At 69.3% G+C, this 54,582-nt stretch carries 62 protein-coding genes and 1 pseudogene (1 of these 63 only partly in view); 24 read left to right on the top strand and 39 right to left on the bottom strand.

The genetic code is table 11. From position 1 onward, the window contains the following. The 8 genes from A9X00_RS23430 to A9X00_RS32575 all read left to right on the top strand — a co-directional run. Positions 1-628 carry the 3' portion of an LLM class F420-dependent oxidoreductase gene (locus tag A9X00_RS23430; RefSeq protein ID WP_067158867.1) on the top strand. 239 nt of this gene lie to the left of the window's left edge, so only the last 628 of its 867 coding nucleotides appear in the window; its start codon lies beyond the left edge, outside the window; it ends in the stop codon at positions 626-628. Between the two features lie 28 nt (positions 629-656). Then, complete coding sequence (rfbB, locus tag A9X00_RS23425) at positions 657-1,652, top strand: dTDP-glucose 4,6-dehydratase (RefSeq protein ID WP_067158926.1); 996 nt, start codon at positions 657-659, stop codon at positions 1,650-1,652. A 1-nt stretch (position 1,653) separates the two neighbouring features. Further along, entirely contained in the window at positions 1,654-2,274 is a 621-nt protein-coding gene (rfbC, locus tag A9X00_RS23420) for a dTDP-4-dehydrorhamnose 3,5-epimerase (protein WP_067158866.1), read from the top strand. Then, positions 2,271-3,101 (top strand): SDR family oxidoreductase, encoded by an 831-nt coding sequence (locus A9X00_RS23415; protein WP_067158865.1) that lies wholly within the window; start codon positions 2,271-2,273, stop codon positions 3,099-3,101. The genes rfbC and A9X00_RS23415 overlap by 4 nt, the downstream gene beginning before the upstream one ends. 122 nt (positions 3,102-3,223) lie before the next feature. Next, a complete protein-coding gene (locus A9X00_RS23410) occupies positions 3,224-4,669 on the top strand; it encodes a PecA family PE domain-processing aspartic protease (protein WP_067158863.1) in 1,446 nt (481 codons plus the stop codon). 103 nt (positions 4,670-4,772) lie between these two features. Beyond that, positions 4,773-6,659 (top strand): PecA family PE domain-processing aspartic protease, encoded by a 1,887-nt coding sequence (locus tag A9X00_RS23405; protein WP_082975462.1) that lies wholly within the window; start codon positions 4,773-4,775, stop codon positions 6,657-6,659. A 258-nt stretch (positions 6,660-6,917) separates the two neighbouring features. Next, positions 6,918-7,232: a hypothetical protein gene (locus A9X00_RS23400; protein WP_067158861.1), complete on the top strand. Its 315-nt coding sequence runs from the start codon at positions 6,918-6,920 to the stop codon at positions 7,230-7,232. Between the two features lie 100 nt (positions 7,233-7,332). Beyond that, a complete protein-coding gene (locus tag A9X00_RS32575) occupies positions 7,333-9,114 on the top strand; it encodes a PE domain-containing protein (RefSeq protein ID WP_067158925.1) in 1,782 nt (593 codons plus the stop codon). Here A9X00_RS32575 and A9X00_RS23390 read toward each other — a convergent pair. The 7 genes from A9X00_RS23390 to A9X00_RS23360 are packed head-to-tail and all read right to left on the bottom strand — an operon-like array spanning position 9,065 to position 14,144. Further along, positions 9,065-9,487: a hypothetical protein gene (locus A9X00_RS23390; RefSeq protein ID WP_067158859.1), complete on the bottom strand. Its 423-nt coding sequence runs from the start codon at positions 9,485-9,487 to the stop codon at positions 9,065-9,067. The genes A9X00_RS32575 and A9X00_RS23390 overlap by 50 nt on opposite strands. Then, on the bottom strand, positions 9,484-10,410 hold the full coding sequence (locus tag A9X00_RS23385) for a metallophosphoesterase (RefSeq protein WP_067158858.1): 927 nt from the start codon (positions 10,408-10,410) through the stop codon (positions 9,484-9,486). The genes A9X00_RS23390 and A9X00_RS23385 overlap by 4 nt, the downstream gene beginning before the upstream one ends. Then, complete coding sequence (locus tag A9X00_RS23380) at positions 10,407-10,835, bottom strand: cupredoxin family copper-binding protein (protein ID WP_067158857.1); 429 nt, start codon at positions 10,833-10,835, stop codon at positions 10,407-10,409. Before A9X00_RS23380 ends, A9X00_RS23385 begins: the two co-directional genes overlap by 4 nt. 21 nt (positions 10,836-10,856) lie before the next feature. After that, positions 10,857-11,543 (bottom strand): Rieske (2Fe-2S) protein, encoded by a 687-nt coding sequence (locus tag A9X00_RS23375; protein WP_067158856.1) that lies wholly within the window; start codon positions 11,541-11,543, stop codon positions 10,857-10,859. Beyond that, positions 11,540-12,097, bottom strand: a complete 558-nt coding sequence (locus tag A9X00_RS23370; protein WP_067158855.1) for an RNA polymerase sigma factor — start codon at positions 12,095-12,097, stop codon at positions 11,540-11,542. The genes A9X00_RS23375 and A9X00_RS23370 overlap by 4 nt, the downstream gene beginning before the upstream one ends. Before the next feature lie 17 nt (positions 12,098-12,114). Then, positions 12,115-13,539: an NAD(P)-binding protein gene (locus A9X00_RS23365; RefSeq protein WP_067158854.1), complete on the bottom strand. Its 1,425-nt coding sequence runs from the start codon at positions 13,537-13,539 to the stop codon at positions 12,115-12,117. A 32-nt stretch (positions 13,540-13,571) separates the two neighbouring features. Continuing rightward, a complete protein-coding gene (locus A9X00_RS23360; RefSeq protein WP_067158853.1) occupies positions 13,572-14,144 on the bottom strand; it encodes a TetR/AcrR family transcriptional regulator in 573 nt (190 codons plus the stop codon). Positions 14,145-14,227: 83 nt separating this feature from the next. On the opposite strand from A9X00_RS23360, the gene A9X00_RS23355 reads away from it, so the two are divergent. The 5 genes from A9X00_RS23355 (at position 14,228) to mmsB (ending at position 19,265) form a co-directional block, all read left to right on the top strand. Further along, positions 14,228-15,106, top strand: coding sequence for an SDR family oxidoreductase (locus A9X00_RS23355; RefSeq protein WP_067158849.1), 879 nt, complete (start codon positions 14,228-14,230; stop codon positions 15,104-15,106). Positions 15,107-15,121: 15 nt separating this feature from the next. Continuing rightward, positions 15,122-15,613, top strand: a complete 492-nt coding sequence (locus A9X00_RS23350) for a pyridoxamine 5'-phosphate oxidase family protein (RefSeq protein WP_067158848.1) — start codon at positions 15,122-15,124, stop codon at positions 15,611-15,613. A gap of 74 nt (positions 15,614-15,687) precedes the next feature. Continuing rightward, positions 15,688-17,208: a CoA-acylating methylmalonate-semialdehyde dehydrogenase gene (locus tag A9X00_RS23345; protein ID WP_067158847.1), complete on the top strand. Its 1,521-nt coding sequence runs from the start codon at positions 15,688-15,690 to the stop codon at positions 17,206-17,208. A gap of 7 nt (positions 17,209-17,215) precedes the next feature. Next, the gene (locus tag A9X00_RS23340) at positions 17,216-18,376 is read left to right on the top strand and encodes an isobutyryl-CoA dehydrogenase (RefSeq protein ID WP_067158846.1); all 1,161 of its coding nucleotides are present in this window, start codon (positions 17,216-17,218) and stop codon (positions 18,374-18,376) included. A gap of 13 nt (positions 18,377-18,389) precedes the next feature. Beyond that, positions 18,390-19,265 (top strand): 3-hydroxyisobutyrate dehydrogenase, encoded by an 876-nt coding sequence (mmsB, locus tag A9X00_RS23335; RefSeq protein ID WP_067158844.1) that lies wholly within the window; start codon positions 18,390-18,392, stop codon positions 19,263-19,265. Positions 19,266-19,280: 15 nt separating this feature from the next. Here the strand turns inward: mmsB and A9X00_RS23330 are convergent, their stop codons facing one another. From A9X00_RS23330 to secY, 11 genes are read right to left on the bottom strand one after another with little or no spacing between them, the layout of a single operon-like run. Next, positions 19,281-19,829, bottom strand: a complete 549-nt coding sequence (locus A9X00_RS23330) for a TIGR03086 family metal-binding protein (RefSeq protein WP_067158843.1) — start codon at positions 19,827-19,829, stop codon at positions 19,281-19,283. A 28-nt stretch (positions 19,830-19,857) separates the two neighbouring features. After that, complete coding sequence (locus A9X00_RS23325; protein WP_067158842.1) at positions 19,858-20,355, bottom strand: MarR family winged helix-turn-helix transcriptional regulator; 498 nt, start codon at positions 20,353-20,355, stop codon at positions 19,858-19,860. 8 nt (positions 20,356-20,363) lie between these two features. Continuing rightward, entirely contained in the window at positions 20,364-21,425 is a 1,062-nt protein-coding gene (locus A9X00_RS23320; RefSeq protein WP_067158841.1) for a histidinol-phosphate transaminase, read from the bottom strand. Further along, positions 21,425-22,444 carry a 3-oxoacyl-ACP synthase III family protein gene (locus A9X00_RS23315; RefSeq protein WP_067158840.1) on the bottom strand — a complete coding sequence of 340 codons (1,020 nt, stop codon included), beginning with the start codon at positions 22,442-22,444 and terminating at the stop codon, positions 21,425-21,427. The genes A9X00_RS23320 and A9X00_RS23315 overlap by 1 nt, the downstream gene beginning before the upstream one ends. 3 nt (positions 22,445-22,447) lie before the next feature. Beyond that, complete coding sequence (locus A9X00_RS23310; RefSeq protein WP_067158839.1) at positions 22,448-23,095, bottom strand: hypothetical protein; 648 nt, start codon at positions 23,093-23,095, stop codon at positions 22,448-22,450. Beyond that, positions 23,073-24,782: a thiamine pyrophosphate-binding protein gene (locus tag A9X00_RS23305; RefSeq protein ID WP_067158838.1), complete on the bottom strand. Its 1,710-nt coding sequence runs from the start codon at positions 24,780-24,782 to the stop codon at positions 23,073-23,075. Before A9X00_RS23305 ends, A9X00_RS23310 begins: the two co-directional genes overlap by 23 nt. 59 nt (positions 24,783-24,841) lie before the next feature. Then, entirely contained in the window at positions 24,842-25,606 is a 765-nt protein-coding gene (locus A9X00_RS23300) for an anti-sigma factor (protein ID WP_067158837.1), read from the bottom strand. A 46-nt stretch (positions 25,607-25,652) separates the two neighbouring features. Then, a complete protein-coding gene (locus A9X00_RS23295) occupies positions 25,653-26,201 on the bottom strand; it encodes a sigma-70 family RNA polymerase sigma factor (RefSeq protein ID WP_082975452.1) in 549 nt (182 codons plus the stop codon). 44 nt (positions 26,202-26,245) lie between these two features. Then, positions 26,246-27,046, bottom strand: coding sequence for a type I methionyl aminopeptidase (gene map, locus A9X00_RS23290; protein ID WP_067158835.1), 801 nt, complete (start codon positions 27,044-27,046; stop codon positions 26,246-26,248). 2 nt (positions 27,047-27,048) lie between these two features. Next, on the bottom strand, positions 27,049-27,594 hold the full coding sequence (locus A9X00_RS23285; protein ID WP_067158834.1) for an adenylate kinase: 546 nt from the start codon (positions 27,592-27,594) through the stop codon (positions 27,049-27,051). Then, complete coding sequence (gene secY / locus A9X00_RS23280; RefSeq protein ID WP_067158833.1) at positions 27,591-28,916, bottom strand: preprotein translocase subunit SecY; 1,326 nt, start codon at positions 28,914-28,916, stop codon at positions 27,591-27,593. Before secY ends, A9X00_RS23285 begins: the two co-directional genes overlap by 4 nt. Positions 28,917-29,117: 201 nt before the next feature. On the opposite strand from secY, the gene A9X00_RS23275 reads away from it, so the two are divergent. Beyond that, positions 29,118-30,023, top strand: a complete 906-nt coding sequence (locus A9X00_RS23275) for a class I SAM-dependent methyltransferase (RefSeq protein WP_067158832.1) — start codon at positions 29,118-29,120, stop codon at positions 30,021-30,023. 7 nt (positions 30,024-30,030) lie between these two features. Here A9X00_RS23275 and A9X00_RS23270 read toward each other — a convergent pair whose 3' ends face one another. Beyond that, entirely contained in the window at positions 30,031-30,696 is a 666-nt protein-coding gene (locus tag A9X00_RS23270; RefSeq protein WP_067158826.1) for a GNAT family N-acetyltransferase, read from the bottom strand. Further along, a complete protein-coding gene (locus A9X00_RS23265; RefSeq protein WP_067158921.1) occupies positions 30,693-32,027 on the bottom strand; it encodes an FGGY-family carbohydrate kinase in 1,335 nt (444 codons plus the stop codon). The genes A9X00_RS23270 and A9X00_RS23265 overlap by 4 nt, the downstream gene beginning before the upstream one ends. Positions 32,028-32,057: 30 nt before the next feature. Here A9X00_RS23265 and A9X00_RS23260 point away from each other — a divergent pair, with 30 nt between their 5' ends. Genes A9X00_RS23260 through A9X00_RS23250 form a run of 3 tightly spaced genes read left to right on the top strand, consistent with a single transcriptional unit; the run spans position 32,058 to position 34,573 of the window. Beyond that, positions 32,058-33,038 (top strand): NAD(P)-dependent oxidoreductase, encoded by a 981-nt coding sequence (locus A9X00_RS23260; RefSeq protein WP_067158824.1) that lies wholly within the window; start codon positions 32,058-32,060, stop codon positions 33,036-33,038. Next, complete coding sequence (locus A9X00_RS23255; protein WP_067158822.1) at positions 33,035-33,688, top strand: L-fuculose-phosphate aldolase; 654 nt, start codon at positions 33,035-33,037, stop codon at positions 33,686-33,688. The genes A9X00_RS23260 and A9X00_RS23255 overlap by 4 nt, the downstream gene beginning before the upstream one ends. Continuing rightward, positions 33,689-34,573, top strand: coding sequence for an MBL fold metallo-hydrolase (locus tag A9X00_RS23250; RefSeq protein WP_067158820.1), 885 nt, complete (start codon positions 33,689-33,691; stop codon positions 34,571-34,573). It begins immediately after the preceding gene. On the opposite strand, the gene A9X00_RS23245 is transcribed toward A9X00_RS23250, so the two are convergent. Then, complete coding sequence (locus A9X00_RS23245; RefSeq protein WP_082975461.1) at positions 34,489-35,412, bottom strand: AraC family transcriptional regulator; 924 nt, start codon at positions 35,410-35,412, stop codon at positions 34,489-34,491. The genes A9X00_RS23250 and A9X00_RS23245 overlap by 85 nt on opposite strands. Before the next feature lie 74 nt (positions 35,413-35,486). Between A9X00_RS23245 and A9X00_RS23240 the strand changes: the two genes are divergently transcribed. After that, positions 35,487-36,125: a class I SAM-dependent methyltransferase gene (locus tag A9X00_RS23240; protein WP_369830787.1), complete on the top strand. Its 639-nt coding sequence runs from the start codon at positions 35,487-35,489 to the stop codon at positions 36,123-36,125. On the opposite strand, the gene A9X00_RS23235 is transcribed toward A9X00_RS23240, so the two are convergent. Beyond that, positions 36,122-37,354: a cytochrome P450 gene (locus A9X00_RS23235; protein ID WP_067158816.1), complete on the bottom strand. Its 1,233-nt coding sequence runs from the start codon at positions 37,352-37,354 to the stop codon at positions 36,122-36,124. The genes A9X00_RS23240 and A9X00_RS23235 overlap by 4 nt on opposite strands. Then, positions 37,351-37,929: a TetR/AcrR family transcriptional regulator gene (locus A9X00_RS23230; RefSeq protein ID WP_232006907.1), complete on the bottom strand. Its 579-nt coding sequence runs from the start codon at positions 37,927-37,929 to the stop codon at positions 37,351-37,353. The genes A9X00_RS23235 and A9X00_RS23230 overlap by 4 nt, the downstream gene beginning before the upstream one ends. A gap of 65 nt (positions 37,930-37,994) precedes the next feature. Here A9X00_RS23230 and A9X00_RS23225 point away from each other — a divergent pair, with 65 nt between their 5' ends. Beyond that, on the top strand, positions 37,995-39,029 hold the full coding sequence (locus tag A9X00_RS23225) for a dihydrodipicolinate reductase (protein WP_067158812.1): 1,035 nt from the start codon (positions 37,995-37,997) through the stop codon (positions 39,027-39,029). Here the strand turns inward: A9X00_RS23225 and A9X00_RS23220 are convergent. Both A9X00_RS23220 and A9X00_RS23215 read right to left on the bottom strand, forming a co-directional pair. Next, on the bottom strand, positions 39,026-40,240 hold the full coding sequence (locus tag A9X00_RS23220; RefSeq protein WP_067158810.1) for a zinc-binding dehydrogenase: 1,215 nt from the start codon (positions 40,238-40,240) through the stop codon (positions 39,026-39,028). The genes A9X00_RS23225 and A9X00_RS23220 overlap by 4 nt on opposite strands. After that, complete coding sequence (locus A9X00_RS23215; RefSeq protein ID WP_067158808.1) at positions 40,237-41,022, bottom strand: SDR family oxidoreductase; 786 nt, start codon at positions 41,020-41,022, stop codon at positions 40,237-40,239. Before A9X00_RS23215 ends, A9X00_RS23220 begins: the two co-directional genes overlap by 4 nt. Before the next feature lie 96 nt (positions 41,023-41,118). Between A9X00_RS23215 and A9X00_RS23210 the strand changes: the two genes are divergently transcribed. The 3 genes from A9X00_RS23210 to A9X00_RS23200 are packed head-to-tail and all read left to right on the top strand — an operon-like array spanning position 41,119 to position 43,889. Continuing rightward, a complete protein-coding gene (locus A9X00_RS23210) occupies positions 41,119-42,063 on the top strand; it encodes a class I SAM-dependent methyltransferase (protein ID WP_067158806.1) in 945 nt (314 codons plus the stop codon). Beyond that, the gene (locus A9X00_RS23205) at positions 42,056-42,964 is read left to right on the top strand and encodes a class I SAM-dependent methyltransferase (RefSeq protein WP_067158804.1); all 909 of its coding nucleotides are present in this window, start codon (positions 42,056-42,058) and stop codon (positions 42,962-42,964) included. The genes A9X00_RS23210 and A9X00_RS23205 overlap by 8 nt, the downstream gene beginning before the upstream one ends. A 10-nt stretch (positions 42,965-42,974) precedes the next feature. Beyond that, positions 42,975-43,889 carry a class I SAM-dependent methyltransferase gene (locus A9X00_RS23200; protein WP_067158803.1) on the top strand — a complete coding sequence of 305 codons (915 nt, stop codon included), beginning with the start codon at positions 42,975-42,977 and terminating at the stop codon, positions 43,887-43,889. On the opposite strand, the gene sppA is transcribed toward A9X00_RS23200, so the two are convergent. Next, entirely contained in the window at positions 43,886-45,661 is a 1,776-nt protein-coding gene (gene sppA, locus A9X00_RS23195) for a signal peptide peptidase SppA (RefSeq protein WP_067158801.1), read from the bottom strand. The two genes, A9X00_RS23200 and sppA, sit on opposite strands and share 4 nt — an antisense overlap. 38 nt (positions 45,662-45,699) lie before the next feature. Here sppA and A9X00_RS23190 point away from each other — a divergent pair, with 38 nt between their 5' ends. Continuing rightward, complete coding sequence (locus tag A9X00_RS23190; protein WP_067158799.1) at positions 45,700-46,629, top strand: LLM class flavin-dependent oxidoreductase; 930 nt, start codon at positions 45,700-45,702, stop codon at positions 46,627-46,629. Here the strand turns inward: A9X00_RS23190 and rplO are convergent, their stop codons facing one another. From rplO to A9X00_RS23125, 13 genes are all read right to left on the bottom strand, one after another. Beyond that, on the bottom strand, positions 46,630-47,070 hold the full coding sequence (gene rplO, locus A9X00_RS23185; protein ID WP_067006245.1) for a 50S ribosomal protein L15: 441 nt from the start codon (positions 47,068-47,070) through the stop codon (positions 46,630-46,632). Next, the gene (gene rpmD / locus A9X00_RS23180) at positions 47,067-47,249 is read right to left on the bottom strand and encodes a 50S ribosomal protein L30 (protein WP_067006248.1); all 183 of its coding nucleotides are present in this window, start codon (positions 47,247-47,249) and stop codon (positions 47,067-47,069) included. Before rpmD ends, rplO begins: the two co-directional genes overlap by 4 nt. Continuing rightward, on the bottom strand, positions 47,246-47,941 hold the full coding sequence (gene rpsE / locus A9X00_RS23175) for a 30S ribosomal protein S5 (RefSeq protein WP_067158798.1): 696 nt from the start codon (positions 47,939-47,941) through the stop codon (positions 47,246-47,248). Before rpsE ends, rpmD begins: the two co-directional genes overlap by 4 nt. Positions 47,942-47,963: 22 nt before the next feature. Next, positions 47,964-48,332 carry a 50S ribosomal protein L18 gene (gene rplR, locus A9X00_RS23170; protein WP_082975459.1) on the bottom strand — a complete coding sequence of 123 codons (369 nt, stop codon included), beginning with the start codon at positions 48,330-48,332 and terminating at the stop codon, positions 47,964-47,966. A 41-nt stretch (positions 48,333-48,373) separates the two neighbouring features. Further along, complete coding sequence (rplF, locus tag A9X00_RS23165; protein WP_067158796.1) at positions 48,374-48,913, bottom strand: 50S ribosomal protein L6; 540 nt, start codon at positions 48,911-48,913, stop codon at positions 48,374-48,376. A gap of 10 nt (positions 48,914-48,923) precedes the next feature. Further along, a complete protein-coding gene (rpsH, locus tag A9X00_RS23160; protein WP_067158795.1) occupies positions 48,924-49,322 on the bottom strand; it encodes a 30S ribosomal protein S8 in 399 nt (132 codons plus the stop codon). 19 nt (positions 49,323-49,341) lie between these two features. Further along, positions 49,342-49,527 (bottom strand): type Z 30S ribosomal protein S14, encoded by a 186-nt coding sequence (locus A9X00_RS23155; protein ID WP_011739072.1) that lies wholly within the window; start codon positions 49,525-49,527, stop codon positions 49,342-49,344. 4 nt (positions 49,528-49,531) lie between these two features. Next, positions 49,532-50,095, bottom strand: a complete 564-nt coding sequence (rplE, locus tag A9X00_RS23150; RefSeq protein WP_067158794.1) for a 50S ribosomal protein L5 — start codon at positions 50,093-50,095, stop codon at positions 49,532-49,534. Then, positions 50,095-50,412: a 50S ribosomal protein L24 gene (gene rplX / locus A9X00_RS23145; RefSeq protein ID WP_067158792.1), complete on the bottom strand. Its 318-nt coding sequence runs from the start codon at positions 50,410-50,412 to the stop codon at positions 50,095-50,097. The genes rplE and rplX overlap by 1 nt, the downstream gene beginning before the upstream one ends. Next, a complete protein-coding gene (rplN, locus tag A9X00_RS23140) occupies positions 50,413-50,781 on the bottom strand; it encodes a 50S ribosomal protein L14 (protein WP_003403649.1) in 369 nt (122 codons plus the stop codon). Between the two features lie 166 nt (positions 50,782-50,947). After that, positions 50,948-52,462, bottom strand: a complete 1,515-nt coding sequence (locus A9X00_RS23135) for an HNH endonuclease signature motif containing protein (protein ID WP_067158791.1) — start codon at positions 52,460-52,462, stop codon at positions 50,948-50,950. A gap of 50 nt (positions 52,463-52,512) precedes the next feature. After that, the gene (locus tag A9X00_RS23130) at positions 52,513-53,445 is read right to left on the bottom strand and encodes a DUF4436 domain-containing protein (protein WP_067158919.1); all 933 of its coding nucleotides are present in this window, start codon (positions 53,443-53,445) and stop codon (positions 52,513-52,515) included. 147 nt (positions 53,446-53,592) lie between these two features. Then, entirely contained in the window at positions 53,593-54,435 is an 843-nt protein-coding gene (locus tag A9X00_RS23125) for a DUF4436 domain-containing protein (protein ID WP_232006909.1), read from the bottom strand. Positions 54,436-54,470: 35 nt separating this feature from the next. Between A9X00_RS23125 and A9X00_RS32105 the strand changes: the two are divergent. Further along, a pseudogene (locus tag A9X00_RS32105) lies at positions 54,471-54,582 on the top strand (formylglycine-generating enzyme family protein); the annotation flags it as partial.

The raw sequence follows: 54,582 nt of genomic DNA, 5'->3' as shown, positions 1-54,582 counted from the left end.
CGACTCGTTCGCCCGCATCGAGGGCGCCCACCCGGGCCGGTTCCTGCTCGGCATCGGGGTGGGCCACCGGGAGCACACCGAGGAGTACGTCAAGCCATACGACGCCCTGGTCGGCTACCTCGACGCCCTCGACGCCGCGATGGTGCCCACCAGCCGGCGGGTGCTCGCGGCGCTCGGGCCGCGGGTGGTGCGGCTGGCGGCCGAACGCGCCGCCGGCGCGCACCCATACCTGACCACGCCCGAACACACGGCCAAGGCGCGCGAACAGGTGGGCGGGTCGGTGTTCCTCGCACCGGAGCACAAGGTGGTGCTGTCCACCGACCCCGAGGACGCGCGCGCGATCGGCCGGCGGACCGCCGACTTTTACCTGAAGCTGAGCAACTACGTGAACAACTGGCAGCGGCTGGGGTTCACCCAGGACGATGTCCGCAGCCCGGGCAGCGACAGGCTGATCGACGCGGTGGTGGCCCATGGCACCCCGGAGGACATCGCGCGGCGTCTCGGTGAACATTGCGAAGCGGGCGCCGACCACGTGGCGATCCAGGTGCTGGGGACGGCCAACGACGAGGCGCTGGTGTCGGCGCTTCGCGAGCTGGCCGGCCCATTGGGGCTAACTCCCCCAAACTGATAACCCCGCTCGGTTAGGGTGTGTGACCATGCGATTGCTGGTCACCGGGGGCGCGGGCTTCATCGGCGCGAATTTCGTGCACAGCACGGTGCGGGAGCATCCCGAGGATTCCGTGACGGTGCTCGACGCCTTCACCTATGCCGGGCGGCGCGAGTCGCTGGCCGACGTCGAGGACGCAATCACGGTGGTGAAGGGCGACATCGCCGACGCCGCGCTGGTCGCGGCGCTGGTCGCCGAGTCCGACGCGGTCGTGCACTTCGCCGCCGAGACCCACGTCGACAACTCCCTCGAAGACCCGTGGACGACCCTGCAGACCAACGTGGTCGGGACCTTCGCGATCCTGCAGGCGGTGCGGCGCCACGACGTCCGGCTGCACCACGTCTCCACCGACGAGGTCTACGGCGATCTGGAGCTCGACGAGCCCAGCCGGTTCACCGAGTCGACGCCCTACAACCCCTCGAGCCCCTACTCGGCGACGAAGGCCGCCAGCGACCTGCTCGTCCGGGCCTGGGTGCGGTCCTACGGCGTGCGCGCAACGATCTCCAACTGCTCGAACAACTACGGCCCGTATCAGCACGTCGAAAAGTTCATCCCGCGCCAGATCACCAACGTGCTCACCGGGCGCCGCCCCAAGCTGTACGGCGCGGGCGCCAACGTTCGGGACTGGATCCACGTCGAGGACCACAACAGCGCGGTCCGGCGAATCCTGGAAAAGGGCGAGAACGGCCGGACCTACCTCATCGCCGCCGAGGGCGAGCGCGACAACCTGACCGTCATGCGCGCGATCCTGCAGGCGCTGGGACGCGATCCCGACGACTTCGACCACGTCACCGACCGCGTCGGCCACGACCTGCGGTATGCGATCGACCCGACGATGCTGTACAACGAATTGGGTTGGACGCCAAAGCATGCCAACTTTGAGGAAGGCCTGCGCGCCACCATCGACTGGTATCGCGCGAACGAGTCATGGTGGCGGCCCCTCAAGGAGGCCACCGAGGGCCGCTACGAGGAACGGGGTCAGTGACATGAAGGTTCGAGAGCTCGCCATCCCGGGCGCCTGGGAAATCACCCCAACCATTCACGGCGACCCCCGCGGCTATTTCTTCGAGTGGCTCACCGACCGCGACTTCACCGCGTTCGCCGGCCACCGCCTGAACGTCCGGCAGGCCAACTGCTCGGTGTCCTCGGCCGGCGTGCTACGCGGCGTGCATTTCGCGCAGGTTCCACCCAGCCAGGCGAAATACGTGACCTGCGCGTCCGGTTCGGTCTTCGACGTCGTCGTCGACACCCGCGTCGGGTCACCGACTTTCGGGCAGTGGGACTCGGTCCTGCTCGACGACCAGGACCGCCGGACGATCTACATCTCCGAGGGCCTCGGGCACGGATTCCTTGCGCTGGAAGACAATTCGACGGTCGTGTACCTGTGCTCGTCGGAATACGACCCGCAGCGCGAGCACACCATCTCTGCCATGGATCCGACTCTGGCGATCGACTGGCCGACGGTCGACGGCGCCGCCCCCACGCTGTCCGACCGCGACGCCGTGGCGCCCAGCTTCGAGGAGGTGCGCGCCGCCGGCCTCCTGCCCACCTGGGAGGAGACGCAAAAATTCGCCGCCGGCCTGCGTGGGGAAATCAACGAAGCGTGAGCTTCACCGGGCGGGTCGCGTTCGTCACCGGTGGCGCGTCGGGCATCGGCGCCGCGCTGGCCACCAGGTTGGCCGACGGGGGCGCCGAGGTCTGGATCGCCGATCGCCAATTCGAGGCGGCGCAGGAACTGGCGCAGCGCCTTAGCGCCAAGGCGCACGCGATCGAGCTCGATGTGCGCGACTACCCGGCGTTCGAGCGCGCCGTCGCCGCGGCGGCGGAGCGATCCGGGCGGATCGACTACCTGTTCAACAACGCCGGCATCGGGGTGGGCGGCGAGGTCGACTCGTACACGCTCGACGACTGGAACGACGTCCTCGACGTGAACCTGCACGGCGTGGTGAACGGCATCCAGGCGGCGTACCCGATCATGATCCGGCAGCGCTCGGGCCACATCGTGCACACGGCCTCGATGGCCGGCCTGCTCCCCTCCCCCGGCGCGGTGAGCTACACCGCCGCCAAGCACGCCGTCGTCGCGATCTCGCGCGCGCTGCGGGCGGAGGCCGAACACCATGGCGTCAAGGTGTCGGTGCTGTGTCCCGGTGCCATCCGGACCCCGATCCTCACCGGCGGCACCTACGGGCGGATGACCAAGACCGGCGCCAGCGACGAGGCGCTGCTCAAGTTTTGGGAGCCGATGCGGCCCATGGCACCCGAGAAGTTCGCCGAGCGCGTCCTTCGCGCCGTGTCCCGCAATGACGCGATTATCATCGTGCCGGCGTGGTGGAAGGCATTTTGGTACCTTGATCGCCTCTCGCCGGCCATCTCGGCGCAGGCCGCGCGACACACGCTGAAACGCTTGCGCGCAATGCAGCCCCCACCCTCCTGACCATCGCCGCGCGGCCGAATTCCCGCCGAAAATAACCGCTTTCGCCAGATAGAACCGTTAATATCCGCTTGTCGCTGTAGTCGGGCCGCGACCGCTTCACGTGCCTTTACTGGAGGGGTCGGATGTCGTTTGTGTTGGCGGTTCCGGACGTAATGTCTGATGCGACAACAACTTTGGTGAACATCGGATCGACGATCAGCGCGGCCCAGGCGGCGGCCGCGGCGCCCACGACCGGTGTGCTCGCGGCGGCCGGCGACGAGGTGTCGACGGCCATCGCGGGGATGTTTTCTCAGTACGCCTCGGCGTATCAGGCGCTGAGCGCCCAAGCCGCGGCGTTTCACACGCAACTGCTGCAGACCCTCAACGCGGGCGCGAGTGCCTACGCGGCCACCGAGGCGGCCAACGCCACGCCGCTCGAGACACTCCAGCAAGACCTGCTGGGGCTGATCAATGCCCCGACCAACTCGCTGCTGGGACGCCCGCTGATCGGCAACGGCGCCAACGGCATAACGAATGCCCAGGGGGTGGGGACCCCGGGCGGCGCCGGCGGCCTGCTGTGGGGCAACGGCGGCAACGGCGGCAACAGCACCGCCGCCGGGGCGCCCGGCGGTGCGGGCGGTGCCGCCGGTCTGCTCGCCGGATACGGCGGCAACGGCGGTACCGGTGGCCCCGCCGCGCTCGGCGGTGCCGGCGGCCCCGGCGGCCTTTTGTGGGGTGCCGCCGGGGCCACGGGCGCTCCCGGCCTGGCCACCATCCCGCTCCAGCTGCAAGGCCAAGACCTGTATGTGAATATCTCGGTCGGCGGGGGGCCGACTGTCCCGGTGATCCTCGACACCGGGTCGCGCGGTCTCATTCTTCCGCCGCAGGACGTGAACATCGCGAGCCTCGGCACCGCCACGGGACACGGCAGCATCACGTACGGCGGATTCGGCAACTACCTGACCGAGAATTACGACACCTACACGACGACGGTGAATTTCGGGAACGGAATCGTGACCGCACCGACGACCGTCGCCGTCGTCACCTCCGTAACCCAGAACTTCATCTTCTCCTATCCGGCATCGCAGGCGCCCGCCATCTTGGGCGTCGGCGCCAACGGCTACGGTCCGACCAGCACCAGCCCGGTGACGGCGTTGCCGGGCGCCTTCGGTCAGGGTCTGCTCATCGACGAGCCCGCGAGGACCGTCAACTTTGGTCCCAACCCGCTACCGTCGTACGCGTCGGTGACGGGGGCCCCGATCACCACCCTCGACATCCGGATCAATAACGGCGCCCTGCAACAAACCACCGGCGCGTACATCGATTCCGGCGGTCTGGGCGGCTCCGTGCCCGACAACCTGGGGCCGCCCAACTCGGGTGGATACCTTCCGGCGGGAACCACCGTCTCCGTCTACACCCCCGACGGGACGACGCTGCTGTACACCACGACGGTCGGGGCGCAACAGACGAGCGTCGCGTCGAGTTTACTGGGGGGTTTCTTCAACACCGGGATCGCGCCGTTCCTCCAGCATCCGATCTATCTCTCTTACAGCCCAACCGGTTTCGGGACAATCACCTTCGATACCTAAATGCGTTGAAAATAAACGCTTCCGCGACGAGTACTGCTATTGTCCGCATGTCGCACAACGGGCCCGCGACCACTTGCTGCATTGGCTATTGCTGGAGGAGCGGATGTCGTTCGTGATCGCGGTTCCCGAATTGGTGACCGACGCCGCAACAAGTTTGGAGAGCCTCGGCTCGACGATCACTGCGGCCCAGGCGGCCGCGGCCACGCCCACGACGGGGCTGCTGGCCGCCGCCGAAGACGAGGTGTCGACGGCCATCGCGGCACTGTTCTCCCAGCACGCCACGGCATATCAGGCACTCAGCACGCAGGCCGCGGCATTCCACGCCCAGCTGGTGCAGACCCTCAATGCGGGCGCGGGCGCCTACGCCGCCGCCGAGACCACCAGCGCCGCGTCGCTGCAGACCCTCGAGCAGGACGTCCTCACCGCGATCAACACGCCCACCGAGCTGACATTGGGGCGCCCGCTGATCGGCAACGGTGTCGACGGCACCACCAGTGACCAAGGCGTGGGTTCGGCCGGCGGGCCCGGTGGAATCCTGTGGGGCAACGGCGGTCACGGCGGCGCCAGCTTCGCCGCCGGCGCGCCCGGCGGTGCCGGCGGTCCGGCCGGCTTGCTGGGCTCCGGCGGCACCGGCGGGATGGGCGGCTTCGGCGGGTCCGGCGGGACCGGGGGCACCGGCGGCTTGCTGTGGGGCAACGGCGGCGTCGGGGGTCTCGGCGGGCCGACCGGGACCGGCGGTGCCGGCGGCAACGCGCTGTTCTTCGGCCACGGCGGCATGGGCGGCCAGGGCGGGACATTCAACACCGGCGCCGCGGGCGGCCCCGGCGGCAGCGGCGGGACCGGGGGCACCGGCGGCTTGCTATGGGGCGACGGCGGTTTCGGCGGCACGGGCGGCCCATTCGCGAACGGCGGCACCGGCGGCAACGCGCAGTGGCTCGGCAACGGCGGCGCCGGCGGAATCGGTGGCGCCTTCGCCAACGGCGGGATCGGCGGTGCCGGCGGGCATCTGGCCGGCAACGGCGGCGCCGGCGGGACCGGCGGGGTGATCACCGGCGCCGGCGGCACCGGCGGCCCCGGCGGCCAATTCTTCGGCCACTCCGGCACGGTGGGCGCCGGAGGCGGCCAGGCCAGCATCGCCTTGAACGGTGTCAACGGGGGTGTCGGGCGGCCCACGGTAGCGGTCGCCGTCAACGACGGACCGACCGTGCAGGCGTTGCTCGACACCGGGTCCACCGCCGCCCTCTTCCCACAGGCCGATGTCAACATGCAGTCCCTCGGGAACCCGATCGGCCCGTCGCGGACCTATTCCTTCGGCCCGCCGGAAGACAGAACGGTCGACACCTACACCCCGTACACCGCGTCGCTGAACTTCGGGAACGGAATCGTCAGCAAGCCGATGACCATCGGCGTCATCACCGCCGAGACGCGCAACGAGGTGCCCCACACGCCGACCGAAATCGTCCTCGGTGTGGGAGCCAATACGCAAGATTCCCCATATTTCACCACCAGTCCCGTACAGCAGTTGCCGGGTGTCCTCGGTCAGGGTGTGTTCGTCAACGAGGCCACGGCGCATCCGTTTGTGCAATTCGGCTCCAACCCGGGAACCGCGTTCGCCTCGATTACGGGGGCGCCGTTCACCAACGCCTTGCAGGTGTCGGTGAACGGCGGGCCGCTCCAACCTCTCACCGATGCCATTGTCGATACCGGAGGCAATGGCGGCAACATCCCGCAAGACATCGTCCCCGGCTACACCCCCGGCCAGTACCTGCCGCAGGGAACGACTATTCAGGTCAGTATCCAAGGCATCAACCAGCCGCTCTACACAGAGACGCTGGCCGCGGATTCGATGCAGGTCACCGTGGCCCAGAATGTTGTTCCCCCCGCCGACCCCGGGTTCTTCAACACTGGAAACTATATCTTCAAGCAGATTCCGATCTACTTCTCATACAGCCCGAACGGTCAGGGGACGATCTATTTCGATCAGCCGTGACCCGGCCTAGGAGGCGGCGGCAAAGCGCCGGGCCCGGCCACGGTCCGATCCAATTGCAGGGCCAAGACCTCTACGCGAGCGTGTCGGTCGGCGGCGGGCCAACGGTGCCCGCAATCGTGGACACCGGGTCCAGGGGGCTATTCTGCCGCCGCAAGACGTGAACACGCAGAGCCTCGGCGCGGTGGCCGGGCAAGGCAGCGTCACCTACGGCGAACCCGGCAACCAGCTGATCGAGAACTTCAAAACCTAGTCGACACAGTGAATTTCGGCAACGGGATTGTCACCGCGCCGGCCACCGTCGCCGTCGTCACCTCCGCGATCCTGAATGGCGTCGCGTATTCGACCGCACAGCTGCCCGCCATTCTGGGCGTCGGGGTCAATCCCGGCGGCCCGCCGAGCACCAGCCCCGTGACGACGCTGCTGTACACCACGACGGTCGGGGCACAACAGGCGAGCGTCGCGTCGAGTTTACTGGGGGGTTTCTTCAACACCGGGATCGCGCCGTTCCTCCAGCATCCGATCTACTTCTCCTACAGCCCAACCGGTTTCGGGACAATGACCTTCGATACTTAAATGCGTTGAAAATAAACGCTTCCGCGACGAGGACTGCTATTGTCCGCATGTCGCACATCGGGCCCGCGACCTTATGCCTTGGCTACTGCTGGAGGGTTGGATGTCGTTTGTGATCGCGGTTCCCGAATTGGTGACCGACGCCGCAACAAGTTTGGAGAGCCTCGGCTCGACGATCAGTGCGGCCCAGGTGGCCGCGGCCACGTCCACGACGGGGCTGCTGGCCGCCGCCGAAGACGAGGTGTCGACGGCCATCGCGGCACTGTTCTCCCAGCACGGCTCGGCATATCAGGCACTCAGCGCGCAGGCCGCGGCGTTTCACACCGGGTTGGTGCGGACTCTCCAGGCGGGCGCGGGCGCGTACGCGGGCACCGAGCGCGCGTTCGCGGCGCCGCTGCGGGCCCTCGAGAAGGACGCCCTGGACCTGATTAACGCGCCGACCGACACGCTCCTGGGGCGCCCGCTGATCGGCAACGGCGCCAACGGAACCACCACCGCCGAGGGAGTGGGAACACCCGGTGGGGCCGGCGGAATCCTGTGGGGCAACGGCGGAAACGGTGGGGACAGCATCGCGCTCGGGGTGCCCGGCGGGGCCGGCGGTCCGGCCGGACTGATCGGCAGGGGCGGCACCGGCGGCATGGGCGGCTGGGCCGCGCCGGGAGGGACCGGCGGCGCCGGGGGCTGGCTGTGGGGCAACGGCGGCGCCGGTGGCATCGGCGGACCCACCGCCCCGGGCGGGACCGGAGGCAGCGCACACTGGTTCGGCGCCGGGGGCACCGGCGGCCTCGGCGGCGAACCGGGCCCCGCCACACCGACCGGCACGGGCACCATGCTGGGAGCCGGCCAGGGCGGCACCGGCGGCAACGGCGGGCTGTGGGTCGGCAACGGCGGCGCCGGCGGCCAGGGCGGCGTCCTCTCGGGTGCCGGCGGCCACGGCGGTACCGGCGGCGAATTCGGCCACTCCGGCGCCACCGGCGCACCTGGCGGCGACCCCATCGTCGACCTCCAGATGAATGTCAACAAACCGCGCTTCGAAGTCACCGTAGAGGGCGGCACACCCGTGTGGGCGACGGTTGACTCGGGTGCCACCTACACCTTGGTGCCAAAGCAATACGTCAATGTAGCGGCCCTCGGCGCCCCGATCGCAACAAATAAAACCGTCTCCTTCGGCACGGGCCCGTATACCCGGACCGACACCTACGACCTGTACTACGGCGAGCTGAATTTCGGCAATGGGATAATCACCCATCCCACCACGATTGGCGTTGTCACGAACGAAACGACCACCAACCAAGGCATCACCACCACAGTCCCGCAGAACCAATGGCGGGCCCTGATCGGCGTCGGAGAAAATTCGTTCGCCAAGGGCGATTTCCCCACCACCTCCCTGCAGGCGTTGCCGGACCCGCTCAATCAGGGCCTCCTCATCAACCAGCCCCGGCATTATTTCGAGTTCGGACCCAATCCTCTACCGGGCTTCGCCTCTGTTCCCGGAGTGCCCTTCGGCACCGGACTGACGCTATCGCTCGATGGTGGAAATACGTGGCAGCCCATCACCGGCCTCATCGATTCGGGCGGCGCGAGCGGATTCGTTCCCGCTTCCCTATTCCCCAACCAGCCGCTCGGCGCCGACATACCCGTCGGAACGTCGCTCACCGTCGGCGTCCAAACCGCGCCAGGTGAGGTGACGACGCTCTACACGCAGACGATCACCAGCACCACCGGGACCGTGTACACCCCGTACACCATTCAAGGCGTCAATATCGCTCCAGGCATCACTGTCGATTTCAACAGCGGCAATTACCCCTACACGCAGATGCCCATCTATATGTCGTTCAGCCCGGCAGGCCAAGGGACGACAGTCTTCGATCAGCAAGGCCCGTAAAATTGCGCCTTGGCCGGAGCGCCCCGGTCAAGGCAACCGCCCACAGCAGCACGCACAGCGCTTCGGAGACCACGGACAGTGCCGCATGCGGCGCGGGGTCCCACCCGCGCTCGGTGAAGCCAAAGAGCCCAACGGTTCTCGACAGCGCGAAGGCGACCAGGGATCCGCCCGCCAACGCGGCGGCCGACCACTCCACCCACCACGGACCGCCCGCGGCCACCAGCAGGGCCAGCGAGAACGAGACGCTGGCTTGGATCAGGAAGCTGGTGCCGATCATCGGGATGTGCTGGTAGCCGTGGACATACAGGTAGGCGTGGCTGAAGGCGCTGACGGCCAGGGACGCGGCCAGCGCCAGCCGGAGGAAGATTTTCATTGCAGCTTGGTCTCTTTCAGTGCGAGGGCGGCCTGGCCCTTGGTGTAGTTGACCTCGCGGATCCCCAGGGCGTCGTGCAACTTGCCCGCCGGCAGCGTGATCGGCTTGGGCGCCGGCCCGTCACCGGGGTGGGGCAGCGGGTAGGCGGTCGTCGTCCCGCTGTAGAACGTGACGTTGCCCTCCGTCTTGGAAAACAGTTGGTGCACATGCCCGTTGAGGCAGGTTACCGACGAGAACCGGCTCAGGTAGCTCAACGCCTGGGTGGCGTCGTCGGTGCCCCAGCCCCAGTCCGGGTACATCGCGAACAACGGGATGTGGCTGAACACGATGATGGGCGTATCGCTGGACAACCCCGCGACGTCCTTCTCGACGAACTCCAGCTGGTCGACGCCAAGATGCCCGAGCTTCTTCAGGTTCAGGGTGTTCACCAGCGCGATCACGTGCACACCGGCGACGTCGAAGCTGTACCACCCGTCGCCGCGGGTCCCCGCACCGAACACGCTGCGGTACTTCTGCCCCGCGTCGTCGACCGAATCGTGTTCGCCGGGCACCGTGAACACATGCGGCGATTGCACCTTGGTCAGCATCTGCTTGACCTGGTCGAACTGCGCGGGGGTCGACAGGTGGGTGAGGTCGCCGGTGTGGATGACGAAATCCGGTGTGTAGCCGAGGCCGTTGAGCTGATCGATCGCGTGGCCGAAGGTGCCGGCGACGTCCGGGTTGGGCGGGCCGGAAAAGCCGATGTGGCTGTCGCTCACCTGGGCGAAGCGCAGCGTGGGCCGAGCGCCGGTGTGCGACGCCGACGCCGTCCCGGCGACGTGCGAGATGACCTCGCCGCCGACGACGGCGAAGCCGACCGCCGCGCCGAACCACGCCGAGTGCCGGATGAGCTGGCGGCGCGTCATGGTGTTCGGATCGTTCATCCCGTCACCACCACGGTGCCGTGCATCATCGGGTGAATCGAGCAGACGTAGTCGAACTTCCCCGCGGTGGGAAAGGTGTGCGAGAAGGTCGCACCCGTCCCCATCCCGGGCGACTTGAACGACCCGTCGGCCGCGGCGACCGTGTGCGGTTCCTCGTCTTTGTTGGTCCACGTGACGGTGCTGCCGGCCTTGACGGTCAGGGTGGCCGGCGCGAACGCGAAGTTGTCGATCGTGACCGCGTCGCCGTCGGCCGCGGCCGGCGACCCCGTCACCGGCGCCGTGCTCATCCCCGGCGTGCCGCTGGCATTCGATCCGAAGGTCACCGACGGCGCCTGCGCGGCGGGCGGCGACGACGAGCAGCCGGCCAGCAGCACCCCGACGGCCGACGCCGCGACCGCATGTTTTCGAAGCTTGGCGATGTTCATGCCAAGAGATATGGCGGCGGGTTACACGTCGCGACGCGGCGGGGCGAATACCTCGATCACGCCGTCGATCTCGCGAACCATCAGCTCGGGCAAGGGCTTTGGGGCGATCGGCAGCTGATGGGTACGCACCTGCCCGCTGGGCGAGAACGACGTGGTGTGGCACGGGCAGTGCAGCGCGTCGTCCTGTGCGTCGAACCAGAGCCGGCAGCCCTGATGGGTGCAGACGCCGGAGATGGCCTGGGGCTTGCCGTCGACGCGGTGGACGAACCCGCTGACCGAGCCGAGGTCGAACGGATGCATGACGCCGTCGGGCACCTCCGCGCTCGACGCGACGCGCTGCCAGCTGCCGTCGTTGGGCGTCAACTCACCCGCGACCGCGGGGCCCTGCGCGGGGCTGCCGATCAGGGCACGATCGATGGACACCGCGGCGGCCGCGGCGGCCGCGGCGGCCGACGTGCCCACGATGACCTGTCGGCGCGTGGTGCTCTGCTTGGGCACCGGCGCCGGCGCGCCGTCCATCTGCTCCGCCAGGCGCCGGTGCAGGTCGGCGAGGAACTCCTGGCGCGGCTCGGCGTCCGCCTGCCCCGCCGCCCGCAGCTCGATCGCCGTGCGGATCTGCGCCGCCTCGAAGTCGTCGGGCGCAAACGGCTTCGGGCGGCGCCCCCGCAACAGGTCATCGACATAGCGCCGCATCCCTCGCGCGTTCATCGTGGACCTCCATCGTTGACCTGCGCCGCCAGCCGCAGGGCGCGGTGCTGCAGCACCTTGGCGTTGGCGACGCTGATCCCAAGCGCGGCGGCGGAGTCCTTGATCGAGTTTCCTTGCAGGAAACGACTTTCGAGTATCTGGCGATACCGGTCCGGCAGACCGTCGAGAACCCGCGCGACGCGCTGGGGCGCGGTGCTGATCGCTTCCTCGCTCTCGGGGGGTTGTTCGATGTCGTCGATCGAGGTTATCTCCCGGCCCATGGTCTCGCGCCAGTGCGCGGCCAGCACCGTCCTGGCCGTGGCCCGCAGGTAGGCGCGCACCTCGCCGACGGTCGCCGTCAGGCGCAGCGGCCGCAGCGCCGCCAGAAACACCTCGGCGGTGAGGTCCTCGGCGTCGGCGCGGTTGCCCACCCGCGCGAACAGCGTGCGGTACACCCACGACGCATTGTCGGAGTACACCGCTTCCCAGTCGGGATAGCTTTCAAAACCGCTGTCGGGCACCGCGCGCAGCGGTCGCGAGACTAGCGGTTCCTTGGGGTCGTTTTGCGCCGCCACGGTCCTCCTTCACCGATTCAATATCGGACCGGGTTACACGCGTCGGCTTCCAGGGCCATCAGCTCGTCCAGTTTCGCGGCGGCGGCCGCCAGGGCCGACTTGGCCATGCCCAGAAGCCTCTCCCGCACCCGCGGCTTCGCCGACGCGGGCGCCAGCGAGTCGCCCAGCAGGCGGCCGAAGACGTCCAGGCGCGCCGCCGCGAGCCAGGCGGTCAACTGCGGGTCCTCGAGCCAGCGCAGCTGATTGCGGTAGTAGGCCCGCGTGATGCGCAGCCAGTCCAGGTCCGTGTCGGGATGCGGCAACGGGTCGCACAGCTCGTTCTTCACGGCGTCGTCGGGGTACGCGGCCTCGACGTGGGCGACCAGCGCGGCGCTGAACACCTGCTGGCAGCCGCGCACACTTTGCAGCGTGATGCCATGGCCGTCGAAAATCGGTGTGGCGGGCCGCTTCTCGGCGCCGTCGGCGGTGCAGTCGACGTACAGCGCCGAGGCGTCCACGGGCACGGTGCCGCCCTCGAGGACGGCCTCGCCGGCGTCGGCGCGCAGCAGGTGGCCCATGCGCACCACGTCGGTGATGCGCCGCAGCTGCTCCAACTCGGCGTGGGTGACGGTCGCGCAGCGGTACATGGCCGGCCGGATCGCCGGGTCGAGGCGCAGCAGCGCGCCGGCTTCCTCGAGGCGGGCGAACAGGTCGTCGACCGACGCCGCGTCGCGGATCGCCCGCAGCTGCGCGGTGACGGCGGTCTTGATCTTCTCGGCGAACGGCGATCCCGGTTGCAGCGTCGCGCGATCGAGCAACCACGAGTCCCGCGGCATGATCCACGTCAGCCGCTCCGGTGCGATGCCCTGGCCCAGCAGCCACAGGCACACGTCGATGCCGGTCTTGCCGGCCCCGACGACGACGTAACGGGGGCGGGCCGCCAGCCGGGGCAGCTCGTTGGGCGCGACGCAGTCGACGCCGGGCGCCACCCGGTACGGCGGCGGCCGCATCGAGGGCACCACGACGCGCATGTAGGTGGCGTCGACGATGCGGCGCGTCACGTGGACGGCGTAGTCGGTCCCGGCCAGCGTGGTGAACCGGCCGTCACCGGAGTATTCGCTCATCGGGAAGTAGGAGACGCGCCCGGTGGGCAGCAACCGCTGGCGCATGACGTGGTCGTAGTAGGCGCAGACCTCGCCCGCGGTCGCCAACTCGTAAAGCCCTTGGTTCCAACCGACTTGGTCGATCGTGTCGCTGCCCAGGGGCAGCGAGTTGACGCCGTAGAACGCCGACGGCTGATGCAGCCGCACGAACGGGTAGGCCATGGTCCAGTGCCCACCCGGCTGATGGTTGCGGTCCACCAGCACCACGCGTGCCTCGGTTTCGGTGACCAGCGTGTCGATGAACGCCATCCCCATGGCGCCCGCGCCGACGACCAGGTAGTCGGCCTCGATGGTGCGCATACGGGCTCAAGGCTAATCGGCCCGGGGTCGGTTCAGCGGATTTCGGCCGCCGCGGTGCGCAGGTCCTCCAGGGCCGCGCGGGCCAATTCGCCCAGGCTCCGGTCACCGTCGGCCGTAACCCATTCGGCGAACGCCTCTTTGAACGCGAGCCCACCCAGCTCGGCGGCCAGGGCGGCCACCCGCTCCGGCACGCCGCGCGCCCGCAGCGCGTCCGCCACGGCCGCGGCGAGGCCGACCTGCTTGAGCGCATCGCGCTCCTGCAGTTCGGTGCTGGTGGCGATGACGGCCTTCACCCGCGGAGCGAGCTCGCGATTGAACGGCGCCAGCTCCCCGGTCGCGCGCTCCAGCCCGGCGGCGACCGCCTCGAGCGGAGTGGCGTCCGCGGGCGCCGAGGCGATGCCCTCGGTGAGCAGTCGCGACAGCGTCTCCTGCCCGGCCGCCAGCACCTCCCGCTTGTCGGGGAAATACCGGAAGAAGGTGCTCTTGGTCAGGCCGGCCCGATCGGCGATCTCGGCGACGGTGGTGCGGTCGTAGCCCTGCTCGGAGAACAGGTGCAGCGCCGCCTCGACCAGGCGCGCACGCGCATCGGGTTCCCAGCGGGGCATGCCGCCATCGTAGCGATGGGACCTTTATCCCATCATCGTGGTAGCGTGATGAGACATTAGTCCCATCACTGGAGGAGTGTGTCATGCGAGTTTTCGTCACGGGTGCCACCGGCGGGGTCGGCTCGGCGGTCGTTCCCGAGCTCATCGGGGCGGGCCACCAGGTCCTGGCGCTGGCCCGCTCCGACGCGTCGGCCCGGGCCGCCGCCGAGATGGGGGCCGGCGTGCTGCGCGGCGACCTCGACGACCCCGAGAGCCTGCGCGTCGGCGCCAAGGAGTCCGACGGGGTCGTCCACCTCGCCTTCCTGCACTTCGGCGACTTCGAAAGGGCGATCGCCCAGGAGGCGGCCGCGGTCGAGACGTTCGGCGCCGCCCTCGCCGGGAGCGGCAAGCCGTTCGTCATGGCCTCGGGCACGCCGGCCCTCGCCGGCCGCGTCGCCACCGAGCGTGATGCGGCGCCGACCGACGGACCCATCGGCGGGCGCGGCCGCAACGCCCGGGCCGCCCTGCAGCTGGCCGGCAACGACGTCCGGTCGGCGGTGGTCCGCCTCCCCCGCTCCGTCCACCGGGCGGGCGGCCCCTGCGGGTTCGCCTCCCTGCTCGTCGCGGCCGCCCGAGGGACCGGTGTGTCCGGGTACGTCGGCGACGGCACCCAGCGCTGGCCGGCCGTGCACGTCCTCGACGCCGCCCTGCTCTTCCGCCTGGTCCTCGAACAGGCCGATCCCGGGACGGTGGCGCACGCCGTCGGCGACGAGGGTGACCCGATGCGCGCGCTGGCCGAGACCATCGGGCGCCAGCTCGGTCTCCCCGCGGCGTCGGTCCCCGCCGAGCATTTCGGGCCCCTCGGCGCCGTCTACGCCCTGGACCAGCCGGCCTCGAGCGCGCTGACCCAGGAGAGATTCGGCTGGCGGCCTACCCACCCGAGCCTGCTGGAGGACCTGGAGGCCGGAAACTACCCGGTCTGAACTACGGTCGCGACCATGATCAGCTGGAGGGAGTTCACCCAGGCCGCTCCGCGAATCGCGACCACGTTCACCCGCCGCCACAGCGCCACCGGCAACCTGTGCATGCTGGGCACGCTTCGCTCGGACGGCTTTCCCCGGATCAGCCCGATCGAACCGAGGGTGTTCGAGGATCAGCTCTGGATCGTGGGCATGCCCGATACGACGAAATTCCATGACCTGTCTCGCGATCCGCGCTTCTGCCTGCACACCGCCACCGTCGACACCGAGGTCAAGGACGGCGACGCGAAGCTGTTCGGCGTTGTCGAAGACATCCCGGACAGGGCCTTGCAGCAACGGTTCGCCGAAGCCCTCTACCACCAGACCGGCCTGGACATTCGAGGGCAGGAGTTCGATCACTTCTACCGGGCCGCCCTGACCGGTGCGTCCGCGGTCGAGGTGACCGATGGCCACCTGGACATCACGATCTGGAAGCCCGGCGAGGCCGAGCGCGTCGTACGCAAGCACTGACCGCCTTGCCAACGCCCGAGCCGCGTTACTAGGATATGCAAGTATTCGACGCGCAACGACGACTCGAGGGCACCATGACCACACAGATCCCGCACTTCATCGATGGGAAGCGCACCGCCGGCCAGTCCGGCCGCACCGCCGACGTCTTGAACCCCAGCACCGGCGAAGTGCAGGCGAAGGTTCCGATGGCCGGCAAGGCCGACGTCGACGCGGCGGTGGCCTCGGCCGTCGAGGCCCAAAAGGATTGGGCGGCATGGAATCCGCAGCGACGCGCCCGCGTGATGATGCGCTTCATCGAGCTGGTCAACAAGAACAGCGACGAGCTGGCCGAGCTGCTGTCGCTCGAGCACGGCAAGACGGTGGCCGACTCCAAGGGCGACATCCAGCGCGGCATCGAGGTCATCGAGTTCTGCATCGGGATCCCGCACCTGCTCAAGGGCGAGTACAGCGAGGGCGCGGGGCCGGGCATCGATGTCTACTCGCTGCGCCAGCCGCTGGGTGTGGTCGCGGGCATCACCCCGTTCAACTTCCCGGCGATGATCCCGCTATGGAAGGCCGGGCCCGCGCTGGCGTGCGGAAACGCGTTCGTGCTCAAGCCCAGTGAGCGTGACCCGTCGGTGCCGGTGCGGTTGGCCGAGCTGTTCTTGGAGGCCGGACTGCCGCCGGGCGTGTTCCAGGTCGTGCACGGCGACAAGGAGGCCGTCGACGCGATCCTGCACCACCCCGACATCAAGGCCGTCGGGTTCGTCGGCAGCTCCGACATCGCCCACTACATCTATTCCACCGCCGCGGCCACCGGCAAGCGGTCGCAATGCTTCGGCGGCGCCAAGAACCACATGATCGTGATGCCCGACGCCGACCTCGACCAGGCCGTCGACGCGCTGATCGGCGCCGGTTACGGCAGCGCCGGCGAACGCTGCATGGCGATCAGCGTCGCGGTTCCGGTCGGCGAGCAGACCGCGGATCGGTTGCGCGCCAGGCTGATCGAGCGGATCAACAACCTGCGCGTCGGCCACAGCCTGGACCCGAAGGCCGACTACGGCCCGCTGGTCACCGATGCTGCGCTGGCGCGGGTACGCGACTATATCGGCCAGGGTGTGGCCGCCGGTGCCGAGCTGGTGATCGACGGCCGCGAGCGGGCCAGCGACGACCTGACGTTCGGCGACACCAGCCTGGAGGGCGGATTCTTCATCGGCCCAACCCTTTTCGACCATGTCACCCCGGAGATGTCGATCTACACCGACGAGATCTTCGGGCCGGTGCTGTGCATCGTAAGGGCGCACGACTACGAAGAGGCGCTGCGGCTTCCCTCCGAGCACGAGTACGGCAATGGCGTGGCGGTCTTCACCCGCGACGGCGACACCGCCCGCGACTTCGTCTCGCGCGTGCAGGTCGGCATGGTCGGCGTCAACGTGCCGATCCCGGTGCCGGTGGCCTACCACACCTTCGGCGGCTGGAAGCGCTCGGGCTTCGGCGACCTGAACCAGCACGGGCCAGCGTCGATCCAGTTCTACACCAAGGTCAAGACCGTCACGTCGCGGTGGCCGTCGGGCATCAAGGATGGCGCCGAATTCGTCATCCCGACAATGAATTAGGCGCGTCATGTTCACCCTGAACGACGACGAGCGGGTCATCACCGAGACGGCGGCCGCGTTCGCCGCCAAGCGCCTCGCGCCGCACGCCCTGGACTGGGACGCCACCAAGCACTTCCCGACCGACGTGCTGCGCGAGGCCGCCGAGCTCGGCATGGCGGCCATCTACTGCCGCGAGGACGTCGGGGGCAGCGGCCTGCGCCGGCTCGACGGGGTCCGCATCTTCGAGCAACTCGCGATCGCCGACCCCGTGACCGCTGCGTTCCTCTCCATTCACAACATGTGCGCGTGGATGATCGACAGCTTCGGCACCGCCGAACAACGCAAGGAATGGATCCCGCGGTTGGCGCCGATGGACGCCATCGCCAGCTACTGCCTCACCGAGCCGGGCGCCGGCTCCGACGCCAGCGCGCTGAGCACCCGCGCGGTCAAGGAGGGCGGCGATTACGTGCTCGACGGCGTCAAGCAGTTCATCTCCGGCGCGGGTGCCTCGGACGTGTACGTGGTGATGGCGAGGACCGGGGGTGAGGGGCCGCGCGGCATCTCCGCCTTCATCGTCGAAAAGGGCACTCCCGGGCTGAGTTTCGGTGCGCTCGAGGAGAAGATGGGCTGGCACGCCCAGCCTACCGCGCAGGTGATCCTCGAGGGGGTGCGGGTGCCCGCCGACGCGATGCTGGGCGGCGCGGACGGCGAGGGCGCCGGGTTCGGCATCGCCATGAACGGCCTCAACGGCGGTCGCCTCAACATCGCGGCGTGCTCGCTGGGCGGCGCGCAGGCCGCCTTCGACAAGGCCGGCTCCTACGTGCGCGAGCGCCACGCGTTCGGCAACTCGCTGCTCGACGAGCCGACCGTCCGGTTCACCCTGGCCGACATGGCCACCGGGCTGCAGACGTCGCGAATGATGTTGTGGCGGGCCGCAAGCGCGTTGGACGCCGACGACCCGGACAAGGTCGAGCTGTGCGCGATGGCCAAGCGTTACGTCACCGACACCTGCTTCGAGGTCGCCGACAAGGCCCTGCAACTGCACGGCGGCTACGGCTATCTGCGCGAGTACGGCCTGGAAAAGATCGTCCGCGACCTGCGGGTGCATCGAATCCTGGAAGGCACCAACGAGATCATGCGGGTTGTCATCGGCCGCGCCGAGGCCTCCCGATTCAGGGCGAGCGCGTAGAAAGGGCTCATAGATGACCCGGATTGCGTTCCTGGGCTTGGGCCACATGGGCGGCCCGATGTCGACGAACCTGGTCACCGCCGGTCACACCGTGCGCGGATTCGATCCCGTGCCGGCGGCGTTGTCCGCGGCGGCCGAGGCCGGCGTCACCGTCTTCGACAGCGCCGCCGAGGCGGTGGCCGACGCGGACGTGGTGATCACCATGCTGCCCAACGGCGATATCGTGAAGCGCTGCTACGCCGACATCCTGCCCGCCGCGCACGCGGGCGCGCTGTTCATCGACAGCTCCACGATTTCGGTCAGCGACGCCCGCGAGGTGCACGCGCTGGCCGAGGGGCACGGGATCGCGCAGCTGGACGCGCCGGTCTCCGGCGGGGTCAAGGGCGCCGTCGCGGGCACGCTGGCGTTCATGGTGGGCGGCGACGAGTCCGCGGTGCAGCGGGCCCGTCCGGTGCTGGAACCCATGGCGGGCAAGGTCATTCACTGCGGCGCGGCCGGCGCGGGCCAGGCCGCCAAGGTGTGCAACAACATGGTGCTGGCGGTGCAGCAGATCGCGGTCGGCGAGGCGTTCGTGCTGGCCGAGAAGCTGGGGCTGTCCGCCCAATCGCTGTTCGACGTCATCACCGGCGCGACGGGCAATTGCTGGGCGGTGCACACCAACTGCCCGGTGCCGGGCCCGGTCCCGACCTCGCCGGCCAACAACGACTTCAAGCCCGGCTTCGCGACGGCGCTGATGAACAAGGACCTGGGCCTGGCGATGGACGCCGTCACGTCCACCGGTTCGGCCGCGCCGCTGGGCACGCACGCCGCCGAGATCTACGCCAAGTTTGCGGCCGACCACGCGGACAAGGACTTCAGCGCCGTCATCGAGATGCTGCGCGACAGCTGAGCAAAAAGCCCCGCGTCACTCCGCCTTTCGCCCGAGGAACGCGGCCAGCTGATCGGCCGGCGGGCTCTCATCCGAGCACGGCTGTTCCGCGGCGAAGGGCTTGTCCGGCCCGCGGAACTGGGGGCCCACGAACGCGCGCGCCGCGGCGAGCTGCTCGGCCGCCAGCTCGGGATCGAGATCGGTGGACTGGCCGGTGGCGGCCGCGAGATCCCATGCGTGGGTGAGGACGTCGCAGGTGCGCAGCCCGATGAAGAACTGCCCGGGCAGCTCCCCGAACGGCAGCTTGAACATGGTGGACATCCCGTCGGGTCCGGCGAAGACCTCCTGTGCGGCCGCGGCGGCGGCCCGATGCGCCGCCATGATGTCGTCGGGCCGGGCGGCCGGCTTCTCGGCGCGGCCTGCCCATATCGCGACGCGCTCGTTGCCGCCGATGACGTGCTCGATAAGGTCACGAATCGTCCACTCCGAGCACGGCGTTGGGCCGCGGTACCGATCGGGGCTGACCTTGGCGAGGACGCCGGCGAACGCTTCCTGTGCGCGCTGGTGAGCAACTAGTGGGTCCATGGGAAACCGCCTCCTGCCTTTCAGATCGTCAGAAGTCGCCCGCATTGCGGCGCAACGTTTCGATGGACGACACCAGCGCCTGCGATTCGGCGGCGTCCATTCCGATGTCGGCGAACACCTGCTCGTTGAGCGTGACGGTGGCGTCCTCGACGGTGGAGCGGCCGAGGTCGGTGATGGCCACCAGCGTCGTGCGCCCGTCGGTGGGGTGCGGCACCCGCTGAACCAGCCCGTCGGCCTCCAGCCGGCGGATGGCGTGGGTCACGCTGGTCACGTGCACCTGCAGGCGATCGGACGCCTTGGTGATCGGCAGCGCACCGGTCCGGCTGAACGCCAGCAGCCGCAGCAACTCGTAGCGGGAGAAGCTCAGGTCGTAGGGGCGCAGCGCGGTCTCGACGCGGGCCAGCAGTATCTGGTGCGCGCGCATCACCGAGGTGACGGCGACCATGCCGTCCGACACGTCGCCCCAGCCGGCGCGCTCCCAGTTGGCCCGCGCCGCGGCGATCGGATCGCGTTTCGATGCGGCCACGCCCTTTCTTACCGCATCTGGGACCGAAGCGGGGCCTTTCCTATAGCCGACAGCACCGCCAGGGTCGACGCGCGGTTACCCACGGTGATCCGCGCGCCGCCGTCCGGGTAGTGGCGGACGTGCAGCCCGCTGTCCGCGAACACCTCATGCCATGACGGACCCCGCCCACCCCTCAAGGGCAGGTACATGAAGTTCGCGTGGGCGTCCGTGGTGTAGACGTCCAACGCGCTCAGCCGCATCCGCAGATAGCGGCGTTCGGCGTTGATCGACTGGATCCGTTGCTGCAGTTGGTCTTCGGCGTCGTACGACGCCGCGACCGCCAGCAGGCTGGTCAGCGCGATGCCGAACGGCAACTGTTGGGACCACAGGGTCGCGGCCAGCTCGGGCGACGCGAGCCCGTAGCCGATGCGCAGCCCGGCCAGGCCGTAGGCCTTGGAGAACGTCCGCACCACGACCACGTTCGGGAAATCCGCGAGCAGCGCCGCGATGTCGATGCGGTGCTCGGGCGCGGCGAACTCGATGTAGGCCTCGTCGAGCAGCACGACGGTGTCTCGCGGGACCCGGCGCAAAAACCGCGTCACCTCGTCCGCGCTCTCCAGCGTGCCGGTCGGGTTGTGCGGGCGGCACAGCACGACCACGCGGGCATCCGCTGCGGCGTCGGCCAGCCCGTCGAGGTTGTTGTGGCCGTCCGCGTCGAGGGGGACGAGCAGCGGGGTCAGCCGCGCCATCCGGGCGATGATCGGATAACCGTCGAAGGTCGGCGACGACATCGCCACCGTGTCGCCCGGGACGGTCAGCGCGTGCAGGGCCTGCAGCGCGACGCCCGTCGCGCCGGCACCGAGCACCACCTGTTCGGCCGGCAGGCCGGCGTGGCCGGCGATCAGGCCGCGCAGCCGTTCGGGCAAGAACTCCGGATACCGGTTGACCGCGTAGATCGAGCGGATCAGCGCCGAGCGCACCGCCGGCAACGGCGGGAACGGATTCTCGTTGAGCGACAACGCAAGCGGGTCGATCGCGGTGGGAAAGGCCTCGTCGATGTCGTCGGCGAAGGGGCTGGGGACGGGTTGCATTAGCCCCGCCCACCCCAGCGCACGGCCGCCGCGCCGGCGAAGTCACCGGCGTGGGCGAAGGCCGCCATCATGACCACGTCCCCCGCCTCGAGCTGACCGTCGGATATCGCGCGGTCGAGGTTGACCGGGATGCCGGCGCCGAACAGGTTGCCGCACTGATCGAAGGTGTCGCAGTGGCGTTCGGGGGGCAGCTCGAGGGCCTCGCGCCAGTTGCGCAGGAACACCCGGTTGGGCTGGTTGGTGACCAGCAGATCGATGTCCTTGGAGGACAGGCCGATTCGGTCGCAAACCGCCAGCGCCACCTCGGGCACCTGCCGGTTGCCGCGGGCCAGCACCTTGGTGATCTTGCTTTCGGTGAAGCCGATCGAGCCCTCGCCGAGTCCCGCCTGCCACCACTTGCGGGGCGGGTTGAAGGACAGCGTCATCTCGCCGGCGTATTCGCCATAGGTGCGGCACTCGACGTCGAGGATCGGGGACTGATCGCCCACGGTGACCAGGGCCGCCGCCGCCCCGTCGCCAGGCACCGCCGACTGCGCCTTGCGGCGGATCGTCGGCTGGTCGAAGAACTGCCCGGCGGCGTTTTGCGCGATCGCGATCAGCGCGGTGTGCCCCTCGCCCGTCGACAGCAACTTGCGGGCCACGTTGAGCGCCAACACGAATGCCGCGCACCCGCCGTTGTTCAGGTCCAGCACCCACGACGGCCGCATGCCCAGTCGGTGCGCGATGCCGCCGCCCTGCCCGTAGAACGCCATGTCCGGCACCTGGGTGTGGGTGATCAACACGTCGGCGCCCTCGACGGCGTCGTGGCCGTGCCGCTCGATCAGGCCCTGCACCGCCTGCTCGATCATGTCGATCGAGCTTTCCTCCGGCGCGACGTGATGGCGAAACTTCGGGGCGCGGAACATGAGATTGTCACGCAGGTCGTCGGATTCGGCGAATTGCGCATAGTACTCGGCGCCGATCGGCTCACCGGGCAGATAGGTGGACACGTCGATCAGGCTCACGCTCGGCTCATTCATGGTTCACCTCATCCACTTCGGGGTCACCGGTAACCCGTTGCGGTGCCGGTACTCGGCGATGGCCTTGAGGTTCTTCAGCTCCAGCAGGTGGCCGGCGCCGAACATGTCCCAGAAGTCGCCCACCCACACCGGGCGCTGCGGCGGCGCGGTCTCCGGGTACGGGTTCTTGTCGTAGAAGGGGTGGTGGCAATTCGTCCACAGCACAACCGAACCCGGCTTGTCCAGGACCGTCTGCGCGTCGACGACCCGCATCAGGTAGATCATCCACAGGTGCTTGCCCTGGTCCCACGCGCAGTGGTAGTCGACGGTGCGGGCCTGCTCGTTGGCGACGGTCCGCGTGTAGATCTTGGTCTCCGAGCCGAGCCGGTCGTACGCCAGCCACAGGCCGGGTTCGTCGGTGGGGGTGAAACCGCGCAGGCTGTAGGTCCACTCCTCGAGGCTGCGGGTGTCGGACATGTACTCGTACAACTCGTCCGGCGGGCAGTCGACGTAATCGTTGACGGTGCAGTACTCCCCGAATACCTGGTCGTGCGGGTAGACCGAGCGCATCATGTCCATGATGATCGGGGTGGCCTTTTCCCGCGGGCTGGTTTCGATGCGGGTCACACCGTCGAGGGGCGTGGGGATGTCATCGAGCGCTGGCAGCGACATCGGTCCGGTTCTCCTTTGCGATTGACGTCAAAAACGGTGCGAACGGCGGCATCTCGTCGGCGGCGCATTCGACGCTGACGACGGCGGGCCCGTCGGTGGCGAGCACCGCGCGCATCCAGGCGGCCAGGTGATCGAGGTCGTCGACGTCGACGGCCGTCAGCCCCGGGAACATCGCCGCCAGCCCGGCGCCGAGCCGGCTGGAGCGGAATCGGTTGTAGCTGTACAGGTCGTCGTAGAAGAGCTGCTCGCGGGTCACGCACATGGCGTGGGCGTTGTTGTTGAAGACCACGAATGTCACCGGCAGCCGGTACTGCAACGCGGTGTGCACCTCCATGCCGTGCATGAAGAATGCCCCGTCCCCGGCAACCACCACGGTGCGCCCCGGGGGCCGCCCGCTGTTCGCGCGGCCGAAAGCCATCCCGATGCCGGCGCCGAAGCTGTAGCCCATGCCTCCCATGCCCAGCGCGACCGCGAACCTGCCGTCCCGGCGGGCCGGCAGGTAGTGGATCGCCGCCGCGCCGGTGTTGCCGGCATCCACGACGATGTCCGCGCCGTCGGGCAGGCAGCCGTCCAGCACCGTCATCGCGTCCCGATAGCGCACCCCGGGCCCGTCGCACGGCGGCGGGGACAACTCGGTGCGCCGCACCGTGTCGGGCACCCGCACCCTGGCCGGCCGTCCCGGCCCGGACAGCGCCTGGGTCAGCATGCGCAGCGAGCCGCGCAGGTCGTCGGTGTGCACGTGCGTGCACGGAACGTACGGCGGCGCCGAGCCGATCGAGACCGTCCGCACCGCCGCCAGGGCGTCGTCGAGCCCGGTGCGCGCGGTGACCGACAGGCGCGTGCCGACCACCAGGCACACGGCGCTGCCGGCCACCGCTTCAACCACACCGGGGTGGCCCATGACACCGGTCACCCCCAGCGCGGACGACGACCCGAGACCCGGTGTGCCGGCGACGTCCTTGGCATCGGGCACCGTCGCCACCCGCGCCCGCAGCACCGCGCGCAGGGCCTCCAGCTCGGCGCGGGCGTTGTCGCGGGCGACCTGCTCGCCGACGATCATGGTGACCGGGCCGTTCGCGTCGCGCAGCAGCCCGACGAGCGGGTGCGGGTTGCCGATGGGGCGCAGCTCCTCGGTGGGCCACCCGTTCTGCCCGCAAATGACGCTGCCCTGCTGAATGTCCTTGGGCAGCAACAGGACCGCGGGGCCGCCGGTGCGCGCCGCGGCGATCGCGCGCGTCAGGGCCGGCGCAGCGTCGGCGGGGCGCAGCACCCGCTCGCACGACACCGACACCGCGGAAAACAACGCCTGCGCGTTCAGCGAGCCGTTCTCGCCGCTGGTGTCCTGAAAGCTGCCGCGGCCGTCCAGGGCGGTGGGGGCCTGGCCGACCAGGGCCAGCACCGGCACCCGGCTCGTCAGCGACTCCCCAAGGGCGGCAACAAGATTCAGCGCTCCGCCGCCCGACGTCGCGGCTACGACACCCAACCCGGCCCCGCTGCGGCTGTACCCGTCGGCCATGGCGGCGGCGGAGAATTCGTGCTTGGCCAGCACGGCGGTGATGTCGCTGCGGAAGTGCGCGGCGTCGTAGAGGTCCTCGATGTTCGCGCCGTCCACCCCGAAGATATGGTCGACGCCGACCGAGGCGAGCCGCTCGACGATGTGGTCGACCACTCGCTGCTTCCTGGGCATGCCTGTAACACGACGCGCGGCGAACTTCAGTTCACCGCGCGTCGGTTTTTACAGTGGGGTTACAGCGAACGCTGCAGCAGAACCTGCCCGCTGTCAGCGGAAACCACTTGCACGGCAGCGATCTGGTCGACCGGCGTCGAGATGCTGCCCGCGGGCGTGGCGGTGTGACCGGGTTCGGCCACCCACGTCGCCAACCGGGTTTGGCTCCCGTCGCGACCCACGACGACCATCGCCAGCGTGTCGTGGTGCGCGTTCAGCGGAGCCAGGCAGACACACTTCAGGTTGATCGAGGTCCCCCAGTGCTGGCTGGACAGCTGCACCGTGGAGGCCAACAGGGTGGTACCGATCTGCGCCATCGGCTGCGAGGAGGCGGCCACCTGCTGCGCGGGCGCCGAGTTCCCCTGCACCCCGACCAGCACGCCGATCCCCAGCACCGCGGCCGCGGCCGACGATGCCACCCAGGTCGCGACCCGGGCCCGGCGCCGGCGCCAGCGCACCGTTGCGAGCAACGAGGGCAACAACTCCGGCGAAATCTCCGGCGCCGCCGTCATGGTGCGGCCGGACTCGTCCATCGCCGCCACCTGTGCCCCGTCGAGCTGCGACAGCAGGGCCGGCACGCCACTCAGATCGGCGACGGCCTCCCGGCATGCCGGGCAACCGGCCATGTGCGCCTCGAACTCGCGCCGGTCGGAAGCCGACAGCGACCCCAACACGTATGCGGCATCCCACATCGCGTAGCGGTGGTCGTCTTCCACGGTCAAACCAAACACCTCGTTGTCACCGGGCGGGCCGATGCCTCGTAGCGGCGTCCTCATCTCGTCCATCTCCTGTCACCCATCAAGCATTCGGAGCCGACGACCGTCTGGATGGTCATCGCGTGACTCCAAGTTCCTGCAGAGTGAGCCGCAACGCCCGCACGGCATAGTGTAGTCGCGACTTCACGGTTCCTTCGGCGATCTCTAGGTCGGTAGCAATCTGCGCGGTCGTCCAACCGCGGTAGTAGGACCGCTCGATCACCGCGCGGTGCTCGGCGGACAACTGCGTCATGGCCTCGGCTATCAGCAGCCGGTCCAGCGCCGCGTTCACCTCGTCCGGCGTCGATTGCTCGGGCGCTCCCGATTCGTCCAGCGAACCGACGACGTTGCGGTACCTGGCGCTGCGCCGGTCGTCGATGATCATGTTGCGTGCCACGGTGAACAGCCACGCCCGCGCCGACCGCTCGGTGTCACCGACGACCTCCGGATGCTGCCAGGCCCGCAACAGCGTCTCCTGGACAACGTCCTCGGCCTGACTGGCGTCCCCGGTCAACCGGAGCGCATAGCGCCACAACACCGCGGCATGTTCGTCGTAGAGCGCCTTCATCAGAGCGGCCTCTGCAGCAGCCCCGGACGCCCCCCGAGTGCCGGCCACACGAGCCACTCGATCACCTCCTGCCTGGAAAACGAGCGGAGGTGGGGTTTAGTTCACGTAACGGTGAGGATGCGCGGCCCGGTTTCGGTCACCGCGACGGTGTGCTCCCAGTGCGCCGCGCGGGATCCGTCGGCGGTCGTGACGGTCCATTCGTCGTCGAGCACCCTTGTTTTGCTGGTTCCCAACGTCAGCATCGGTTCGATCGCCAGCACCGAGCCCGGGGCCAGCATCGGCCCCCGCCCGGGCGAGCCCTCGTTGGGCAGGAAAGGGTCCATGTGCATTTGCCGGCCGATGCCGTGTCCGCCGTAGCCCTCGACGATCCCGAACGCGAGGCCGTAGCGGGCCGCGGCGGCGCGGGTGCCCGTTTCGATGGCGTGCGCCACATCGGTCAGCCGGTTGCCGACGACCATCGCGGCGATGCCGGCCTGCAGCGATTCCCTGGTCGCGTCGCAGAGCGCCTCGTCGGCCGCGTCCAGCGTCCCGACGCCGAAGGTGATGGCGGCGTCGCCATGCCAGCCGTCCAGCACCGCGCCGCAGTCGATGGACACCAGGTCACCGGGGGCCAGAACTTCCGCGGCCGACGGGATGCCGTGCACCACGCGGTCGTTGACGGAGGCGCAGATCGACGCCGGGTAGCCGTGGTAGCCGAGGAACGACGGGACCGCCCCGGCCTCGCGGATCACCGACTCGGCGATCTCGTCGAGGCTCAGCGTGGACGCGCCCGCGACCGCGGCGGCGTGGACCGCGTGCAGGGCGGACGCCACCACGGCGCCGGCCGCCGCCATCGCGTCGAGTTCACCGGGGCTGCGCTGCGGCACGACCCTGCGACTGCGCAGCCGCGCCAGCGCGCTCATGGTTACTTGCCCAGCGCCTGCAGCGCGCGGGCGAACACCTCGTCGACCGTGCCGACCGCGTCGACCGTTTTCAGTTCGTCGCTGTAGTACTCCAGCAGCGGCGCGGTCTCGTCGCGGTAGACCTTCATGCGGTTGAGGATGACGTCTTCGGTGTCGTCGGCGCGGCCACGGCCCTTGAGGCGCTGCAGCAACTCGTCCTCCGAGACGCGGAATTCGACCACCGCGTCGATGTCGGTGCCCCGCCGTTCGAGCATCTCGTGCAGCGCCTTGGCCTGCGCGAGCGAGCGCGGGTAGCCGTCCAGGATGAAGCCGTTGGCCGCGTCCGGGTCGTCGAGGCGGTCGTCGACGAGTTGGTTGGTCAGCTCGGAGGGCACCAGGTCACCGGCGTCGAGGTAGCGCTTGGCCTCCAGGCCGAGTTTGGTCCCGTTTTCGATGTTGTTCCGGAAGAGCTCCCCGGTGGAGATTTGCGGGATATCGAGCTTCTCGGCGAGCTTTTGGGCCTGCGTCCCTTTGCCCGCCCCGGGCGGTCCCAGCAAAACCACTCTCACTTGAGGAACCCTTCGTAGTTGCGCTGCATCAGCTGGCTCTCGATTTGTTTGACCGTATCCAAACCGACGCCAATCATGATCAAAACCGCAGTGCCGCCAAACGGCAAATTCTGGACCGCTCCGCCATTGCCGATCTGCAGGAACAGATTGGGCAACACGGAAATCGCGCCCAGATAGATCGAGCCCGGCAGCGTGATCCTGCTCAGCACGTAACGCAGGTAGTCGGCGGTCGGCTTGCCCGGCCGAATGCCCGGAATGAAGCCGCCGAACTTCTTCATCTCGTCGGCACGCTCATCGGGGTTGAACGTGATCGACACGTAGAAGTACGTGAAGAAGATGATGAGGCCGAAGTAGATGCTGATATAGACCGGATCGCTGGGGTCCGACAGGTAGCTGCCGACGAATTTGTCCCACCAACTGTTGCCCACGCCGCCGCTGCCGCTGCGGATCAGCTGGGTGATCAGGTGCGGAATGTAGATCAGCGACGACGCGAAGATGACCGGAATAACGCCGGCCTGGTTGACCTTCAGCGGCAAATACGTCGACGTTCCGCCGTACATCCGCCGGCCCACCATGCGCTTGGCGTATTGCACCGGGATGCGGCGCTGGCCCTGCTCGACGAAGACCACGCCGACGATGATGAGCAGCGCGGCGCCGCAGACGGCGGCGAAGATGACCCCGCCGCGGCTGTCCAGGATGGACTTGCCCTCGGCGGGGATGCGCGCCGCGATGCCGACGAAGATCAGCAGCGACATGCCGTTGCCGATCCCGCGTTCGGTGACCAGCTCACCCATCCACATCACCAGGGCCGCACCGGCGGTCATCACCAGCACGATGACGACGAGCGTGAAGATCTTCTGGTCGGAGATGATGTCCAGCGAGCAGCCCTGCAGCAGCCCGCCGTTGGCCGCCAGCGCCACGATGCTGGTGGCCTGCAGGATCGCCAGCGCGATGGCCAGGTACCGGGTGTACTGGGTCATCTTCGCCTGGCCGGACTGGCCCTCTTTGCGCAATTCCTCGAAGCGCGGGATGACCACGGTCAGCAGCTGCACGATGATGCTCGCCGTGATGTAGGGCATCACGCCCACGGCGAACACCGTGAGCTTGAGCAGCGCGCCCCCGGAGAACAGGTTGATCAGCGAATAGATCTGCCCGGCCTCGCCCCCGCTGGCCTCCTTGATGCACTGCTGCACGTTCGGGTAGTTCACCCCCGGAGAGGGCAATGCGGCGCCGACCCGATAGAGAAGGACGATGCCAAGCGTGAAGAGGATCTTCCGTCTCAGGTCGACTGTCCGCAGCGATGAGATGAAAGCCGAAAGCACTCTTCCTCCTGCGTCCTGCGTCTCGCGCCTAACACCCGCAGGCCAGGACGTACGGCGCCGCGCGTCAAACCGTGTACGAGACTAACAGCTGATCGGGACGGCCCCTGTCAAGCCCCTTGGAGGACACAGGAAGCGGTCAGCCGCGAGGCGTAGAGTTCGAATCGCTTGGCTCGTTGCATTTGCTAAATAAGTGGGAGCACCATGACGCGAACCGATCAGGACAGCTGGGACCTGGCCTCCAGCGTCGGCGCGACGGCAACGATGGTCGCCGCGGCCCGCGCGCTGGCCAGCATGGAAACCGACGCGATCATCGACGACCCGTTCGCGGCGCCGCTGGTGCGCGCGGTCGGCCTGGACTTCTTCGTCCGCCTGATCGACGGCCAGGTAGCGCCGGGCGCGGACGACGGCGGCGAACGCGACCTGCAACTCGAGACCGACTCGATGGCGGTGCGCACCCGCTTCTTCGACGATTTCTTCCTCAACGCCGCCCGCGACGGCATCCGCCAATCGGTGATCCTGGCCGCCGGCCTCGACGTGCGCGCCTACCGGCTGGCCTGGCCGCCCGGCAGCGTGGTCTACGAGGTCGACCAGCCCAAGGTCGTCGAGTTCAAGACCGCGGCGATGGAGAGCCTGGGCGCCGCCCCGACCGCGGACCGGCGCACCGTCGCCGTCGATCTTCGCGACGACTGGCCGGAAGCGTTGCGCCGCAGCGGGTTTGACGCGTCGCAGCCGACGTCGTGGAGCGCCGAAGGCTTGCTGATGTACCTCCCGCCCGACGCCCAGGACCGGCTCTTCGACAACATCACCGAGCTCAGCGCGCCCGGCAGCAAGCTGGCCACCGAATACCACGGCGACTCCGGGCGCACCATGACCCAACGCGCGCAGCAGTTCAACCAGCGGTGGGCCAACCTGGGCTGCGACATCGACCTGTCCGGGCTGTTCTTCGACGGCGAGCGCAGCAACGTCGTCGAGTACCTGGCCGGCAAGGGCTGGCAGGTGAGCACCCGGCCGCGGCGGGAGTTCTTCGCCGACTACGGCCGCGTCTTCCCCGACGACGAGCAATCGCAGCTGCGCAACATCATCGCCGTCACCGCCACGCTGGCCTGAGCTCGATCTAGCCGGGCTTGGCCGCGGGCGTGCGGACCACCAGCGGCACGGCGGGGAAGCACCACGCCATCTCGGTGCGCGACTTGCGCAGCGCGGCGGTGCCGTAACCCTTCTTGCGGTGGTCGGGGTGGATCCAGATCCGCACGTTCACCTCGCCGCCTACCAGCTCGCCGAACACCATTCCGACCTTCTCGCCCGAGTCGACCGCCACGAACCATGCGGCCTCCTCGTCGCCCACGCGCCCCAGCGCCGCGCGGATCTCGTCGTCGAGGTTGCCCGCCGGCCCGCCCGACCCGTCGCCGGCGGCGCCGACGTCCTCGGTGCGGGCGGCGAAGATGTCGCGGTCGGCGTCGGCGGAGAACGGCCGCAGCTCGAGGGTCTCCCCTGAGCTGGCGGGACGCTCGCCGAGCGTGAAGCTCAGCTGCTTGTTCAGGTCCTCCAGCTCGGCCAGGATCTTGCGGCGCGAGTCGATGGTGAGCTGCGCGAACGACATGCCCATCACCGCCTCGGCGGCCAGGTGCGAGGTGTCGAGCAGGCGGACGATCGCCTCCACCGCCGCCTCCTTGTCCTCGGACTCCACCACGACGTCGGCGATTTCGTGCCGGCGTTCGAGGGCTTTCAACAGGGCGTCGGCGATCTCCCGACGGGCGGCTTTGCGGTCCTGGTCAGTCATTGCACCAGCCTAGACAGTTCCAGGAACCGTTGGTAGCGCCCGGCGGTCGGCTCCGCCCAGGCGGGATCGGGCTCGACGACGCGCTCGGTGCGGGCCCACCGGCCCGCGTCAGTGATCGAGGTCTCCAGGCCGACCGCCATCCGACCCAGGAACGCGGCCCCCAGCGCCGCGCCCTCGGCCACCGCGGACACCTCCACCGGCCGGCCGGTGGCGTCGGCGATGGCCTGCATCCACGGCCCGACCCGGGTGCCGCCGCCGGAGGCGACGATGCGCGCCACCGGCGCCCCGCCCAGCTCGATGAGCTGACGAACGACGAAGCCCGACGCCTCGTAGGCGGCCCGGCGCACGGCGGCCGCGTCGTGGGTGAGGTCGAGGGCGTCGAGCACGGCGCGGCGATCCGGGTCGTGGAACGGCGTGCGCTCGCCGCGGATGTAGGGCGACCACACCGGCACGCGGCGCGGGTCGGCGGTCCCCGGGTCGCCCGGTCCGAGCAGGCGCTCCACCCAGCCGAGGAACAGGCCGCCCGCGTTGCTGGCGCCGCCGATCTGGCTCTTGCCCGGGGTGGTGTGCGGGATGGTCCACAGGCCGGGCACCTGGCGCGCCTCGGCGATCGTGTTCCACACGATCAGGGTGGTGCCGCACAGCACCAGCACGTCGCCGTCGCGGTCGGCGCCGGCCACGATCTGTTCGCACAGGGCGTCGATGGCCCCGATCGCCAGCACGGCGGCCGTCCCGGGGAGCTGTCCCGCGGCCGTGCCGATCGTCTCCACCCGCGGCATCTGCTCGACGCTCGCGCCGCAGTCGGCGCAGGCCGCCGGGTCCCAGCCGGTCCCGTCGAACAGGGGGAAGGCGGTGGCGGCGGTGGCGACGTCCAGCACCGCCTCGCCCGCCAGCGCGTGGTTGGACACCGCGGGCGCGGGCCAGTACCCGGCCGCGCCGGGCGCCTGCGCCGCCGTCCAGCGCAGGAACTCCGCGGCCTCGCCCAGCGCCGGCAGCGGCTTGTCGTCGGAGCCGGGCACTCTGCCCCGGCCGTCGCCGTACAGCAGCCCGGGGGTCAGGGGCGCGCCCGCCGCGTCGACGGCGGTCAGCGAGGGCACCATCGCCGACACGGCGACCGCGCGGGCGTCCGGGCGGTTCAGCTGCGCGAGCGCGGCCACCGGCCCCCGCCGCCACGCCTCGTCGGCGTCGTGCTCGAGCCGGTCGGGCGCCGGCACCCGCAGCTGGTGCGGGATGCGCACCCGCTCCGTCACCCGGCCGTCCGCGTCGGCGGCCACGGCCTTGACGGCGGTGCTGCCGACGTCGATGCCGATTGTGACGCCATCACGTGACACGGGCGTCACCGTACGCCAGCATTGGCGTCTGTGACGTCAAGACCGCGGGCCCTGGTGACCGCGCCGTTGCGGGGGCCGGGGTTCGACAAGCTCCGGCGCCTGGCCGACGTGGTGTACGACCCCTGGATAGAGCAGACCCCGCTGCGGATCTACAGCCCCGAGCAACTGGCCGAGCGGATCGCGGCCGAGTCCGCCGATGTCGTTGTGGTGGAGGGTGACTCGGTCCGCGGCCCGGTGTTCGAGCAAGGCCTTCTTGCCGTTGCGTCCACCCGGGGCGACCCGAACAACGTCGACATCGACGGGGCCACCGCGGCCCGCATCCCGGTGCTGAACACCCCGGCCCGCAACGCCGATGCGGTCGCCGAGATGGCGGTGGCGCTGCTGCTGGCCGCGACCCGGCACCTGCTGACCGCCGACGCGGATGTCCGCGGCGGCAACATCTTTCGCGACGGCAGCATCCCGTACCAGCGGTTCCGCGGCTGGGAGATCGCCGGGCGGACCGCGGGGCTGGTGGGCCTCGGCGCCGTCGGACGCGCCACCCGGTGGCGGCTGGCCGGGCTGGGCATGCGGGTGATCGCGCACGACCCGTACAACGACGAGGCCCGCCACGGCCTGGACGAACTGCTCGCCGAGGCCGACGTGGTGTCCCTACACGCGCCCGTCACCGACGACACCGCCGGGATGATCGGCGCGCGGCAGTTCGCGGCCATGCGCGACGGCGTGGTCTTCCTCAACACCGCCCGCGCGCAGCTGCACGACACCGACGCGCTCGTCGACGCGCTGCGCGGCGGCAAGGTGGCCGCCGCCGGCCTGGACCACTTCGTCGGCGAATGGCTGCCGGCCGATCACCCGTTGACTTCCATGCCCAATGTCGTGCTGACGCCCCACATCGGGGGCGCCACGTGGAACACTGAGGCCCGGCAGGCGCAGATGGTGGCCGACGACCTGGAAGCGCTGCTGAGCGGCGAGACGCCCACCCATATCGTCAACCCGGAGGTGCTGGGCCCATGAAATCCGTCACCAACCCCGAGGACGCCGTGCTGGACGCGGCCAAGGACATGCTGCGCCGCGGCCTGGTCGAGGGCACCGCCGGCAACATCTCGGCGCGCCGCGCCGACGGCAACATCGTCATCACGCCGTCGTCGGTCGACTACCGCGACATGCAGCTGGACGACATCGTGCTGATCGACCCGGACGGCGAGGTGCTGCACGCCGCCGAGGGCCGGTTCCCGTCGTCGGAGGCCAAGCTGCACCTGGCGTGCTACCAGGCGTTCGACGACATCGGCAGCGTCATCCACAGCCATCCGGTGTGGGCGACCATGTTCGCCATTGCGCACCAACCCATTCCGGCCTGCATCGACGAGTTCGCCGTCTACTGCGGCGGGGACGTCCGCTGCGCCGACTACGCAGCGTCCGGCACGCCCGAGGTCGGCACCAACGCGGTCAAGGCGCTCGAGGGCCGGGGCGCCGCGCTGATCGCCAACCACGGCCTGGTCGCCGTGGGGCCGCGCCCGGACAAGGCCCTGCACATCACCGCCCTGGTCGAGCGGACCGCCCAAATTGTCTGGGGCGCAAGGGCTCTCGGCGGCCCGGTGCCCATCCCCGACGAGGTGAACCGCAACTTCGCCGGCGTGTACGGCTACCTGCGCGCCAACGCCTAGATGCGCCGGGTCCGGTTAGGCCACGCGAGCGTCACCCGCGTGCTGGAGCTTCCGCTCCACTTGGCGACCCGTTTCTTCCCCGGGACCCCGCCGTCCGGTTGGCGGGACAACGCCGACCTGCTGGTGCCGGACTTCTTCGACCCCGACGCCGACGAGTGGCACGCCGCGGTGCAGAGCTGGGTCATCGAGGTCGACGGGCTGACCGTCGTCGTGGACACCGGGGTCGGCAACGATCGCGAGCGCCCGCACATGCCGTTCCTGGACCACCTGAACACCGGGTTCCTGGCGGCGCTGGCCGCGGCGGGTGTCGACCGCAACGCCGTCGACGTCGTGGTCAACACGCACGTCCACTCCGATCACGTCGGGTGGAACACCATGCTCGAGGACGGCGCCTGGGTGCCGACGTTCCCCAACGCCCGATACCTGGTGCCGGCCGCCGACTACCACCACTTCTCCCCCGACGGGCCCGCCGGCGGGCAGCCCGGTGACCGGCTGGTGTTCGCCGACAGCGTGGCGCCCATCGACGAGGCGGGCCAGCTCGTGCAGTGGTCGGACGACTACCAGATCAGCCCGTCGCTGCGCCTGCGACCGGCCCCCGGGCACACGCCGGGCTCGTCGGTGCTGTGGCTCGACGCGGGACGGCCGGCGGTCTTCGTCGGCGATCTCACCCACAGCCCGCTGCAACTGCGCCGGCCCGCGGACGCCTGCGCCTTCGACGTCGACGCGCCGGCCGCCGCAGTGACCCGCCGCCGGATCTTCGCCGAGGCCGTCGGCGCCAAGGCCGCCGTGATACCCGCGCACTACGCGGGTCGCGGCGGCGCCACGCTGCGCGCCGTCGCCGACCGGTTCGACGTCGAGGACTGGCTGGACTTCGAGCCCCTCTGACGCCACGCGCGGGGCGAGGCGCCGTGCTCGCGGGTGAACACGCGGCTGAAATAGCCGGGATCTGACATCCCGACCCGCCTGGCCACCTCGCCGACCGGCAGGTCGGTTTCCGCCAGCAATCCGCGCGCTTCGGCCATGCGGCGCTCGGTGATCCACTCCTGCACGGTGCGCCCGGTGCGCCGGCGCACGACGGTGGTCAGGTGTCCCGCCGTGATGCCGACCTCACCGGCCACGTCGCGCAGCGACAACGGCCCGGCGTGCCGCCGGTCGATCACGTCGAACACCTCGGCCAGCAGCGGTTCGCCGCTGCGGCGCAGTTCAGCCACCACCGGCCCAGCCAGCCGCGCCAGGTCGATCAACAACAGCGTCAGGTGCGCCAGCGCCGCCTGCCGGTAACCGTCCTGCCGCGCGCCCAATTCCGTTTCGATCGAACGGATCGCGGCGTCCCACGCAGGGCGCCGGGCCGCCGGCAGGTCCAGGCGCAGTATTCCGCCGATTTCGCCGTGCAGGAACGGGAACAGCAGCGGATGTGCCCGCCACGCCGGCCACGGCGACCGCGCGTCCTCCCCGAGCGCGGCGGGATCGAAGAACACCGCCACACCCGCGTCGCGCAGGTCCAGGCGCCCGGGGTCGAGCACTTGACCCGCGGCCGCCACGTAGACCAGCCCTGCCGCCGGGAGGTACCAGAGCGCGGGAAAGTCGTGAATGTGGCGCCCACGCTCGACGAAATCGTCGGGGCTGGAGCGCACCACCGACACCGGAGGCGTGTCCGGATCGGTGCGATACGCGTAGATCGGCACGCCGCCGCGCTGCCGAACCAACCGAGCGGGCCGCGTCATGTTGCCAAAGATAGTCCACTTTTCACCGAGGATCACCCAATTCTCCGTTCGCCCAGCGATTCAATATGGGCCTTGTGACAAAACATCATCCACATGATTACCTGCCCGCCGCCGGCCACGACGCGCTGCTGCCCTGCTACGACGTGTTCAGCCGCCTGTTGGGCATGAACCGGGTCCACGAGAATCTGATCGCACAGGCCGACCTCGCCGACTCACGTCGTATCCTGGAAATCGGCTGCGGCACAGGCAATCTCATCATTCGGGCCAAGCGCCGCCACCCCGAGTTGGAGGCGGTCGGATGCGACCCCGATCCGCGGGCGCTGGAGCGAGCGCGGCGAAAGACCGACGCGGTCCGCTTCGAACAGGGCTACGCCGAGCGGCTGCCCTACGCCGACGGTGAATTCGACCGGGTGCTGTCGTCCATGATGCTGCACCACATCGCCAACGACGCGAAAAGCGCCGCGGCGGAGGAGATTTTCCGCGTCCTGCGCCCCGGCGGCCGCCTGCACCTGGTCGACATCGGCGGCGACGTGAGCGCCGACGACGGTCTGGTCCCGCGGCTCATCAGGCGCAACCCGCACGCGGCGGGCAACCTCGGCGACGCGATTCCGCGCCTGTTGCGCGCGGCCGGCTTGGAGTGCACGCAGGTCGCGACGCACCGGCAACGCGTGGTGGGACGGCTCACCTACTACCGCGCCACCCGCCCCGCCTAGCGTCGCTCGAAGCGGACCGGGAGGGATTCGTAGACGGTCATGTTGTTGCACAGATCGGGAAGCGTCATCCGCGGCTCGCCGACTTCGATGGCGCCGGTGTTCAGCAGGATCTCGTCCAGGGCGGCCCGGACTTCGGCCCGCGCCAGCATCGCGCCCAGACAATGGTGGGCCCCGCCACCGCCGAAGGACTGGTGGGGGTTGGGATCGCGGCGAATGTCGAACCGGTACGGATCTGAGAAGACGTCCTCGTCGCGATTCGCCGAGCGCAACATCGTCACCACCCGCGCCCCCGCGGGGATCGGCACGCCGCCGAGCACGACGTCCCTGGCCGCCCCGCGCACCCAGAACATGATCGGCGTGGAATAGCGGATCACCTCCTCGACCGCCGTGCGCCGCGCGTCCGGGTCGGATCGATAGACCGCAACCTGATCCGGATTGGCCACGAACGCCCGCAGGCCATCGCACAACGCGTTTCGGGTCGTGTCGGCGCCGGCCAATCCCAGGATGAAAAAGAAGATCTCGAGCTCGTTGGAGGGCAGCAAGAAGCTCTTCCCCGATTCCCCCGTGATCTCCGTGGTACACAACGCGCTCCAGATGTCGTCCACGGGGTGCTCACGCTTGTAGGCGGTCAGCGCGCTGGCGTACTCGAACAATTCCATGAAGGGCAACAGGTCGTCCCCATCGGGGAGGGACAGCTGCGCGCCGGCGGTCTTGAGCACCCGGTCGATCAAGCCGAACACGTGCGGGCGGTCGGCGTCGGGAATCCCGACGATGTCGCCGATCACCGAGATCGGTAGTCCCGCAGCCAGATCGACGAACTCGCCGCGACCGGATTCCAGTAGCGCGGCGGCCATCGACTTGGCCCGGTCCCGGATGCCGTCCTCGAGCTTGGCCACCGCACGCGGTGTGAACGCCCGGGCGATCACCTTGCGGCGAACCGTGTGATCGGGCGGGTCCATGCTGACGATGGCCGGATACGCGTCGAACATCGGCACGTCCTGGATCAGCGGCCCCCGGGTCGCCGTGAACGACTCGTGATCGCGATGCACCCGCGCGACGTCCGCGTGCTTGGTGCACACCCAGAATTCGCGGCCCACAGTGGATCTGACGTCATCCGTGAGCCGCTGGTGAAACACCGGCGTGTGGGCGCGCAACTCGGCGAACAGTCCGTCGGGAAATCGGGTGGCCCAGATCGCCGGCTCGGCCAGATCGATCGTCGTCTCCGTCACGATGCGCCCCGCTGCAGCTCGTTGCGCAGGCCAGCCAGGATCAGCCGCAACCCGTACGCGAACGCCTTGTCGCTCGGGCCTCCGGCGGGGCGCGTGTGCTCGAGCTGCACGGAACCGAGCAGGTGGATGTACAAGGCGGCGTGGGCCGCGTCGAAATGCCCGGTGCCCAAGCCCGATTCGCGCAGAATCGCGCGGGAGGCGCGGTCCAACTCGGTCGCCGCGGCGGTGTGCGGATGCTCCTGCAGCAGGGCCGCGATGCCCGGCACGCCGACCAGCGCCTTCCAGGCACTCAGGTACAGCGCGACGAGGCGCGTTTCCCAGTCGCCCTCCCGCGGCACCTCGATCTGTGCGAGCACAGCTTCGATCAGCAGGTCGAGCAGTTCCCGCTTGTCGCGGACGTGGTAGTACACCGACGAGGCCGACGTGCCCGCCTCCGCGGCCAGCTCGCGCATGGTGACCCGGCCGACGCCCACGCGTTTAGCCAGCCGCAGCAGGTGCTTCGTCAGGTGCGCCCGGTCCAGCGCCCCGTAGCGCAGCACCGGCGCCTTGGCCGCGGCCCCCATCCGCCCTCCCACTTTCGAACAGTGTACGAATTCGAACAGCATTCAAATTAGAACAATGTTCGCCTACGCTGTCAAACATGGCGCCCTACCGCGTGGTTCAGTGGTCAACCGGCAACATCGGCAAGCGAGCGCTCGGCATCCTGCTCGACCGCGCCGACTTCGACGTGGTCGGCGTGCATGCCCTGGGCGCGGACAAGGTGGGGCGCGACGCGGGCACACTCGCGGGCCGGCCCCCGACCGGGGTCACCGCGACGAGCGACGTCGACGCGCTGCTCGACCTCGCGCCGGACTGCGTGAACTACATGCCGCGCGCCATCGACTACGAACTGGTGGAAACGATGCTGCGCCGCGGCATCAACGTGGTCACCACTGGAGACTTCCTGACCGGCACCCATCACCCCGTCGAGCTCCCCGCGCTCGATGAGGCGGCGCGACAGGGCGGGGCCACCTTCCTGGGCACGGGATTCGAGCCGGGCTTCATCAACGTCGTCGCCGGCTTTCTCACCGGCGCCTGCCCGCGGGTGCGCAGCGTCAAGCTCGTCGAAACCCTGGACTGCACAACCTATCCCGTAGCGGACGTGTGGAAGGTGCTCGGGTTCGGCAAACCGCCCCGCGAGCCGGTGACGCACCTCGACCCGGCCAAGCAACGCTACGGCCTGGGCTACTTCGAGACGCTGGACATGATCGCCACCATGCTGGGCACCGAACTCGACTCCAAGGAGGCGTTCGTCGAGCCCGCGGTGCTGACCCGCGATCTGAATCTGGGCTGGGTGGACTACGCCGCCGGCACCGCCGGGGGGCAGCGCCGCACCTATCGCGGCTATCGCGGCGGTCGCCCGGTGATCGAGCTGGCCATCTGCTGGACGATGAGCGACGACGCGCTCGAGCCAAAGTGGCCCGACCCCAAGGGTTTCAGCGTGGTGATCGAGGGCGAGCCGCACGTGGACGCGACGATCCGGTTCGGCAAGCCTGGAGAGGACGTGATGACCGTGTTGATGGACAGCACCGCCGTCGCGGCGGTCAACGCCATCCCGTTCCTGTGCGACGCGCGACCGGGCGTGATCACCCCGACCGACTTGCCCCTCACCGGATCCCCGGGCGCCCTTGTCTAGCGCTGGTCGAACGCGACCTTCACGGCTCGGCTGTCGCCCTGGTTGGCGAGCGCCAGGAACGCCTCGCGCCACTGCTCGAGACCGAAGGTGTGGGTCAGCATGGGGCGCAGGTCCACCCGGCCGGCGGCGGCCAGCTCCAGGTAGTGGGCGATGGCGTGGCGGCGCTCGCCCTCGACCTCCTCAACCCCGAAGGCGTTCGACCCCACCCAGCTGATCTCCTTGAAATACAAGGGACTCCACTCCCACCGCCCGGGCGCGTGGACGCCGGCCTTCACCAGCGTTCCGCGGGACCGCAGCACCCGCACCCCGACCTCGAATGTCTCCGGCTTGCCGACGGTGTCGTAGACGACGTCGAGCGCACCCGGGTAGGCCATCGGCAGGCCCAGCAGCGGCTGGCGCAGCCGGCCGCCGCCCCACGCGACCAGTTCCTCGATGACGGCGAGGCGCGGTTCGTGGTCCACGACCAACTCGGCGCCGAACCGGCGGGCCAGGTCCTTCTGGGCGTCGAACCGCGCCACCACCGCGACGGCAACCCCGGGGTAGAGCGCCCGCAGGATCGCGACCGCGCACAACCCCAGCGATCCGGCCCCGTACACCAGCGCCCGGCCCGAGAGCGGCGGCGGGTGGCGGGTGATCGCGTGCAGCGACACCGAAAACGGGTCGGCGAACACCGCGAGCTCGTCGGGCATGGAATCGGGAACCGGAAAGAGCATGCTGTCGTGGGCGGGCATCAGCTCCGCGTAGCCACCGGTCACGTCGGCCGACACCCCGGTGTGGATGCCGGGCTTGATGTCGCCGTCGGTGAAGCTCCAGCACAGGCTGTAGTCGCCGCTTTCGCAAGCGGGACAAGGCGGCTCGATGCCGCGCGGGCCGCAGGACAGCCACGGGTTGAGCACCACGCGCTGGCCGACCTCCAGCCCCCGGGCCTTCGGCCCCATCGCCACCACGTCGGCAACCACCTCGTGGCCCATGACTTGCGGAAAAGAACAGAAGGCGGACATCGCGTTGTCGGCGTCGGCCTCACCGAAGTCCATCAGGATCTGCTTGGAGTCCGACCCGCAGATACCGGTCAGCCGCGGCCGGGTGAGCACCCAATCCTCGTGCGGCAGTTGCGGATCCGCGACTTCCCGCAGTGCGACCGGGCTGTGGGTCAGCGCGTCGTCGGGTCCCGGCGACGGCTCCGGCGGGACGCCGTACACCAGCGCCCTCATCGCGGCGCCATCCCGGCGACACCGGCGATGAACGCGTCGAGGTCGGCGTTCTTGGCGTCCACTATCCCTTTCAACGCCATCTGTCCTGGGACGTAGTGCTCGAACGTGTCGCCGGCCAGCGCCTCGATGACGCCCTGGGCCACCTCGTCGGCGGGCACCTTCGGCCCCTGGTAGAGCGGCTCCTCGCTGCCCGGGTGATTCCAGATCTCGGTGTCGACGGGCCCCGGCTCGATCAGCTTCACGGCGACCCCGCTGCCGTGCAGGTCCACGGCCATCGCCTCGCTCCAGCCGCACAGCGCGAACTTGCTTGCACAATAGGCTGTTTCGTGGATGATGCCGAGCCGGCCGCCGACGCTGGACACGTTGACGATCAGGCCGGACTCGCGCGCCAGCATCCGCGGCAGCAGCGCCAGCGTGAGGCGCATCGGGGCGAAGAAGTTGATCCGCATGACGTCCTCGACCTCGCCGGGGTCCAGGGCCGCGACCGGACGCCGTTTCGGGATCGCGGCGTTGTTGATCAGCACGTCGACGCCGCCGAGCTCGTCCCACGCGCGCAGCGCCAACTCCCGCAGCGCGGAGGTCTCCGCCAGGTCGGCCACCCACATCGCCGATTCCGGCGACGTCCGCCGGCATTCCGCCAGCACCTCGGCCAGGCGATCCCGACGCCGGGCGATCAGCCCGACCACGGCCCCGCGCCGTGCCAATTGCCGGGCCAGTGCCGCGCCCAGACCCGACGAGGCACCCGTGATCAGCACCCGCTTTCCCGCAGCCGCGTACGCCATCCGTCAAGGTTGCCGCGAATTCCGGGAAGCGTACAGTGGTAGCAGCTTGTTATATCGGCTAAATATTAGATTAACTACTTCCGAATAGGGGCAGACATGAGTTCCACCAGGTATGAGGGCGACACCTGGGACCTGGCCTCCAGCGTCGGGGTGACCGCGACGATGGTCGCCGCCGCCCGCGCCGTGGCGAGCCGCGCCGATCGTCCGCTGATCGACGACCCGTTCGCCGAGCCGCTGGTCCGGGCCGTGGGCGTGGACCTGCTCACCCGGCTGGCGACCGGCGAGGTGGATCCCGGCGACCTGAACGACGTGCACGACGGCGCCGACGGGTCGGGCGGGGCGATGTCCCGGATGGCCGACAACATGGCGGTGCGCACCAAGTTCTTCGACGAGTTCTTCCTGGGTGCGACGCGGGCCGGCATCAAGCAGGTGGTGATCCTGGCCTCCGGGCTGGACTCCCGCGCGTACCGGTTGGACTGGCCCGCCGGGACCGTGGTCTACGAGGTCGACCAGCCCCAGGTCATCGAGTTCAAGTCGCGCACGCTGACCGAGCTCGGCGCCGCCCCGACCGCCTATCGGCGGGTGGTGGCCGTCGACCTGCGCGACGACTGGCCCGCCGCGCTGCGCGCCGCCGGGTTCGACCCGACACGGGCGACCGCGTGGAGCGCCGAGGGCCTGCTCGGCTACCTGCCCCCGGACGCGCAGGACCGGCTGCTGGACACGATCACCGAACTCAGCGCGCCGGGCAGCCGGCTGGCCACCGAAAGCGCGCCCAACCGCGAGCCCGGGGACGAGGAGAAGCTGAAGGAGCGCATGCAGCGCATTTCCGAGCGCTGGCGTGCCCACGGTTTCGAGCTGGACATGGCGGGGCTGGTCTACTTCGGGGAGCGCAACGAGGCGGCCTCATACCTGAGGGATCGTGGCTGGGCGCTGGAAGGCGTCAGCATCCGAGAGCTGTTCTCGGCCAACGGCCTTCCGCCCCTGGAGGGCGACGACACCCGCATGGGCGACGTGCTCTACGTGAGCGGCACCCATGACTGAGGGCCGCACCGAAGGCGACAGCTGGGGACCGGCGTCCAGCGTGGGAGCGACGGCGACCATGGTCGCGGCCTCCCGCGCGGTGGCGTCGCAGGGACCCGATCCGCTGCTCGACGACCCGTTCGCCGATCCCCTGGTCCGCGCCGTCGGGCTGGACCCGTTCATCCGCATCATCGACGGCGAGGTCGATTTCGAGGACGACGCGCTGTTCAACCGCAAGACCCGGCGCGAACAGATCACGGTGCGCACCAGGTTCTTCGACGATTTCTTCACCGGCGCCACCGCCGACGGTGTGCGGCAGGCGGTGATCCTGGCCTCCGGCCTGGACACCAGGGCCTACCGGTTGCCGTGGCCGGCCGGCACGGTGGTCTACGAGATCGACCAGCCCCAGGTGATCGCGTTCAAGACCGACACGCTGGCCAACATCGGCGCCACCCCCACCGCCGAGCACCGCACGATCGCCGTCGACCTGCGCGACGACTGGCCGGCCGCGTTGCGGCAAGGCGGCTTTGACGTCACGCGGCCGACCGCGTGGAGCGCGGAGGGCCTGCTGCCCTACCTGCCGCCGGACGCCCAGGACCGGCTGTTCGACCACATCACGGCGCTCAGCGCGCCGGGCAGCCGCCTGGCCACCGAGCACGTCCCGGACCCGAACGCGTTCACCGACGAGCGGTTGCAGCGCATCTCCGAGCGCTGGCAGCGCTTCGGTTTCAACCTGAACGCGGCCGACCTGTTCTACCGGGGCGAGCGCAGCGTGGTCGTCGACTACCTGGAAACCCACGGCTGGCGGGTGACGGCCTGTCCCGCCCGGGAGTTGTACGCCAGCAACGGGTTTGAGTTCCCCGAGGAGGCGATGGCGGCCGCCTTCGGCGACTTGAGCTACGTGGCCGCGACCTTGAAGTAGGGTTTGGCCTATGCCACGCACCCATGACGACAACTGGGACCTGGCCTCCAGCGTGGGCGTCACCGCGACGATGGTCGCGGCCGGCCGCGCCATGGCGACGAGGGATCCCCGCGGCCTGATCAACGACCCGTTCGCCGAGCCGCTGGTGCGCGCGGTCGGAATTGATCTGTTCACCAAGATGCTGGACGGCGAGCTCGACCTCGACGCGTTCGAGAACGCGTCGCCCGCGCGCATGCAGGCGATGGCCGACGGAATGGCGGTGCGCACCAAGTACTTCGACGATTACTTCCTCGACGCCGTCGGCGCCGGCGTGCGCCAGGCGGTCATCCTGGCGTCCGGCCTGGACTCGCGCGCCTACCGGCTGCCGTGGCCCGACCGCACGGTGGTCTACGAGATCGACCAGCCGCAGGTGATCGAGTTCAAGACGACCACGCTGGCCTCCATCGGCGCCGAACCCACCGCAACCCGGCGCACGATCGCCGTCGATCTGCGGCAAGACTGGCCGGCCGCGCTGCGGGAGGCCGGGCTGGACACGACGGCACCGACCGCGTGGTTGGCCGAGGGCCTGCTGATCTACCTACCGCCCGAGGCCCAGGACCTGCTGTTCGACAACATCACCGCGCTCAGCGCGCCCGGCAGCACCGTCGCCACCGAATTCGTGCCCGGCATCATCGATTTCGACCCCAGCCGGGTGCAGGACATGGCCGGCGTATTCCGGGAGCACGGCGTCGACGTCGACATGGCGTCGCTGGTCTACACCGGACAACGCAACCACGTCGTCGACTACCTGCGGTCCAAGGGGTGGGACGCCGACGGCGTCGAGCGCACGGAACTGTTCCGGCGCAACGACATCGAGGTGCCGCCCCCGGAGCAGGACGATCCGCTCGGCGAGATCATCTTCATCAGCGGCCGGCTCGCGGGCTAGAGCCGCGGGTTTCCCAGCCACAGCGCGCTGGCGCCGCCCAGCGTCTGCTCGACGTTGGCGAGAATACCGGCGATCGACCGGCCCAGCAGCGCGCCCAGCGCGTCGGGCAGCGACGCGGCCGCCGGTTGCGACGAGGCGCGCGGGCGCACCAGGTCCAGCAGCGACGATCCCGGATAGCTGACGACGCGCACCTCGGCGTCCTCGTCCAGGCCGGCCAGGACCTTGGCGCGGCGCACCGCGGCCCGGAAGCCGCCGAGCTCGTCGACCAGGCCGCGGTCCAGGGCGTCGGCTCCGGTCCAAACGCGGCCCCGCGCAACGAGTTCCACTGCGTCGGGGCTCAAGTTGCGGCCCTCGGCGACCCGTTCCACGAAGTCGGCGTAGAGCAGGTCGGCCTCGGCCTCGCGATGCCGACGCTGTTCCGGCGTGAACGGCGCGTCGACCGACCAGGCGTCGGCGTTCGCGTTGGTGCGCACCGTGTCCGACGCGACGCCCAGGCGGTCCTTGAGATCACGCACCACCAGCTTGCCGGTGATCACGCCGATCGAGCCGGTGATCGTGCCCGGGTTGGCCAGGATCGCGTCGGCGCCCATCGCCACGTAGTAGCCCCCGGACGCGGCGACGGCACCCATCGAGGCCACCACCGGCTTGCCGCGCTCGCGGGCCCTTGCCACCTCGCGCCAGATGGTCTCGGACGCGACGACCGAACCCCCGGGGCTGTCCACCCGCAAGACGATGGCGGACACCGCATCGTCGGCGGCCGCCTCCCGTAGGCCCGCCGCGATGGTGTCGGCGCCGGCGGTCGACGTGCCCAGCGGCAGGAACTGCGGGCCGCCACGCCCGGTGACGATCGTGCCGTCGACGGTGACCACGGCCAGCGTCGGCTTGGGCCGGCGACCCGGGACCGGCGGCACGGGCGGGCTCAGCCGTGACCGGGCCGCGCCGGCGTAGCGCGCCAGGTACAGCCGCGGCGGGGTGTTTTCGTCCGAAACATCCTGCACACCAACCAGTTCCGCGATCCGCGCGTAGGCCTCGTCGCGGAATCCGATCCGGTCGACGAGGCCCGAGTCCACCGCGTCGTCGCGCAGCAGCGGGCCCCGGTCGGCCAACTCGTCGAGCGTCTCCGGTTCGACCTTGCGCGCCTCCGAGATCGCCCCCCACACCTGCTCCTGCAGGCTCTGCAGCATCCGCGTGACGGCCTCGCGGTGGGGCTCGGTGAAGCCGCTCTCGGTCAAAAGATTTACCGCCGATTTGTATTCGCCCTTGGCGATAAATTCGGCCTCGATCCCCGCCTTGTCGAGCGCGTCGCGCAGGAACATGGCATTGCTGGCGAATCCGATCAGGCCGACGCTTCCCGAGGGCTGCATCCAGATCTCGCCGAACGCCGAAGCCAGGTAGTAGGACAGCGTTCCCGGGTAGGTCTCGGCCCAGGCCAGCGACGGCTTGGCGGCGCTGAACGCCGCGATCGCCTCCCGCAGTTCCTGGACCGCGGCCGGCGGCGCCGCCGCGAGCTGCACGCGCGCGATCAGCCCGGCGACCCGCGGGTCGTCGGCGGCGCGGTGGATCGCCGCGACGGTGTCGCGCAGCGACATCGGGCGGCTGCCCCCGGTGATGATCGCCACCGGGTCGAAGCCGGTGGTCTCCGGCGGGGCCGAGCGCAGGTCGAACTCGAGGACGCACCCGTTGGGCACGCCGTGGTGGCGCGCCGTGTCGACGCGGCCGGCCAGGGCGCGGACATCGTCGATACCGGGGACCGAGGGCAGGAAACCGAACATATTCGCAGCCTACCGATCGGCCGCCGTACGGTGGTCGGGTGAGGTTTTCCATCGCGATCCCCCAATTCGACTATGACGGCTTCGACGCGCCCGGACTTCGCGGCTACCTTGCCCGCGCCGAGGAGCTCGGCTTCGAGGGCGGCTGGGTGCTCGAGCAGATCATCGGCGAGGCGCCGCTCCTGGCGCCGCTGGAGCTGCTGGCGTACTGCGCCGCCTGCACCGAGCGGCTGCGTCTCGGGGTCGCCGTCCTGGTGACGTCGCTGCACGATCCGCTGCAGCTCGCCTCGTCCGCCACCGCCGTCGACCGGCTGAGCCACGGGCGGCTGGACATCGGCGTCGGGGCCGGCGGCGGCTTTCGCCGGTTCGAGGCGTTCGGGGTCGAAAAGGCAACGTACATCTCGTATTTCACCGAGGGCCTACAGCTGATGAAGGCGGCCTGGTCCGACGAGCCCCGGGTGACGTTTCACGGCCGGTTCCGCGACGTCGACGACGTGCCGATTTCACCCAAGCCGGTGCAGCGGCCGCATCCGCCGATCTGGTTCGGCGGGCTGGCCCCCAAGGCGTTGGCCAGGGCGGTGCGCCACGGTGACTCGTTTCTGGGTGCGGGCTCGTCGACCACCGAGGCGTTCGCCGGGGCCGTCACCGTGGTGCGCCGCGAACTCGCCGAACAGCGAAAGGACCCCGCGCACTTCACCATTGGCAAGCGGGTCTACCTGACGGTCGACGACGACGCGGCGCGGGCCCGGGAGCGGGTGCTCGAAGGCCTGCACCGCATCTACGGCGATTCCATTCCCGGCGGCGAAGACGTGCCGGTGTCGGGCACACCCGACGACGTGGCGCGCGGGCTGCGCGAGGTGATCGACGCGGGCGCCGAGTACCTGCTCCTCAACCCCGTCGGCGCCGACGTAGCCGAGAACCGCGAACAGATGGAACGCCTTGCCGCGGAGGTCATTCCGCAGCTGAGCTGACTACAGCTCGGTGACCGAGCCGCCCGCCGCGGTGATCTTCTCGCGCGCGCTGCCGCTGAACTTGTGCGCGGACAGGTCGACCTTGACGGTCAGCTTGCCGTCGCCGAGGACCTTGACCAGGGAGTTGCGGCGAACCGCGCCCTTGGCCACCAGCTCGTCCACGCCGACGGAACCGCCCTGCGGGAACAGCCGGTTGATGTCACCGACGTTGACGATCTCGTATTCGGTGCGGAACCGGTTGCGGAATCCCTTGAGCTTGGGCAGCCGCATGTGAATCGGCATCTGGCCACCCTCGAAGGTCGCCGGCACGTTCTTGCGGGCCTTGGTGCCCTTGGTGCCGCGCCCGGCCGACTTGCCCTTGGAGCCCTCGCCGCGACCGACGCGGGTGCGCGCTTTCTTCGACCCGGGTGCGGGCTTCAGGTCGTGCAATTTGATGGTCATTTGGCCTCCTCCACCTGCACCAGGTGGCGCACCACCGCGATCAGGCCGCGGGTCTGTGCGTTGTCCTCACGGACCACCGAGTGGCGGATCCGCCGCAGGCCCAGGGTCCGCAGGCTCTCGCGCTGCTTCCAGCGAGCACCGATGGTGCTGCGCACCTGGGTGATCTTGAGCTGACTCATGGTTGCGCTCCTGAAATCTGAGCCTCTCGCGCCGCCGCCGCGCTGGCCAGTGCGTCGCTTTCCCGGCGCGCCTTCAACATGCCGGCCGGGGCGACGTCCTCGATCGGCAGTCCGCGGCGAGCGGCCACCTCCTCGGGACGCTGCAGGAGCTTGAGCGCGGCCACGGTCGCGTGCACCACGTTGATCGCGTTGTCGCTGCCCAACGACTTGGCCAGGATGTCGTGCACCCCAGCGCATTCCAGGACGGCGCGGGCCGCGCCGCCGGCGATGACGCCGGTACCCGGGCTGGCCGGACGCAGCAGCACGACGCCCGCCGCGGCCTCACCCTGCACCGGGTGCGTGATGGTGCCGCCGATCAGCGGGACCCGGAAGAAGCCCTTGCGCGCTTCCTCGACGCCCTTGGCGATCGCGGCCGGCACCTCCTTGGCCTTGCCGTAGCCGACGCCGACCATGCCGTTGCCGTCACCGACGATAACCAAAGCGGTGAAGCTGAACCGCCGTCCACCCTTGACCACCTTGGAGACGCGGTTGATGGCGACGACCCGCTCGAGGTAGTTGCTCTTCTCGCCGTCGCGATCGCGACCGCCGCGGCCGCCCCCGCCGCGCCGGCCGCGGCCGTCGCGGCCGTCACCGCGCGAGTCGCGGCTGTCGCGGCTGTCCGGGCCCTGCCCGCCGGCCGACTGTTCCGCCATTATGCGGTCCTTCCAGTTGTCATCAGAATTGCAATCCGTTCTCGCGCGCGGCATCCGCCAGCGCCGCGATCCGTCCGCCGTAGGTGTACCCGCCGCGGTCGAAGACCACGGTGTCGATGCCGGCGGCCTTGGCGCGCTCGGCGATCAGCTGACCCACCCGCACGCTACGCGCCTTCTTGTCGCCGTCCAGGCCGCGCACGTCGGCCTCGATCGACGACGCCGCGGCCAGCGTGGTGCCGTTCTCGTCGTTGACCAGTTGGACGTGAATGTGCCGCGCGGAGCGGTGCACCACCAGCCGCGGGCGCTGCGGGGTGCCCGCCAGCTTCTTGCGCAGCCGCGCGTGCCTGCGCAGCCGGGAGACCCGCCTCGTCGCGGATACGTTCTGCCCCACCGGCTTTCCGGCGGGGACGGCCGTCTTTGTTTGCGCCATGACTACTTACCTGTCTTTCCGACCTTGCGGCGGATCTGCTCGCCCTCGTAGCGCACGCCCTTGCCCTTGTACGGGTCGGGACGGCGCAGGCGGCGGATGTTCGCCGAGATCTGACCGACCTTCTGCTTGTCGATCCCGGTGACCGTGAACTTCGTCGGCGACTGGACCGCGAACGTGATGCCCTCGGGCGCCTCGATCAACACGGGGTGGCTGTAGCCCAGCGCGAACTCGAGGTTGGAGCCCTTGAGCTGCACGCGGTAGCCGACACCGAAGATCTCCATCTTGACGGTGTAGCCCTCCGTCACGCCGGTGACCAGGTTGGACACCAGCGTGCGCGACAGCCCGTGCAGCGAGCGGTTGCGCCGCTCGTCGTTAGGCCGGGTGACCACGATCGCGCCGTCGTCGTTGCGCGCCACCGTGATCGGTTCGGCGACGGTCAGGTTCAGGGTGCCCTTGGGACCCTTCACCGAGACGTTCTGACCGTCGATCGTTACGTCGACTCCGGTGGGAACCGGAACCGGCTGCTTACCAATGCGCGACATGTTTAACCCCTCACCACACGTACGCGAGGACTTCGCCGCCCACGCCCTGTCTGGCTGCCTGACGGTCGGTGAGCAGACCCGACGACGTCGAGATGATCGCCACGCCCAGTCCGCCGAGCACGCGCGGCAGGTTGGTGGATTTCGCGTACACCCGCAATCCGGGCTTGGACACGCGGCGCAGGCCGGCGATGCTGCGCTCCCGGCTCGGCCCGTACTTGAGCTGGACGACCAGCGACTTGCCGACCCGAGCGTCCTCGGTGTGGAAGTCGTTGATGTAGCCCTCGTTCTTGAGGATCTGGGCGATGTTCGCCTTGATCTTGGAGTGCGGCAACGTCACCTCGTCGTGATACGCCGAATTGGCGTTGCGCAGACGGGTCAGGAAGTCCGCGATCGGATCGGTCATCGTCATAGTTGCGTCCTATGTCCCGTCACCAGCTGCTCTTCTGCACGCCGGGCAGCTCGCCCGCGTGCGCCATCTCGCGCAGGCAGATCCTGCATAGCCCGAACTTGCGGAACACCGCGCGCGGACGTCCGCACTTGCTGCAGCGGGTGTAGCCGCGCACCGCGAACTTCGGCTTGCGCGCGGCCTTGTTAACCAGTGCCTTCTTAGCCATCTAGTCAGTTCTCCTTGAACGGAAATCCGAGGGCCCGCAAGAGGGCTCGTCCTTCGTCGTCGGTCGTCGCCGAGGTGACGACGTTGATGTCCATGCCCCGGACCCGGTCGATCTTGTCCACGTCGATCTCGTGGAACACCGACTGCTCGGCCAGTCCGAACGTGTAGTTGCCGACGCCGTCGAACTGCTTGGGCGACAGGCCCCGGAAGTCGCGGATACGCGGCAGCGCGATCGACGTGAGCCGGTCGAGGAACTCCCACATCCGGTCGCCGCGCAGGGTAACCCGGGCGCCAATCGGCATGCCCTCGCGCAACTTGAACTGCGCGATGGACTTTCGCGCCTTACGGATCTCCGGCTTCTGGCCGGTGATCAGCGCGAGGTCGTTGACCGCACCGTTGATCAGCTTGGCGTCGCGAGCCGCATCCCCGACGCCCATGTTGACGACCACCTTGGTGATGGTCGGGATCTGCATGACGTTGCCGTAGCCGAACTGCTTGTGCAACGCATCCCGAATCTCGTTGCGGTAGCGCTCTTTGAGGCGCGGCTGAACCTTCTCTGCTGTGGTCATTAGATGTCCTTGCCATTGCGCTTGGAGACGCGGACGCGCTTGCCGGTTTCCTCGTCCACCCGGTAGCCGATGCGGGTGGGCTTGCCGTCCGAGTCGACCACCATCACGTTGGACACGTGGATGGGGGCTTCCTGCGTCACGATGCCGCCCGAGCGGGCGCCGCGCTGGTTGGTCGAAATCGCGGTGTGCTTCTTGATTCGGTTGACGCCCTCGACCAGCACGCGGTTGCGCTCCGGGTACGCCTGTAGCACCTTGCCCTTGGCGCCCTTGTCCTTGCCCGCGATGACGAGGACGGTGTCGCCCTTGTGGACCTTCATCTACAACACCTCCGGGGCCAGCGAGATGATCTTCATGAATCGCTTCTCGCGAAGTTCGCGCCCGACCGGGCCGAAGATGCGCGTCCCGCGCGGGTCGTTGTCGGGCTTGATGATCACCGCGGCGTTCTCGTCGAACTTGATGTAGCTGCCGTCGGGACGCCGGCGCTCCTTGACCGTGCGCACCACGACGGCCTTGACGACGTCCCCGCGCTTGACGTTGCCGCCGGGGATGGCGTCCTTGACCGTGGCGACGATGACGTCACCGATGCCGGCGTAGCGTCGCGACGACCCGCCGAGCACCCGGATGCACAGGATCTCCTTGGCGCCGGTGTTGTCGGCAACCTTCAGCCGCGATTCCTGCTGAATCACTCGATCTCCTGACCTGGTTACGTTTGCACAGCAGGAAATCACCTGACATGCGCGGTCTTTGTCACCGAAGGGCACGCGGGGCCGATAGTGCTTTCGCTTACCGGCCGAGGTCTGCCCAAGGCAACCCCTAGAGTCTAGGGGACGACCAGCTCAGAGCCAAATTCGCCTAGAAGGGAGGCGGTTCGTCGTCGGGGTTGGGTGGTGGCAGGGCGAAGTAGTCGTGGATTTGGGCTTTTCGGGCTAGGCGGGCGTCGCGGTTGTGTTTGCGTTCGGTGGCGATGCGGGTGGCGCGGTCTTGGGCGCGGGTGCGCCGGCGTTTGGGCATCATCGCGGCCCGTTGGTCGCAATAGTCGACGGGCGGGTCGGCCTCGGCGGCCGGGAAGACGCCGCCGACCCCGCGACACAAACTCGGGAACAGCAGCGCGCTGCCCGGGGTGGTGACGTAGGTGTGCCCGGCCGGGGAGGTCAGGATCAGGGTCCCGTCGGCCAGTTGTTTGTCCGTCCAGCCCCAAAACGTCTTGATCAAATGATGAGTGCGGCAATAACACTTCAGGTTGGACGCGTGCGTGGCCCCACCCTGGGCGTAGGGGATGGTGTGGTCGATATCGCAGCCGATGGCCGGGGCATCACAGCCCGGCCAGCGACACGTCAAATCCCGACACCGCACAAAATCGGCCAACGCCCTCGACGGCACATACCCCTCCTCCGGCGGCGCATCACCCGGGTGGATCAACGGCATAAACTTCGCCGACTTGGCCAACTCGGCCAGCAGCTCGGGGGTGATCAGCCCCTCGGCGCTGACCTCCGAACCCGGCGCGCTGCCGCGCCCGTCCAGGGTGGCCTGCTCGGCGATCACATGAATCACCACCGGGCCCGCGGCCGGGCGTTTCCCCGCCGCGCAGTCGGTTCTCCCGCAGCGGCAGCCCAGCCGATCCGCCCCGGCCGCCAACGCCCCCAACGCATCAGCGCGGCGCTGCTCGCGGGTGCGCGGATCGTGCGCACACACGGTGGCCGCCAACGCATTCAGCCGCTTGTCCACCGCGTGGGCATCCGGGGTCAGCAGCACCCCGCCGATCTCGGCGGTGCCGTCCTGATCCGGCCCGACCCAGATCTCCCGGTCGCGCTGGGCCTTGGCGCGCCGGCGCACCGCATCCACATCGGCGCGGGCCACAATCCGATCCACCTGGGCGGCCAACCGGCCCTGGGTCATCGACGGCCAGCGCGCCACATTGGCCGCCACCTGGGCATCCACCCTGGCCAACACCTCGGGATCCTCGATCAGATCGGTGCGATACACGATCGTCTGAAACGTCCGATAATCGATATCGCCGGCCCGAAACACCTCCCCCACCTTGGGCAGCCGCTCGCGCATCGCCCGGGCATAACGCAGCCGGCTGGCCGCCAGCCCCTGGCTGATCCGCAACGCCGCCCCCACTTCGGCGGCCACCGCCTCCATCGTGTCGATCGCCCAGTCCTCGGTGTCCGAACACCGCGAAAGCCGGTAGCCGAACAACCGCCCGATCGCATCCAACTGCGCGGCCGCCTGACGGTTCTCGGCCCGCGCCGCCGAGCAAATCTCCTCGATCAAAGCGGCAGACTCCGCCGTCGTCGACGGATAACACCGCTCGATCTCTTCGTCGAACCGGGCGATCACCTCGGCACGAGCGGCTTCTTCGAACATGTGTTCGAGTATAGCGGCGAGCTACGACAGCGCCTCATACGACACGTGCCTCAGCTCGAATGTCGGTACCAGGCGACGATATAGAGGACTAGCGCCGTCGCCAGCGCAATCAACACCCAGATGACGACGGCCTGGTCGATCCACGAGCCCGCGGGCGGGGTCCCGGGCAGGATGTTCCGCAGCGGCACGACGGCGAACAGCATCGCGGCATACCAGGTGGAAAACGGCGGCAGGAACTGCCGCCGGCCGGTCAGCATCTGAATGGCGACGAACAGCGCCAGCGTCGGCAGCGTGATGAGGACCAGGCAGATCCCGAGATCGAACACCAGCGGACCCTTCGCCCGGTGCAGCGTGATGATGACGTTGTCCGGGCGATCGGGGTCACTCGGGTTACGCGCGACCCTGGTGGCGGAGACGTCCCAGCCGTCCAGCTTTCCGGTCACCTCGACCCGGCCGGGTTTCAATACGCGGTTTTCGCCGGACCCGATGAGGACGTCGGCCTGGATGGTGTCGGTCTTGTACGAGTCGAACGGCCAGTCGCTGGGGTCACCGTGCGCCTCGATGGTGGTGGCCACCTGGGCCGGCAACTTCCCCACCGGGTACTGCAGGTCTCCCAGGTCGTTCTGCGGAAAGATGCGCACGGATGTGTCGGTGTTCAAGACGTTGAGGCGCTTGTTGATCATCGAATCGTCGGGCATCACCAAGACCTTCACGTCGAGGCGATTGGCCACGGTGTGCAGCTGCTCGAAGCGCATCAAGACGACCGTGCCGTCGGCGGTGTTCAGTTCCGGGTCGGGAAGCGGGCCCGGCGCGGTGGCCAGCCAGTGATAGCCGAGCAGCGACAGGACGTACACGACGGCGACGCCCACGATGATCGAGATGTCGAGGACGAGGTGCCGTCGTCGCGGCTTGCGCTCCGGCGCCTCCGGCGCGGCCGGCTCGGCAGGCGCCGTCGGGGCAACGCCGTGGCCGTTCGAGGGCAGCGCTACGACGACGTCCCGTTGAACCGACACCGACGCAGACTAGCAACGGTGCCGTTTGCTGGCACCCAGAAGCGAGCCTGGCTACGAGTTCTTAACACGCGGCGCTACCAGCTTTAACACAACGCGGTTAGCCGGCGCGCCGGACCGTCAGTCCCCTTGCCGCACCCAGGCGAAAATGTACAGGCTCATCGCCGTCACCAGAGCGATCAGCACCCACTGGACGATGGCTTGGTCGATCCAGGAACCGGGCGGTGGGGCGCCGGGAAGGATGTTGCGCAACGGGACGATGGCGAACAGGTTTGCGGCATACCAGGTTGCGAAGGGCGGCAAAAACTTACGTCGGCCCAGCGCCATCGGGATGGCCACCAACAGCGCCAGGGTGGGCAGGCTGATGAGCACCAGGCAGATGCCGAGGTCGAAGATCAGTGGCCCCTTGGCCCGTTTCAAGGTGATGACCACGTTCCCGTTGTCCGAGCCGCGCTGGGTCGGCAGCGCGGCGGGGTCGTGAAGGCGGGTGACCGTGGCGTCCCACCCGTCCAGCTCTCCGGTCACTTCCACCCGGGCGGGTACCTTCTTGACGTTGTCGCCCGACCCGACGAACGCATCGGCCGAGATCGGCTCGGTGCTGTAGGAGTCGAAGGGCCAGTTACCCGGGTCGCCGTGCGCCTGGACGGCCGTGGTGAGCTGCCCCGGGGCCTTGCCTTTCGGGTAGTGCAGGTCCCCCAGCTCGCTGGTCGGATACAGGCGCACGCCGACATCGGTACCCAGCACGTCGAGGCGATTGTCGTAGGCCGAAATCCCCGGATAGACAAGCACGTTCACGGTCAGGCGGTTCGCCACCGTCTTGAGCTCCTCGAGGCGCAGCTGCACGATGGTCGCATCGCCGCCCCCCTGGCTCAGGTCCAGTGGCGGAAGCGGGGCCTCGGCCTCCTGCAATTGGTGCACGCCAAACAGCGACAGGGCATAGGTGGAGACGACGACCACGAGGATCGCGATGCCGATCGCGATGCGCGGTCTCGACCGCGGTTTGCGCGGCGGCGTCGGGGCGCGCGGACCCGAGCGTCAGCCAGACGTTGAAGGGCGGATCGCCTCTGTGCGCGCCGGAATACTGCCCCCGCTACCGGCCCGCCGCGCGGT

This window comes from Mycobacterium sp. 1245805.9, assembly GCF_001672915.1.
GTDB lineage: Bacteria > Actinomycetota > Actinomycetes > Mycobacteriales > Mycobacteriaceae > Mycobacterium.
This window is presented reverse-complemented; position numbering and strand designations above follow the sequence as displayed.

Excerpts from the sequence above, each read along its gene's own strand:
- rfbB (WP_067158926.1), top strand. The coding sequence starts at position 657 with ATGCGATTGCTGGTCACCGGGGGCGCGGGCTTCATCGGCGCGAATTTC.
- rfbC (WP_067158866.1), top strand. The coding sequence starts at position 1,654 with ATGAAGGTTCGAGAGCTCGCCATCCCGGGCGCCTGGGAAATCACCCCA.
- A9X00_RS23410 (WP_067158863.1), top strand. The coding sequence starts at position 3,224 with ATGTCGTTTGTGTTGGCGGTTCCGGACGTAATGTCTGATGCGACAACA.
- A9X00_RS23405 (WP_082975462.1), top strand. The coding sequence starts at position 4,773 with ATGTCGTTCGTGATCGCGGTTCCCGAATTGGTGACCGACGCCGCAACA.
- A9X00_RS32575 (WP_067158925.1), top strand. The coding sequence starts at position 7,333 with ATGTCGTTTGTGATCGCGGTTCCCGAATTGGTGACCGACGCCGCAACA.
- A9X00_RS23390 (WP_067158859.1), bottom strand. The coding sequence starts at position 9,487 with ATGAAAATCTTCCTCCGGCTGGCGCTGGCCGCGTCCCTGGCCGTCAGC.
- A9X00_RS23385 (WP_067158858.1), bottom strand. The coding sequence starts at position 10,410 with ATGAACGATCCGAACACCATGACGCGCCGCCAGCTCATCCGGCACTCG.
- A9X00_RS23380 (WP_067158857.1), bottom strand. The coding sequence starts at position 10,835 with ATGAACATCGCCAAGCTTCGAAAACATGCGGTCGCGGCGTCGGCCGTC.
- A9X00_RS23375 (WP_067158856.1), bottom strand. The coding sequence starts at position 11,543 with ATGAACGCGCGAGGGATGCGGCGCTATGTCGATGACCTGTTGCGGGGG.
- A9X00_RS23365 (WP_067158854.1), bottom strand. The coding sequence starts at position 13,539 with ATGCGCACCATCGAGGCCGACTACCTGGTCGTCGGCGCGGGCGCCATG.
- A9X00_RS23360 (WP_067158853.1), bottom strand. The coding sequence starts at position 14,144 with ATGCCCCGCTGGGAACCCGATGCGCGTGCGCGCCTGGTCGAGGCGGCG.
- A9X00_RS23355 (WP_067158849.1), top strand. The coding sequence starts at position 14,228 with ATGCGAGTTTTCGTCACGGGTGCCACCGGCGGGGTCGGCTCGGCGGTC.
- A9X00_RS23350 (WP_067158848.1), top strand. The coding sequence starts at position 15,122 with ATGATCAGCTGGAGGGAGTTCACCCAGGCCGCTCCGCGAATCGCGACC.
- A9X00_RS23345 (WP_067158847.1), top strand. The coding sequence starts at position 15,688 with ATGACCACACAGATCCCGCACTTCATCGATGGGAAGCGCACCGCCGGC.
- A9X00_RS23340 (WP_067158846.1), top strand. The coding sequence starts at position 17,216 with ATGTTCACCCTGAACGACGACGAGCGGGTCATCACCGAGACGGCGGCC.
- mmsB (WP_067158844.1), top strand. The coding sequence starts at position 18,390 with ATGACCCGGATTGCGTTCCTGGGCTTGGGCCACATGGGCGGCCCGATG.
- A9X00_RS23330 (WP_067158843.1), bottom strand. The coding sequence starts at position 19,829 with ATGGACCCACTAGTTGCTCACCAGCGCGCACAGGAAGCGTTCGCCGGC.
- A9X00_RS23320 (WP_067158841.1), bottom strand. The coding sequence starts at position 21,425 with ATGCAACCCGTCCCCAGCCCCTTCGCCGACGACATCGACGAGGCCTTT.
- A9X00_RS23315 (WP_067158840.1), bottom strand. The coding sequence starts at position 22,444 with ATGAATGAGCCGAGCGTGAGCCTGATCGACGTGTCCACCTATCTGCCC.
- A9X00_RS23310 (WP_067158839.1), bottom strand. The coding sequence starts at position 23,095 with ATGTCGCTGCCAGCGCTCGATGACATCCCCACGCCCCTCGACGGTGTG.
- A9X00_RS23305 (WP_067158838.1), bottom strand. The coding sequence starts at position 24,782 with ATGCCCAGGAAGCAGCGAGTGGTCGACCACATCGTCGAGCGGCTCGCC.
- A9X00_RS23300 (WP_067158837.1), bottom strand. The coding sequence starts at position 25,606 with ATGGACGAGATGAGGACGCCGCTACGAGGCATCGGCCCGCCCGGTGAC.
- map (WP_067158835.1), bottom strand. The coding sequence starts at position 27,046 with ATGAGCGCGCTGGCGCGGCTGCGCAGTCGCAGGGTCGTGCCGCAGCGC.
- A9X00_RS23275 (WP_067158832.1), top strand. The coding sequence starts at position 29,118 with ATGACGCGAACCGATCAGGACAGCTGGGACCTGGCCTCCAGCGTCGGC.
- A9X00_RS23270 (WP_067158826.1), bottom strand. The coding sequence starts at position 30,696 with ATGACTGACCAGGACCGCAAAGCCGCCCGTCGGGAGATCGCCGACGCC.
- A9X00_RS23255 (WP_067158822.1), top strand. The coding sequence starts at position 33,035 with ATGAAATCCGTCACCAACCCCGAGGACGCCGTGCTGGACGCGGCCAAG.
- A9X00_RS23250 (WP_067158820.1), top strand. The coding sequence starts at position 33,689 with ATGCGCCGGGTCCGGTTAGGCCACGCGAGCGTCACCCGCGTGCTGGAG.
- A9X00_RS23245 (WP_082975461.1), bottom strand. The coding sequence starts at position 35,412 with ATGACGCGGCCCGCTCGGTTGGTTCGGCAGCGCGGCGGCGTGCCGATC.
- A9X00_RS23225 (WP_067158812.1), top strand. The coding sequence starts at position 37,995 with ATGGCGCCCTACCGCGTGGTTCAGTGGTCAACCGGCAACATCGGCAAG.
- A9X00_RS23220 (WP_067158810.1), bottom strand. The coding sequence starts at position 40,240 with ATGAGGGCGCTGGTGTACGGCGTCCCGCCGGAGCCGTCGCCGGGACCC.
- A9X00_RS23215 (WP_067158808.1), bottom strand. The coding sequence starts at position 41,022 with ATGGCGTACGCGGCTGCGGGAAAGCGGGTGCTGATCACGGGTGCCTCG.
- A9X00_RS23210 (WP_067158806.1), top strand. The coding sequence starts at position 41,119 with ATGAGTTCCACCAGGTATGAGGGCGACACCTGGGACCTGGCCTCCAGC.
- A9X00_RS23205 (WP_067158804.1), top strand. The coding sequence starts at position 42,056 with ATGACTGAGGGCCGCACCGAAGGCGACAGCTGGGGACCGGCGTCCAGC.
- A9X00_RS23200 (WP_067158803.1), top strand. The coding sequence starts at position 42,975 with ATGCCACGCACCCATGACGACAACTGGGACCTGGCCTCCAGCGTGGGC.
- sppA (WP_067158801.1), bottom strand. The coding sequence starts at position 45,661 with ATGTTCGGTTTCCTGCCCTCGGTCCCCGGTATCGACGATGTCCGCGCC.
- rplO (WP_067006245.1), bottom strand. The coding sequence starts at position 47,070 with ATGACCATCAAATTGCACGACCTGAAGCCCGCACCCGGGTCGAAGAAA.
- rpmD (WP_067006248.1), bottom strand. The coding sequence starts at position 47,249 with ATGAGTCAGCTCAAGATCACCCAGGTGCGCAGCACCATCGGTGCTCGC.
- rpsE (WP_067158798.1), bottom strand. The coding sequence starts at position 47,941 with ATGGCGGAACAGTCGGCCGGCGGGCAGGGCCCGGACAGCCGCGACAGC.
- rplF (WP_067158796.1), bottom strand. The coding sequence starts at position 48,913 with ATGTCGCGCATTGGTAAGCAGCCGGTTCCGGTTCCCACCGGAGTCGAC.
- rpsH (WP_067158795.1), bottom strand. The coding sequence starts at position 49,322 with ATGACGATGACCGATCCGATCGCGGACTTCCTGACCCGTCTGCGCAAC.
- A9X00_RS23155 (WP_011739072.1), bottom strand. The coding sequence starts at position 49,527 with ATGGCTAAGAAGGCACTGGTTAACAAGGCCGCGCGCAAGCCGAAGTTC.
- rplE (WP_067158794.1), bottom strand. The coding sequence starts at position 50,095 with ATGACCACAGCAGAGAAGGTTCAGCCGCGCCTCAAAGAGCGCTACCGC.
- rplX (WP_067158792.1), bottom strand. The coding sequence starts at position 50,412 with ATGAAGGTCCACAAGGGCGACACCGTCCTCGTCATCGCGGGCAAGGAC.
- A9X00_RS23135 (WP_067158791.1), bottom strand. The coding sequence starts at position 52,462 with ATGTTCGAAGAAGCCGCTCGTGCCGAGGTGATCGCCCGGTTCGACGAA.